This window comes from Corallococcus carmarthensis (genome assembly GCF_003611695.1).
Lineage (GTDB): Bacteria > Myxococcota > Myxococcia > Myxococcales > Myxococcaceae > Corallococcus > Corallococcus carmarthensis.
Genome location: NZ_RAWE01000048.1, coordinates 1 through 54,440 on the forward strand (window position 1 = coordinate 1; position 54,440 = coordinate 54,440).

The 54,440-nt window shown below is 70.2% G+C and carries 49 protein-coding genes and 1 tRNA gene; 15 read left to right on the forward strand and 35 right to left on the reverse strand.

What is annotated here, in order from left to right; genetic code table 11:
* The coding region (locus D7X32_RS15490) for a sulfite exporter TauE/SafE family protein (RefSeq protein WP_147450166.1) at positions 1–384 on the forward strand (384 nt) is incomplete at its 5' end.
* 158 nt (positions 385–542) lie between these two features.
* Here D7X32_RS15490 and D7X32_RS15495 read toward each other — a convergent pair.
* Positions 543–618: transfer RNA gene (locus D7X32_RS15495), tRNA-Thr, on the reverse strand.
* A gap of 298 nt (positions 619–916) precedes the next feature.
* Here D7X32_RS15495 and D7X32_RS15500 point away from each other — a divergent pair.
* On the forward strand, positions 917–2,467 hold the full coding sequence (locus D7X32_RS15500) for a Glu/Leu/Phe/Val family dehydrogenase (protein ID WP_120603322.1): 1,551 nt from the start codon (positions 917–919) through the stop codon (positions 2,465–2,467).
* Positions 2,468–2,550: 83 nt separating this feature from the next.
* On the opposite strand, the gene D7X32_RS15505 is transcribed toward D7X32_RS15500, so the two are convergent.
* The gene (locus tag D7X32_RS15505; protein ID WP_120555309.1) at positions 2,551–2,910 is read right to left on the reverse strand and encodes a PilZ domain-containing protein; all 360 of its coding nucleotides are present in this window, start codon (positions 2,908–2,910) and stop codon (positions 2,551–2,553) included.
* 208 nt (positions 2,911–3,118) lie between these two features.
* Between D7X32_RS15505 and D7X32_RS15510 the strand changes: the two genes are divergently transcribed.
* The gene (locus D7X32_RS15510) at positions 3,119–3,754 is read left to right on the forward strand and encodes a DUF6066 family protein (protein WP_120603323.1); all 636 of its coding nucleotides are present in this window, start codon (positions 3,119–3,121) and stop codon (positions 3,752–3,754) included.
* Between the two features lie 18 nt (positions 3,755–3,772).
* Here D7X32_RS15510 and D7X32_RS15515 read toward each other — a convergent pair whose 3' ends face one another.
* From D7X32_RS15515 to D7X32_RS15540, 6 genes are all read right to left on the reverse strand, one after another.
* Positions 3,773–5,305, reverse strand: a complete 1,533-nt coding sequence (locus D7X32_RS15515) for a trypsin-like peptidase domain-containing protein (RefSeq protein ID WP_120603324.1) — start codon at positions 5,303–5,305, stop codon at positions 3,773–3,775.
* Between the two features lie 84 nt (positions 5,306–5,389).
* Positions 5,390–5,980 (reverse strand): nucleotide exchange factor GrpE, encoded by a 591-nt coding sequence (locus D7X32_RS15520; protein WP_120603325.1) that lies wholly within the window; start codon positions 5,978–5,980, stop codon positions 5,390–5,392.
* An 84-nt stretch (positions 5,981–6,064) separates the two neighbouring features.
* Positions 6,065–6,313 (reverse strand): RNA polymerase sigma factor region1.1 domain-containing protein, encoded by a 249-nt coding sequence (locus D7X32_RS15525; RefSeq protein ID WP_120527041.1) that lies wholly within the window; start codon positions 6,311–6,313, stop codon positions 6,065–6,067.
* Between the two features lie 105 nt (positions 6,314–6,418).
* Positions 6,419–8,464: an ATP-dependent zinc metalloprotease FtsH gene (gene ftsH, locus D7X32_RS15530; protein WP_438358963.1), complete on the reverse strand. Its 2,046-nt coding sequence runs from the start codon at positions 8,462–8,464 to the stop codon at positions 6,419–6,421.
* A gap of 148 nt (positions 8,465–8,612) precedes the next feature.
* Positions 8,613–9,551, reverse strand: coding sequence for a hypothetical protein (locus tag D7X32_RS15535; protein WP_439329000.1), 939 nt, complete (start codon positions 9,549–9,551; stop codon positions 8,613–8,615).
* Positions 9,552–9,553: 2 nt separating this feature from the next.
* Positions 9,554–9,961 (reverse strand): (deoxy)nucleoside triphosphate pyrophosphohydrolase, encoded by a 408-nt coding sequence (locus D7X32_RS15540; protein WP_120603327.1) that lies wholly within the window; start codon positions 9,959–9,961, stop codon positions 9,554–9,556.
* Positions 9,962–10,295: 334 nt separating this feature from the next.
* On the opposite strand from D7X32_RS15540, the gene D7X32_RS15545 reads away from it, so the two are divergent.
* The gene (locus D7X32_RS15545; protein WP_043321491.1) at positions 10,296–10,532 is read left to right on the forward strand and encodes a helix-turn-helix domain-containing protein; all 237 of its coding nucleotides are present in this window, start codon (positions 10,296–10,298) and stop codon (positions 10,530–10,532) included.
* Positions 10,533–10,580: 48 nt separating this feature from the next.
* Here the strand turns inward: D7X32_RS15545 and D7X32_RS15550 are convergent, their stop codons facing one another.
* The 5 genes from D7X32_RS15550 to D7X32_RS15570 form a co-directional block, all read right to left on the reverse strand.
* Complete coding sequence (locus D7X32_RS15550; protein ID WP_120603328.1) at positions 10,581–11,453, reverse strand: MaoC family dehydratase; 873 nt, start codon at positions 11,451–11,453, stop codon at positions 10,581–10,583.
* 58 nt (positions 11,454–11,511) lie between these two features.
* Positions 11,512–12,789, reverse strand: a complete 1,278-nt coding sequence (locus tag D7X32_RS15555) for a sigma-54 interaction domain-containing protein (RefSeq protein WP_120603329.1) — start codon at positions 12,787–12,789, stop codon at positions 11,512–11,514.
* Between the two features lie 48 nt (positions 12,790–12,837).
* On the reverse strand, positions 12,838–14,592 hold the full coding sequence (locus D7X32_RS15560; protein ID WP_147450167.1) for a hypothetical protein: 1,755 nt from the start codon (positions 14,590–14,592) through the stop codon (positions 12,838–12,840).
* A gap of 185 nt (positions 14,593–14,777) precedes the next feature.
* Positions 14,778–17,003 (reverse strand): hypothetical protein, encoded by a 2,226-nt coding sequence (locus D7X32_RS15565; RefSeq protein ID WP_120603331.1) that lies wholly within the window; start codon positions 17,001–17,003, stop codon positions 14,778–14,780.
* 15 nt (positions 17,004–17,018) lie between these two features.
* Positions 17,019–19,379 carry an FdhF/YdeP family oxidoreductase gene (locus tag D7X32_RS15570; protein WP_120603332.1) on the reverse strand — a complete coding sequence of 787 codons (2,361 nt, stop codon included), beginning with the start codon at positions 19,377–19,379 and terminating at the stop codon, positions 17,019–17,021.
* A 190-nt stretch (positions 19,380–19,569) separates the two neighbouring features.
* On the opposite strand from D7X32_RS15570, the gene D7X32_RS15575 reads away from it, so the two are divergent.
* The 5 genes from D7X32_RS15575 to D7X32_RS15595 all read left to right on the forward strand — a co-directional run bounded on the left by D7X32_RS15575 (position 19,570) and on the right by D7X32_RS15595 (position 24,731).
* Entirely contained in the window at positions 19,570–19,992 is a 423-nt protein-coding gene (locus D7X32_RS15575; RefSeq protein ID WP_120603333.1) for a hypothetical protein, read from the forward strand.
* Positions 19,993–20,120: 128 nt separating this feature from the next.
* Positions 20,121–21,776 carry a urocanate hydratase gene (gene hutU, locus D7X32_RS15580; RefSeq protein ID WP_120595766.1) on the forward strand — a complete coding sequence of 552 codons (1,656 nt, stop codon included), beginning with the start codon at positions 20,121–20,123 and terminating at the stop codon, positions 21,774–21,776.
* A 10-nt stretch (positions 21,777–21,786) separates the two neighbouring features.
* Positions 21,787–22,506: a hypothetical protein gene (locus D7X32_RS15585; RefSeq protein ID WP_120603361.1), complete on the forward strand. Its 720-nt coding sequence runs from the start codon at positions 21,787–21,789 to the stop codon at positions 22,504–22,506.
* A 2-nt stretch (positions 22,507–22,508) separates the two neighbouring features.
* Positions 22,509–23,774 carry an imidazolonepropionase gene (gene hutI / locus D7X32_RS15590; protein WP_120603334.1) on the forward strand — a complete coding sequence of 422 codons (1,266 nt, stop codon included), beginning with the start codon at positions 22,509–22,511 and terminating at the stop codon, positions 23,772–23,774.
* 87 nt (positions 23,775–23,861) lie between these two features.
* Positions 23,862–24,731: a class II glutamine amidotransferase gene (locus D7X32_RS15595; protein WP_120603335.1), complete on the forward strand. Its 870-nt coding sequence runs from the start codon at positions 23,862–23,864 to the stop codon at positions 24,729–24,731.
* Between the two features lies 1 nt (position 24,732).
* Here the strand turns inward: D7X32_RS15595 and tsaE are convergent, their stop codons facing one another.
* From tsaE to tilS, 8 genes are all read right to left on the reverse strand, one after another.
* Positions 24,733–25,218 (reverse strand): tRNA (adenosine(37)-N6)-threonylcarbamoyltransferase complex ATPase subunit type 1 TsaE, encoded by a 486-nt coding sequence (gene tsaE / locus D7X32_RS15600; RefSeq protein WP_120603336.1) that lies wholly within the window; start codon positions 25,216–25,218, stop codon positions 24,733–24,735.
* Positions 25,215–26,747, reverse strand: coding sequence for an NAD(P)H-hydrate dehydratase (locus tag D7X32_RS15605; RefSeq protein WP_120603337.1), 1,533 nt, complete (start codon positions 26,745–26,747; stop codon positions 25,215–25,217). The genes tsaE and D7X32_RS15605 overlap by 4 nt, the downstream gene beginning before the upstream one ends.
* Before the next feature lie 14 nt (positions 26,748–26,761).
* Positions 26,762–27,136, reverse strand: coding sequence for a holo-ACP synthase (locus tag D7X32_RS15610; RefSeq protein WP_120603338.1), 375 nt, complete (start codon positions 27,134–27,136; stop codon positions 26,762–26,764).
* Between the two features lie 5 nt (positions 27,137–27,141).
* A complete protein-coding gene (locus D7X32_RS15615; RefSeq protein ID WP_120603339.1) occupies positions 27,142–27,867 on the reverse strand; it encodes a pyridoxine 5'-phosphate synthase in 726 nt (241 codons plus the stop codon).
* Positions 27,868–27,968: 101 nt separating this feature from the next.
* Positions 27,969–29,363 carry a phosphoglucosamine mutase gene (gene glmM / locus D7X32_RS15620; RefSeq protein ID WP_120595760.1) on the reverse strand — a complete coding sequence of 465 codons (1,395 nt, stop codon included), beginning with the start codon at positions 29,361–29,363 and terminating at the stop codon, positions 27,969–27,971.
* Positions 29,364–29,527: 164 nt separating this feature from the next.
* Entirely contained in the window at positions 29,528–30,751 is a 1,224-nt protein-coding gene (gene folP / locus D7X32_RS15625) for a dihydropteroate synthase (protein WP_120603340.1), read from the reverse strand.
* 170 nt (positions 30,752–30,921) lie between these two features.
* Positions 30,922–32,838, reverse strand: coding sequence for an ATP-dependent zinc metalloprotease FtsH (gene ftsH, locus D7X32_RS15630; protein WP_120603341.1), 1,917 nt, complete (start codon positions 32,836–32,838; stop codon positions 30,922–30,924).
* Positions 32,839–33,019: 181 nt separating this feature from the next.
* Positions 33,020–34,387 (reverse strand): tRNA lysidine(34) synthetase TilS, encoded by a 1,368-nt coding sequence (gene tilS, locus D7X32_RS15635; RefSeq protein ID WP_120603342.1) that lies wholly within the window; start codon positions 34,385–34,387, stop codon positions 33,020–33,022.
* A 433-nt stretch (positions 34,388–34,820) separates the two neighbouring features.
* Between tilS and D7X32_RS15640 the strand changes: the two genes are divergently transcribed.
* Both D7X32_RS15640 and D7X32_RS15645 read left to right on the forward strand, forming a co-directional pair.
* On the forward strand, positions 34,821–35,030 hold the full coding sequence (locus D7X32_RS15640) for a TIGR04563 family protein (protein ID WP_014396356.1): 210 nt from the start codon (positions 34,821–34,823) through the stop codon (positions 35,028–35,030).
* 9 nt (positions 35,031–35,039) lie between these two features.
* Positions 35,040–35,321, forward strand: coding sequence for a TIGR04563 family protein (locus tag D7X32_RS15645; protein ID WP_120603343.1), 282 nt, complete (start codon positions 35,040–35,042; stop codon positions 35,319–35,321).
* Between the two features lie 46 nt (positions 35,322–35,367).
* Here the strand turns inward: D7X32_RS15645 and D7X32_RS15650 are convergent, their stop codons facing one another.
* Positions 35,368–36,198: a 5'-nucleotidase C-terminal domain-containing protein gene (locus tag D7X32_RS15650; RefSeq protein ID WP_120603344.1), complete on the reverse strand. Its 831-nt coding sequence runs from the start codon at positions 36,196–36,198 to the stop codon at positions 35,368–35,370.
* Positions 36,198–39,320, reverse strand: a complete 3,123-nt coding sequence (locus D7X32_RS15655; RefSeq protein WP_120603345.1) for a TonB-dependent receptor domain-containing protein — start codon at positions 39,318–39,320, stop codon at positions 36,198–36,200. The genes D7X32_RS15650 and D7X32_RS15655 overlap by 1 nt, the downstream gene beginning before the upstream one ends.
* A 112-nt stretch (positions 39,321–39,432) precedes the next feature.
* On the opposite strand from D7X32_RS15655, the gene D7X32_RS15660 reads away from it, so the two are divergent.
* Positions 39,433–40,992, forward strand: coding sequence for a ChaN family lipoprotein (locus tag D7X32_RS15660; RefSeq protein WP_120603346.1), 1,560 nt, complete (start codon positions 39,433–39,435; stop codon positions 40,990–40,992).
* 60 nt (positions 40,993–41,052) lie between these two features.
* Positions 41,053–41,718, forward strand: a complete 666-nt coding sequence (locus D7X32_RS15665; protein WP_147450168.1) for a hypothetical protein — start codon at positions 41,053–41,055, stop codon at positions 41,716–41,718.
* A gap of 68 nt (positions 41,719–41,786) precedes the next feature.
* Here the strand turns inward: D7X32_RS15665 and D7X32_RS15670 are convergent, their stop codons facing one another.
* From D7X32_RS15670 to D7X32_RS15700, 7 genes are all read right to left on the reverse strand, one after another.
* The gene (locus tag D7X32_RS15670; RefSeq protein WP_120603348.1) at positions 41,787–42,182 is read right to left on the reverse strand and encodes a LysM peptidoglycan-binding domain-containing protein; all 396 of its coding nucleotides are present in this window, start codon (positions 42,180–42,182) and stop codon (positions 41,787–41,789) included.
* Positions 42,183–42,291: 109 nt separating this feature from the next.
* Positions 42,292–43,239 carry a hypothetical protein gene (locus D7X32_RS15675; protein ID WP_120603349.1) on the reverse strand — a complete coding sequence of 316 codons (948 nt, stop codon included), beginning with the start codon at positions 43,237–43,239 and terminating at the stop codon, positions 42,292–42,294.
* Positions 43,240–43,321: 82 nt separating this feature from the next.
* Positions 43,322–43,708, reverse strand: coding sequence for a hypothetical protein (locus tag D7X32_RS15680; protein WP_120603350.1), 387 nt, complete (start codon positions 43,706–43,708; stop codon positions 43,322–43,324).
* Positions 43,709–43,835: 127 nt separating this feature from the next.
* Complete coding sequence (locus tag D7X32_RS47530) at positions 43,836–44,387, reverse strand: hypothetical protein (protein WP_120603351.1); 552 nt, start codon at positions 44,385–44,387, stop codon at positions 43,836–43,838.
* A 90-nt stretch (positions 44,388–44,477) separates the two neighbouring features.
* Positions 44,478–45,272, reverse strand: a complete 795-nt coding sequence (locus D7X32_RS15690; RefSeq protein WP_120603352.1) for a class I SAM-dependent methyltransferase — start codon at positions 45,270–45,272, stop codon at positions 44,478–44,480.
* Positions 45,262–46,038 (reverse strand): SDR family NAD(P)-dependent oxidoreductase, encoded by a 777-nt coding sequence (locus D7X32_RS15695; RefSeq protein ID WP_120603353.1) that lies wholly within the window; start codon positions 46,036–46,038, stop codon positions 45,262–45,264. The genes D7X32_RS15690 and D7X32_RS15695 overlap by 11 nt, the downstream gene beginning before the upstream one ends.
* Positions 46,039–46,212: 174 nt before the next feature.
* On the reverse strand, positions 46,213–46,839 hold the full coding sequence (locus D7X32_RS15700) for a TetR/AcrR family transcriptional regulator C-terminal domain-containing protein (protein WP_120603354.1): 627 nt from the start codon (positions 46,837–46,839) through the stop codon (positions 46,213–46,215).
* A 91-nt stretch (positions 46,840–46,930) separates the two neighbouring features.
* On the opposite strand from D7X32_RS15700, the gene D7X32_RS15705 reads away from it, so the two are divergent.
* The gene (locus tag D7X32_RS15705; RefSeq protein ID WP_120603355.1) at positions 46,931–48,397 is read left to right on the forward strand and encodes an FAD-dependent monooxygenase; all 1,467 of its coding nucleotides are present in this window, start codon (positions 46,931–46,933) and stop codon (positions 48,395–48,397) included.
* Between the two features lie 49 nt (positions 48,398–48,446).
* On the opposite strand, the gene kce is transcribed toward D7X32_RS15705, so the two are convergent.
* The 5 genes from kce to kamD are packed head-to-tail and all read right to left on the reverse strand — an operon-like array spanning position 48,447 to position 52,482.
* On the reverse strand, positions 48,447–49,274 hold the full coding sequence (gene kce / locus D7X32_RS15710) for a 3-keto-5-aminohexanoate cleavage enzyme (RefSeq protein WP_120603356.1): 828 nt from the start codon (positions 49,272–49,274) through the stop codon (positions 48,447–48,449).
* Entirely contained in the window at positions 49,271–49,669 is a 399-nt protein-coding gene (gene kal, locus D7X32_RS15715) for a 3-aminobutyryl-CoA ammonia lyase (RefSeq protein ID WP_208752432.1), read from the reverse strand. Before kal ends, kce begins: the two co-directional genes overlap by 4 nt.
* Positions 49,666–50,451 (reverse strand): lysine 5,6-aminomutase subunit beta, encoded by a 786-nt coding sequence (gene kamE / locus D7X32_RS15720; RefSeq protein WP_120562679.1) that lies wholly within the window; start codon positions 50,449–50,451, stop codon positions 49,666–49,668. Before kamE ends, kal begins: the two co-directional genes overlap by 4 nt.
* Before the next feature lie 4 nt (positions 50,452–50,455).
* A complete protein-coding gene (locus D7X32_RS15725) occupies positions 50,456–50,935 on the reverse strand; it encodes a hypothetical protein (protein WP_120603357.1) in 480 nt (159 codons plus the stop codon).
* Complete coding sequence (kamD, locus tag D7X32_RS15730) at positions 50,932–52,482, reverse strand: lysine 5,6-aminomutase subunit alpha (RefSeq protein ID WP_120603358.1); 1,551 nt, start codon at positions 52,480–52,482, stop codon at positions 50,932–50,934. Before kamD ends, D7X32_RS15725 begins: the two co-directional genes overlap by 4 nt.
* 335 nt (positions 52,483–52,817) lie before the next feature.
* On the opposite strand from kamD, the gene D7X32_RS15735 reads away from it, so the two are divergent.
* Entirely contained in the window at positions 52,818–54,362 is a 1,545-nt protein-coding gene (locus D7X32_RS15735; RefSeq protein WP_120603359.1) for a catalase, read from the forward strand.
* The last annotated feature ends 78 nt before the right edge of the window (positions 54,363–54,440 follow it).

Here is a 54,440-nt window from a genome sequence, read left to right on the forward strand (position 1 = left end):
GCGCTCACGGGCCTGGTGGGGGTGGGCGGCGGCTTCCTCATCGTCCCCGCGCTGGTGCTCCTGGTGGGCCTGCCCATGAAGCAGGCGGTGGGCACCAGCCTGCTCGTCATCGCGCTCAACTCCTTCGTGGGTTTCGCCGGCTACCTGGGCCACGTCGAAGTCCCCTGGCTCTACCTGGGGATCTTCACGGCCATCGCCGTGGCGGGCATCCTCATGGGCACCTGGGCGTCCCACTACGTCTCCCAGGCGGCGCTCAAGCGGGCCTTCTCCGTCTTCCTCGTCGTGATGGGCGTCTTCATCTTCTTCAAGAACCGGGCGGCGCTCACGCACCCGGGCGATGCGCAAGCGACGCCCGCGGCCGCCACGGCGGCAACGCCCCGGTGAAGTCCCTGTCAGTTCAAGGAGAGGCGGATACTCGCGCCGTTGACCGTGCTCACGATCGTCATCCGTGCGTCACCCGCCACGGCAGCCGCGCGCGAACCTCCGAGCCCCAGAAAACGAAAAAGGCCGGCTGCCACAGGGGCAACCGGCCTTCTTCTTCTTGGAGCCGACATCCGGATTTGAACCGGAGACCTACTGATTACGAATCAGTTGCTCTACCAACTGAGCTATGTCGGCGCACCGAAAGCGGCGCGTAAGTACCATCCGCATCCGGACCCGGCAAGGAGTTTCTCCGCGCCTTTTCAAGCGCCCTCCCCCACGCCCGCTTCTATCCCCCAGAAGCCCTGACATTCATGACACAGCGCATCTGGCGGAGTGACACACCGCGTCGGCTAAGTCCGCGACTTTTCTCCATTATTTGGAGAAATGGTCGCCTGCCAGCGCGGTTGAACTCGCGTGGCGCCTATGCACATAAGGGCACCGCTTTCCCCAGCGGCCCCCATTCCAGGTGGGCCCTCAAGGAGCACGTTCCATCATGGCCAGCGAAGAGACTTTCATGCGCGCCCCGGCCCCTACGCCCAAGCGCACCATCTACACGGAGGCGATGGAGATCTTCCACTTCGCGGCGGATCTCATCGGCCTGGACAAGCGGGTGCGTCTGGAGCTCGAAGAGCCCGACTACGAGCACATCTTCTACGTCACCGCGAAGCTCAAGGACCGCCTGGTCCCCCTGCTCCCGGAGGAGGCCAAGACCTTCGCGGACCTGCCCGTCACCCAGGTGCGCAACCCCGAAGGCCTGGAGCGCCTGGCCAACGGCAACCTCATCCTGAACGGCCGCGCCCTGCTGGGCTCCGACGTCGCCATCCGCCACGGCCACCTGCGCCTGCCGGACGGGCTCGTCTACCAGCTGGTGCCCGGTGAGTCGCAGCGCTTCAAGGCCTACCGCGTCCAGCACAACCAGGCCCGCGGCCCGTACAAGGGCGGCCTGCGCTACCACCGCGAGGTGTCCCTGGACCTCTTCAAGGCCCTGGCCGCGGAGATGACCTGGAAGACGGCCATCGCGGAAGTGCCCTTCGGCGGCGGCAAGGGCGGCATCCAGCTGGACCCGCGCGAGTACGGCCGCGAGGAGATCGAGGCCATCACCCTGCGCTTCATGTACCGGCTCAAGAGCCTCATCGGGCCGAACATCGACATCCCGGCGCCGGACGTGGGCACCAACCCGGAGATCATGGCGCTGCTCTACCGCCAGTTCTCCGACGGTGAGCGCGAGCGCCACAACCTGCGCGGCATCGTCACCGGCAAGGACGTGCGCATCGGCGGTTCCGAAGGCCGCGGCAAGGCCACCGGCCAGGGCGTCGCGTTCTGCATCGAGGACTACTACGCCGACCGCGGGGAGAGCGTGAAGGGCAAGACCTTCGTCCTCCAGGGCTTCGGCAACGTGGGCAGCCACGCCGCCATCATCCTGTCGAACATGGGCGCGCGCCTGCTCGCGGTGAACGACGCCGACGGCTCCGTCTTCAACGGCGACGGCATCGACGTGAACGCGCTGGCCGCCTACGTGGCGGACCCCAAGAACCTCAAGCGCTCCGTCATCGGGTTCCCCGGCGCCCAGCGCATCGAGAAGAAGGACCTGTGGGACGTGCAGGCGGACATCCTCGTCCCCGCCGCCCTCGGTGGCGAAATCACCGCGGACGTCGCGGAGCGCCTCAAGGTCAAGCTCATCGCGGAAGGCGCCAACGGCCCCACCACCCCGGAGGCCGACCGCGTCCTGCAGAAGCGCGGCATCGAGCTCATCCCGGACATCATCGCCAACGCCGGCGGCGTGACGGTGTCCTACTACGAGTGGATCCAGAACAAGCGCATGGAGCGCTGGAGCGAGGCGGAAGTCGATCAGCGCCTCGAGCGCGCCATGAAGCGCAACTACCGCATCATCCGGGACATCTCGCGCAACCAGCCGCGCAAGACGGAGATGCACGACAGCCGCCCGTACTGCATCGGGAAGACCGTGGACAGCCGCTGCGCCGCGATGATCCTCGCGCTCAAGCGCATCGAGGCCCACTACCTCCTCGAGGGCTTCTCGCAGTAACCGGTCCGTCCGGCTCCCGCTTCGCCCCCCGGGGCACGGTGTCTTCCCTCTTCACAAGGGGAAGGGCCGTGCCCCGTGGTGTTTCAGTGCATCACCCGCTCGCGGTCCACCAGGAGCAGCGGCGCGTCATCCAGGGTCTCGTAGGCCACGATGCGCAGCCCCACCCCGCGGCTGTTGCCGGGCCGCCCGTCCTTGCGGCCAAAGGCCAGCGCCACCTGGTAGCGGACCTCGCACAGGCACGTCATCTCCGTGCCGTCCTCGCCCGCGAACGTCACCTTCAGCTTCTCGCCCAGACCCAGCGAGTCGCGCACCTCGATGAACATGCCCCGCGCGCTGATGTTGCGGCCAATGCCCCGCATCATCCCGTCCTGCGTGGACAGGTACACGGTGAAGATCTTGTCGAAGCGGAGGTTGGAGCGGCGTTCCTGGGGCTGCGTGTTCATTCGGGGAGGGCTCCGAAACAGGTGGGGACAGGGGCAAACTACACGGTAGCCAGATGTAGGCAAATAATCACCTACATCCACCCTGACACACCATGACGCACGCTGGCGCACCCTGTTCCGTTTCACGGGAAAGCGCTGCCCCCGGCGCGGCCTTCAGTGGCAGCATCCGAGGGCTGTCCATCCCCCCTTTTTCCGGGAGTTTCTCTCCGTGAACCGCTTCCTGGCCGCCGCCTTTGCCCTCCTTGTGCCCACGCTCGCCCTGGCCGACGTGGACTCGCGCTTCGCGAAGCTGCGTGACGAGTCCGAGCCCCTGGGCGGGCTGGGGGCCTTCCTGGAGAAGTACGTGGGCGAATGTGACGGGGCGCTCGTGGATCCGCAGTGCAAGCAGCAGGCGGAGGCCTTCCGCAAGAAGTACACGGGCAAGCGCCTGTACATGATCGTCACCGAGGACGACGCGGGCATGCTGTCCGCGGGCGACTTCAACCCCGGCACCAACGAGTACACCATCAACATCACGCCCTTCTTCGCGGGCGGGAAGTACGGCATGAGCCACGGCGCGCCGAAGAAGGCGGACGCGCAGGGCAACCCGGTGATGAACTACCTCACGGTGAGCGGCACGGCGCCGGAGATGTGGAACGGCGGCACCTTCCAGCGCGTCTTCAGCACCCGGGGCGTGCGCGCGCAGGTCGTCTTCACGCCGCAGTCGGTGTGGACGCTGCCCAAGAAGGGCGGCGGGAAGAACTACGGCGTCAACGCCCGCATCGAGGCCATCCTCGTCACCGAGGGCCGCACCGGCAACCAGATGGGGCTGTGGATCAACGGCAAGGACGCGGCCGCGAAGTAGCGCGGCCGGCCGCGGCGTTCAGCGGGCGATGGCGATGTACTGGAGCGCGTCGCCCCGCTGGACGCGCAGGAGGATGCTGGCCCCGGCGCTGCCCCGCTCCAGGGCGGCCTTCACCGCGGCGGTGTCCTTCACCCGGCGGCGGTTCACCTCCATGACGACGTCGCCCGCGCGAAGGCCGGCCTGCTCCGCCGGGCTGCGCGGCAGCACGCCGGACACGAGCGCGCCCAGGAAGGCCTCGTAGCCCAGGGGCGCCGCCACCTCCGGCGTCAAATCCCGCAGCACCAGCCCCAGATCATTCGCGGAGCTGCCGCCCCGGTTGGAGAGCCCTTCGGTGGCCTCCTGCGCGGGCCGGGCGACGAGCCGCACCGCCACCTCCTGGGTGCCGCCGTCGCGCAGCAGCGTCAGCTTCGCCTCCGTGCCCGGCGCCAGGAGCGCCACCTTGCGCAACAGCTGGAGGTAGCTGCCAATGGGCCGGCCGTTCACCGCCACCAGCCGGTCCCCGGGACGGATGTGCGCCTGGGCGGCGGGGCTGCCCCGGTAGACGTCCTTCACCACCGGCGCCGTGGCGGTGGCGTCCGCGCCGTCCTCGTTGATGACGACGCCCAGCCAGCCGCGCTCCAGCTTCCCGTTCTCCCGCAGGTTGGGCAGCAGGTCCTTGACCAGGTTGATGGGCACCGCGAAGCCAATGCCCTGCCCCTCGCTGATGATGGCGGTGTTCACGCCAATCACCTCCCCCTTCATGTTGAAGAGCGGGCCGCCGGAGTTGCCGGGGTTGATGAGCGCGTCCGTCTGGATGAAGTCGTCGAACTGGCCCACGCCCAGCACGCGCTCCTTCGCCGAAATCATCCCGTGCGCCACCGAGTGGTCCAGGCCGAACGGGTTGCCGATGGCCACCACCCAGTCCCCCACCTCCAGCGCGTCGGAGTCCCCCAGGAACACCGAGCGCAGCGTCCCCAGCCCGGCGCCATTCAACCGCAGGAGCGCCACGTCCGTGGACGCGTCGCGGCCCACCACGTCGGCGGGGAACTCGCGGCCGTCCGCCAGCCGCACGGACACCTGCTGCACCGGCACCTCGCGGGGGCCATCCTTTCCGGGCGTGACGCCGGAGCCGGACGGGTTCACCTCCGGGCCCTGCGCGTTGGCCACCACGTGGTTGTTGGTGACCACGAGCCCGTCGGGCGTCAGCACGAAGCCGGAGCCGGTGGAGCGCTTCACCGCGCCCACCACCGCGCCGGGCGCCACCGTGGTGATGTTCACCACGCCCGCCTCCACCGCGCGGATCAGCGGCGCCAGCGACGTGGGGGGCGTGAAGTGGGGCAGGCCCGCGTAGCCCTTGGGACGCTCGCGCCACAGCGAGGACACGCCCGCGGTGGCAGGGGCGTCCGCCACGGGCAGCGGAGCGGCGAAGAAGGCGATGTGCTCGCGCACCCGGGCCTGGAGCCAGGGCGTGAGCGGATCCTCGGCGGCTCCCGCCACCGGGGCGAGCGCCACCGCGAAAAGGACGCTGAGCAGTCGGACGGACACGGGGCGGCAGCTTACACGGCGGGCCATGGCGTCAGGGCCCAACAGACCGGTGGCCTCCGCCCTTCCCGGCCCGCGCCCCGGATTTCAGGGGACGCGGGCACGAGAGGGACTTCAGGCCTGGGCCGGGGCCACGTACCGGGCGACCTTCACCCGGGCGGGGCGGATGATGCGGTCCTTCAGGCGGTAGCCCGCGCGGAACTCGGCGACCACCTTCTGGTCGTCGGCCGGCACCGGCGTCACTTCCATGTCCGCCGCCTCGGCGATATTCGGATCATACGGGCGCCCCACCACCTGGAGGCGCTCGATGCCGGTGGCCTGGGCCTTGGACAGCAGGCTGTCGCGGATCATCCGCACGCCCTGCACCAGGGGGGAGGTGTCCTGCTGGCTGTTGGCCAGCACCAGGTCCAGCTCGTCGATGGCCTCCAGGAGCGTGCGGGCCACGTTGCCGCGCTCCACGTCCAGCATCCGCTCCCGCTCGCGGGTGAGGCGCTGCTTGAACTCCTCCCGGTCCTTGGTGAGGTCCTGGAGCCCCCGAGCCAGCTCGTTCACCCGGTTGCGCGCCGCCTCCAGCTCCGCCCGGAGCCGCGCCACCTCGCCATCCTGGGCAGCCTCGGCCTGCGTGTCGGAGTCCGCGCCTTCCGCCTGGGTGTCGGCGGGGGCCTGCGTCTCCGGGGTCTCATCGCTGCGGGGATTGCCATCCATTGTCGAACCTGCGCCAGGGGTTGGAAGAAGCGGACCTCGGTGAGCGGCGCGAACCTAACCGCGAGGGAGGCCCTGTCAACGCGCCTAGTGGTTGGAGGGGGCCGCGGGCGGCGCCTCCGCCATGAAGCCGTGATCCACCTGCCCCGTCACCTCGTCGATGATCTCCACCTGGGCGGCGCGCAGGGAGTAGTAGAGGAGCCACCGCTCGGCGGCCGTCAGCGTCCCCGGGGGCAGCGCCTCCTCGATCTCCTGTACCGTGAGCCGGCCGTCCTTCAGGCCCTTGGCGAACAATGCTTTCCGCGCGACGTAGCTCTTCCCAATCCGGTTCTCCACGGCGACGCCTCCTTGTCGTTGGAAAGTAATTTCGCCCACCGGTCACCGCAGGCTGGCGGTGGATCCGGTGGGCGAAGGGCTGCCCGGAGGGCAGGCAGGCTCAGCTCAAGAGTCGAGCTTGCCTTCAGCGTGCTGCGTGGGCGGGACGGCCGGCTCGGACTCCGTGCCCCCCACGGGGTGCGCGGAGATGACCGTGCGGGCCTCGGGGTGGAGCAGGCCGCGCTGCGCCTGCACCTTGGGCCCCAGGATGGTGATCATCGCCTCCTCCTCGATGACCTCCGTCGCCAGGAGCCGCGCCGCCAGGGCCTCCACCTTCTCGCGGTTGACGTTGAGGACCTCCCGGGCGCGGTCGAGCGCCTCGGAGACCATCTTGCGGACCTCTTCGTCGATCATCCGCGCCGTCTGCTCGGAGTAGCTGCGCGTCTCCGGCAGGCCCGCGGAACGCAAGAAGCCCGGTCCCTGTTCACCGCTCAGCGCCACCGGACCCAGCGTGCTCATGCCGTAGTCGCGGACCATCATCTTGGCGATCTCCGTCGCCTGCTTGATGTCGTTGGACGCGCCGGTGGACACCTCGCCGATGAAGATCTCCTCCGCCGCGCGGCCGCCCATCATGCCCGCCATCTTGTCGCGCAGTTCGTCCAGCGACATGAGGTAGCGGTCCTCCAGGGGCAGCGACATGGTGTAGCCCAGCGCCGCCAGGCCTCGCGGGATGATGGACACCTTCGTCACCCGCTCGGCGTAGGGCAGCATCCAGCCCACCACCGCGTGGCCCGCCTCGTGGTGCGCGACGATCTCCTTCTCGCGCTCGTTCATGCGGCGGTTCTTCTTCTCCAGACCCGCCACCACGCGCTCGATGGCCTCCTCGAAGTCCGCCCGCATCACCGCGTCGCGGTTCTTGCGCGCGGCGAGCAGCGCCGCCTCGTTCACCACGTTGGCCAGGTCCGCGCCGGCGAAGCCCGGCGTGCGCGAGGCGATCTGCTTGAGGTCCACGTCCTGGCCCAGCTTCACGCCCTTGGCGTGGATCTCCAGGACCCGCTCACGGCCGCGCTTGTCCGGACGGTCCACCAGCACCTGCCGGTCGAAGCGGCCCGGGCGCATCAGCGCGCTGTCCAGAATCTCCGGACGGTTCGTCGCCGCCAGGATGATGAGGCCCGCGCGGCTGTCGAAGCCGTCCATCTCCGCGAGCAGCTGGTTGAGCGTCTGCTCGCGCTCGTCATGGCCGCCGGCCACGCCCGAGTTGCGGCTCTTGCCGATGGCGTCCAGCTCGTCGATGAAGATGATGCACGGCGCCTTCGCGGTGGCCTGGGCGAAGAGGTCGCGGACACGGGCCGCGCCGACGCCCACGAACATCTCCACGAACTCCGAACCGGACAGGTTGAAGAAGGGCACGCCCGCTTCACCCGCCACGGCCCGGGCCAGCAGCGTCTTGCCCGTGCCCGGAGGGCCCACGAGCAGCACGCCCTTGGGGATGCGGCCACCCAGACGGCGGAACTTCTCCGGCGTCTTGAGGAACTCGACGATCTCGCGGAGCTCGTCCACGGCCTCGTCCACGCCAGCCACGTCCTTGAAGCCCACGCCGGTGTCGTTTTCCGCCTGCACCTTCGCGCGCGTCTTGCCAAAGGACATGACGCTCTGCGGACCCTGGCCCATGCCGCCGGACATCCGGCGCATCATGAAGCTCCAGAAGAGGATGAGCAGGCCCATGGGGATGAGCCAGATCCACAACACTTCACTGAAGCTCGACTGCGGGACGGCCTCGAACTGGATGCCCTTCTGCTCCAGCAGGGGCACCAGGCCCTCGTCACCGGGGACGCGGTAGGCCATCCACGGCAGGGCGCTGGGCTCGCTGCGCAGGGTGCCGCGCTCGCCCGGAGGCGGCTGGGCATTGTCCTTGAGGAAGCCCTTCACCCACTCATTGGAGATCTGCACACGGCTGAACTGGTTGTTCTCCACCGCGTCGCGCAGTTGGCTGTACGACACCCGGCGCACGCCCGCGTCCTGAAACACGTTCCGGAACAGCAGGAACCCCAGGACGAGCAGGAGGATGTAGCCCAGTGGTGAGCCGAACTTGAACCCACCTTTCGTGGGTGTTGGCTTGTCGCTCTTCTTTCCGCGCGGGCCCATCCCCGGCGGCAGGTCCTGTGGCTTCATCGTCGGCACGCTCGCCCTCCCCCTCCCCCGTACACACGACACCATGTCGTATGACGGTTCCCTCAGCCGGCCAAAGATGGTCACCCCCGCCAAGCCGTCAACCGCAGGGCGTGACAGGACGACGACGAACGCGGGCCCGACTGTCCGATCAGCGGCAGTCGACGCGGACCAGGGGCTCCCTTGCGAACTCACTGCCCAACAGGTAACCGCGCCCGTCCTCGAGGAACGTCACGGCCTCGGCCTGGGCCTGGCTGGCTCCCGGCACTTCCACCACCTGCGCCTGGACGAAGTCCTCCAGCCGCTTCGCGTCCGGGCGGCGCAGCTCCCAGACGCGGGTGTACGTGCGCACCAGCAGGCGCTCGCCGGAGGGGTGCAGGGCGGCGGCGGTGGACAGGCGGTCCACGTCATCCGGCACGCGCAGGGTGCCCAGCTTGCGAGCCTTGCCCATGCCGCCGGGCTTCAGGCCCTCCACCGCGTACAGGTCGCCCAGGGACGCACGCGTCTTCGTGAGCACGCCCACCTGGCCGGAGCGGGTGTCGACGATGAGTGACTCGGCGTCGTGAGCGCCGTCCTCATAGGTGAAGGGCAGCGACTCCACCGGGAGCGTGGCGTCCGCGACGGTCGCGGGCTCGGGCAGCCGGAACAGCCGCACCTCCTTGCGCCGCTCGAAGTTGTCGCCGGTGTCCGCCAGGAAGATGCAGGACTCCTTGCCGCCGGGCGCGCACGGGCCGACGGCGATGTCCTCGATGTCGCGGGGGTCCGCGCCGGTGAGCTTCAACGTGGCCTTCACCGCGCCCGTCTCGTCCAGGGCGAACAGCTCGAAGGCGTTGTTGGAGTCGTTGTGTCCCCAGAAGATGCCCGGGTGCTGCTGGCTGGCGGCCAGCCCGGACAGCTCCGGGACCTGGCGGGGCACGGCGCCCGTCTTGCGGCCGTCCGCGTAGATCACGCAGCCCTCCATCCCCGTGGCGGGCACCTGCTGCATGCCGGCGTCCGGCGCGTTGGCGCCGGTGGGGGTGGGACGGGAGCTGGAGCAGGCGGCGGACACGAGGAAGCCCGCGGCGGCGAGGAAGCGCGTGGAGGGACGCACGGTCAGTGGTCCAGGTCCAGCAGCCGGGCCAGCGTCTTCGCGTCCGCGTCGGGGAAGCGGTACTGGCCCATCTCCTCCAGCGCCACCCAGCGGTGGTCGTGCACGCGCAGGTGGTGGATCTCCGCGTCCGGGTGGCTCAGGCGGCAGCGGAACACGCGGAAGTCGATGTCGTAGGTCGGGTACTCGTGGCGGGTGTGCATCACCTGCTCGAGCACCTCGATGTGGACCCCCATCTCCTCCTGGAGCTCGCGGGCGAGCGCCACCGCGTCGTGCTCCCCCTCCTCCACCCGGCCGCCCGGGAACTCCCACAACAGGGGCAGCGACGCGGTGGGAGGACGCTGGGTGATGAGGTAGCGACCCATCTCGTTCTGGAGCATCGCGCCGACGACTCGCACGTGACGACGGGTCATTCACTTCTCCTCGATTGGGGTCCCAAAGATGGACGGCAGGGTGCGGCGGCGTAACACAGCGCCTGCCCGGCGCCAATGCGCAAGGCCCCTCCTTGGGAGCAGCGTGCGCATGGCCGGGACGCGTGGCCACCCCGCCCGGCCCCGTCCTGGAGGGGCGGGTCCGGAGTCTCGGCGTGGGGGCTCCGGAAGGCCCGGTGGAGGGCTGGACCCTGGGGGGAGCGGGCTGTTGGGGACTTCACGTCAGGAGGAGGCGCTCCCCGGCCGGGCCGCCATCCACGAGGGGGGCGTGTGGGATTCAAGTGACGCGAGGGCCGGATGGCGCCATGCTCGGGGGATGACACAGAGTCGGAGAGAGCGGGCCGAAGCGCTTGGCGCCGCGCTGAAGGCAGCGCGGCAGCAGGCGGGGCTCTCCATGGAGGAAGTCGCCGAGCATCTGGAACTGGGCGTGGAAGTCCTGGCCCGCGTCGAGCGAGGGGTGATGGTCCCCACCATCCCCACGCTGAGCCGGCTGTGCGCCCTGATGAAGCTGGATCCGGACAGCCTGCCGGACCTCCCGGAGCTGAGTGATTGACGCGTCTGGCGGGCCCCTCTCCGGCCCGCCGGCGCGCCGCCCGTCTCTTCAGCCCAGCCGCCCCACGAGGTGCGGCTTCCCCTCCTCCGACAGCACCCGGAACGCCACGCCCGCGGACTCGCGAGCCGTCTGGAACGTCACCCGGGAGGGCAGGAGGAGGGGCTTCTTGAAGTCGCAGTCCAGCCCCAGCGCGTCCGCCTGGGCCGCCTCCCCCAACTCCGACACGCAGCGCGCGAGCGTCCACATGCCGTGCGCGATGGCACGCGGGAAGCCGAAGGGCTTCGCGGTGATGGCGGTGAGGTGGATGGGATTGAAGTCGCCGGAGGCCCGCGCGTAGCGGCGCCCGGTATCGGCGGGGATGCTCCAGGGCGAGGGACGGCTGGACGCGAAGCGCGCGTCGTCCGGCGGCGGGGCCTTGCGAGCGCCATCCGCGTCCTTCCGGGTGGCATGGCGGCGCAGCATGGTGCTGACGGCCTGCCACAGCAGCTCGCCCGTGTCCTGGGACTCCACCCGCGTCTCGATGTCGAACTCGTGGCCGGCGGGCACTTCCCGCTGGCCGTCGAAGCGGCAGGCCACGGTGAGCGCGGCGGTGTCCGGCAGGCGGCGGTGCTGCTGGATGTGGTTGCGCACGTGCACGGTGCCCAGCACGGAGTACGGGAAGTCGGGCAGGCCCAGGAGCTGGAGGTGCAGCGGCGTCGCGAGCACCTGCGGGTACGTGAGCGGCAGGAAGCCGTCGGCGTCGAAGCCGCACGCGGTGCGGTAGCGCTCCAGCAGCACGGGCGACGCGCGGCAGCCATGGGCCCGCAGCGTCAGGGCCGGCAGCGTGGTGCGGCCCCGGGACTTCCCGAAGGGCAGCGCCGCGCGCAGGAGCGTGGCGGGCATCGCCGGGAGCGAGTGCAGGTCGAGGATGGGAGCGGACATGCGGCGGATTCTCCGACACCCGCCCCCGCCGCGCCCGGGATTTGTGAGTCCGCCGGTGTCAGCTCTTGAGCCCGTGCCGGCGCAAGAGCCGGTACAGGTAGACGCGGTCCATGTCCGCGGCGGCGGCGGCCTGGGACACCTTGCCTCCGTGCAGCTTGAGGAGCGCTTCGACGTAGTCGCGCTCGAAGGACTCCAGCGCCCGGCGCCGCGACTCCGCGTACGTCAGCAGCGGGTCCACCGCACGGGAGGCGGGGACCAGGGGATTCGCGGCATCGGGCGCCGTGGGTGGCAGCGCGCTCTGGAAGACGAGGCAGCGCTCCAGGTGGTTGCGCAATTCGCGCACGTTGCCCGGCCAGGCGGCGCGCTGGAGCCGTGCGAGGAAGTCCGGCGTGGTGAGCTTGGCGAGCTGTTCGGGCGTGGCGCCCAGCCCCGCGAGGATGCGCTCGACGATGAGCGGGATGTCCTCCGTGCGCTCGCGCAGTGACGGAATCGGGATGCCCACCACCGCGAGGCGGAAGTAGAGGTCCGCGCGGAAGCGGCCCGCCTGGACCTCCTCGCGCAGATCGCGGTGCGTGGCCGCGATGACGCGCACGTTGACCGCCTGGTACGTGTTGGAGCCCAGCCGGCGGATCTCCCGGTTCTCCAGCACGCGCAGCAGCTTCGGCTGGAGCTCGGCGGGCAGTTCGCCAATTTCGTCCAGGAAGATGGTGCCGCCGTCGGCCTCCTCGAAGGCGCCCACGCGGCGCTGGATGGCGCCGGTGAAGGCTCCCTTCTCATGGCCGAACAGCTCGCTCTCCAGGAGGTTGGGCGGGAGCGCGCCGCAGTCCACGACGAGGAAGGGCGCGTTCGCGCGGGCCCCGGAGCGGTGGATGGCGTGCGCCGCGCGGCTCTTGCCCGTGCCCGTCTCCCCTTCCAGCAGCACCGTGGCGTTGCTCGCCGCCGCGCACGCCATGCGCTCGAAGCTGGCCCGCGTCGCGGCGGAGGTGGCGACCAGGTCTCCGAAGGTCGCCCGCTCCGACGTGGGCAGCGGACCGGGCTCTTGCTTCAATTCAGGGAGCGCTTCCGTCTGCCTTCGCGGCATCGGCAGTGCGTCCTCGAAGTCCGGCCCCATCGCCGGTCGCTCGGGCACCACCACCTCGTCCCGCGCGTCGTGGCGCGCGAGCGGATGGCCCCCCGTGGATCCGCTCCGCCCCCGGGCTCGAGACTGACGCCACCGGACCCCGTCCACGTAGGTCCCCGGACGTTCATCCGGGGCCCGCGCGCGCGCCCCCTTCTGCTCCGGCTTCATCTCGCAGTGGAAACGCGACACGGCGGACTCCTCGTTCGACAGGTTCATTGAGGACACGGTTCCCCCCGGGACCGATGGGCGTGTGGTGGACCGCGCTCAGTAGGCGCGGAGGATCTTCAGACGCCAACCCTGCGGCCACAGCTCGTCGTAGCGGCCGCGGTAGCCGCTGTAGTCCGAGTCGTACCACTGCGACTCGCCCGCGGTGCTCGGCCGCCACACCGCCGTGTAGAGCGTCTGCCCGTTCACCACGAACGGCTCCAGCAGCTTCAGGCGCCAGCCCTGCGGCCACAGCGAGTCATACGTCGCGCGGTAGGAGGCGTACGTGACGCCATACACCTGCAGCTCGCCCTCGGTGCTCGGGCGCCACACGGCCGTGTAGTACGTCTGCCCGTTCACCACGTACGGCTGGAGCAGCTTCAGGCGCCAGCCCTGCGGCCAGAGCGAGTCGTACGTCGCGCGGTACGACGCATACGTGGCGCCGTAGAGCTGGAGCTCGCCCTCGGTGCTCGGGCGCCACACGGCCGTGTAGTACGTCTGTCCGCTCACCACGTACGGCTGGAGGATCTTCAGGCGCCAGCCCTGCGGCCACAGCTCGTCGTACTTCGCGCGGAAGGCCGTGTACGAGGCGCCGTAGAGCTGGAGCTCGCCCTCGGTGCCCGGGCGCCAGACGGCGTTGTAGAGCACCTGCGTTCCCACCACGTACGGCTGCAGCGTGTGCAGGCGCCAGCCCTGCGACCAGAGCTGATCATACTTCTCGCGGTAGTCCGCGTAGGTGCGGGCGTAGGCCTGGATCTCCGACTGCGTGCCCGGCTCCCACACCGCCGTGAAGGTGCCCGGGAGGTTGGGGACGCCCACGTCCGTGTACTGGGTGATGCGGCACGTGGACGTGTTGGGCAGCGGCACCTCATTGCGGCGCAGCGCGCAGGCGCGGATGGCGGCGGCGGCGCTCGCGTTGTCCGCGTCGTAGTACGTGGAACCCGGCGTCATCCAGATGGGCGACGCGGGCGAGTGCGGGTTCTTCGCCACCTCCGACGTCGCGGTCGCGCGGATGCCCAGGTCCAGCGCCACGCCGTCGTCGTAGGTCACCTGGTTGTTCGTGCCCATGCGGTGGCAGCCCAGGCACACGTTGCCGGCGACCTCCACCTTGTAGGCCTTCCACGTCGCGAAGTCGGCGCCGATGAAGCGGTAGGGCTGGTCGCGGTTGAAGCCGAAGTCGCCCGCGCCCGGCAGCTTGTTCACGCCGGTGACCTGCGTCAGGTACGGCGAGCGGACGATGGCCCCGTTGTCATGGCAGCGCACGCAGCGGATGGACGCCGTGTCCGCGGGCGTCTTCCAGCTCCACGCGCCCGTGCCCTTGGAAGGCGCCTTCACGTCCGCGCCGTAGAGGGTGCCCAGCGCCTGGTAGAAGCAGGTGGCGCCGTTCTTCTTGTTCGTCTGGATGACGGCGATGTCGCCGTAGTAGTTCGCCGCGTTCCCCTGCTTGCGGCAGTGCGCGACGATGGACACGTCCGCCGTGTCCTTCAGCACCTGGAAGCGGCTGCCCGGATCACACTGCTGGTTGAGCCGGTTGGGCCGGTCACACTTGCCGTTGACGTGATTCGTCGTGGGCACCACCGTGCCCAGCTCGCAGTTGAAGTCCGGCACCGTCGCGCCGATGGCCGCGTCACACTTGGCCGCGTACTGCTCCAGCGTGTCCGACAGCGCCGACGTCTGCTGGGCGAGGACGGGCTCATCGGAGGACGACACGAGCCGGTGCTCGGCGTTCATTCCAGTGCCATCACCACACGCGCCCAGCCCGGCCGTGACGGCCAGGCCCAGCAGGGCCCACACCGCACGCAACGAAGTCTTCATGACGAATGCCTCTCGCTTCCCTGGAGACACGGCGACGACGCGCGCGTGGAGGCATGCCTTCCGTCAGCCGACGGCTGGACCTGTGGCCCGGGACCCCTCCCGGGCATGTTCCTGCACCCCTCATGGGGCATTACGCCGGGGCTTCTGGATATTCCCGGACATTTCCCCCGGGCTTTTCGGCGGGGTCAGCGCACCGTGAGGTCCACCACGAACTCCGCGGCGGTGTCCCCCTCGCGCGCCGCGTCCACCACGTCGGGTCGTTCGTCGCCCACCCACAGGCCCAGCACGTCGTAGACCAGCCACTGCGCCAGGGATCGGGACGCCCCCTGCGCGGAATCGCGCGGCACGCCGGACAGGGCGCCCTGCGCCTCCATCAGGGCCCGCGCCAGCCGCGCGGGCACCACCCAGCACTCCGGGCGCACGAAGGCAGGCACCAGGAAGAGGCAGAACGCGGCCTCCGTGCGCGTGAGCAGCGCATCCAGGCGCTCGCGGCCCAGGCGGAACGTTGGCAGCCACTGCCCCTCTCCGCGCTGCTCCAGCTTCGCCACCGGCACGCGGACCACGCGGCGCGTGCGCACGAAGCCCTCGCGCTCCACGGACACGACGAAGGCCACCTCCGTGGCCCCGTCCGTGGGCGCGGCCGGCTGACGGTGCACGGCCATGGACAGGGACAGCGGTGAGGCCACCAGCGAACCCAGGTCCGCCTGCACGCGCTCCAGCTCCGAGCGCAGGCCTTCGAGCAGCCCCGCGACCAGCTCCGACGTCTCCTCGCGGAAGCGCTGCGGATGACGCTGGGCGGCTTCCGCCTCCACGCGGCCCACCGCGCCCACGAGCAGGTCCTCCAGGTCGCGGTCGCGCAGCCACGTGCGGCCGCCCACGGGCACCGCGCGCGTCGTGTGCAGATGGCGCAGGGAGGCGGTCAGCGTCGTGGGCTCGGAGGGCTCAAAGGGAGGCGCGTGCTTCCCCTGCCCTGCTCCGGCCTGGAGGAAGGACTGGAGCGCACGGGCGCGGAAGCGGGCCCGGGGGGACGGGTGCTCCAGCAGGCGGCGCACCTGGCGCCGGTCCGTGGCGGTGCGCACCAGGGCCAGCGTGGCCAGCTCCGCCTCCGACGAAGCTTCATCGGGCGCGCACCACAGGAGGAACTCGATGGCCGCCTTGCGCAGCACGGGCTTCCTGCCCATGCGCCAGGTCACCTCCTTGCGCCAGGCGACCAGCCCGTCCAGGCCGGGCCGCGCGGGCGTGCGGAAGCGCGGCCACATCTCCGCGCACTCCTCCGCCAGCCACACCAGGTGCGTGAAGCCGGGCAGTGACTCCAGCTTCGCGCGAGCGCGGGTGCGCCGCTCGAAGGCCTCCGGCACGCCGCGCCGGATGGAGGCACGGAACAGGCGCTCCTCCAGCCACAGGAGCGCGAGCGCCAGCGCGGGCTCGCTCTTGCGCATCGTGCCCTGACAGTGGTCGAGCACGAAGCGCGCATGGCCCAGGTCGGCGGCCGTCTCGAAGTCGCTCTGCACGAGCGCGCCCAGGGCTCCGCGCAGCCCGTCCACCGGAGGCGCGTCGAAGAGCGTGAGCAGGTCGCAGAGGTTCTCCACCACCGCGGGCGGCCCGCCCACCTCCACGGTGCGCGCCAGCAGGAGCCCCGCGCGCGAGCACCAGTCCGGCTCCTTGCGCCCGTTGGGGTAGCACGCGAGGAAGCCGCGCATGCCGCTGCGGCCGTCCGGCGACGTGGCCAGCGCGAAGAGGCGTTCGCCCAGCACTTCACGGGCCTCGGGCCAGGGGATGCGGGCGGCGCGCGTGCGGATGAAGTCGGTGAGCTTGTCGCGGCCGCCGTCGCGGGTGTCGGGGAGCAGGGAGCGCAGCTGCTCCAGCAGGTCCACCGACTTCGCGCCCGTGCCCATGACGTACTTCAGGTCCACCTCCACGGCGTCCTGGAAGCGCAGCGCGCGGCCGTCGTAGGTGCAGGGCACGTCGCGCACCAGCGTCGACAGCGCTTCCGGGTGGCGCTTGAGGTAGCGCGTCAGCACCGTGGACACGGTCACGGTGGTCTCGCGTTGGATGCGTTCGGCGTTCTCCGTGTCGCCCGCGTCGCGGAGCGCCATCACCGCGGCGCGCTGCCGCGCGAGCACCTGCTTCAGCAGGCCCGGGCGCGGATCCTCGTAGGGCCAGAGCAGCTCGTTGAGGGTGGACAGGAGGAAGAGGAGCTCGGCCGGAGTACGCTCGCCAGGGGACAGCCGCTCCCACGCGGCGGCCTGGGCCCGGTTGCGCTCCTCCAACGAAGCACCGCGCACCCAGCGGGCGAAGTCCTCGCGCCAGTCCGCGCTCGACGCCACGGCCTCCTGGGGCGCCGTGGCGGCGACGCGCGCATGGAGCGCCTGGAGTGACTCCGGCCAGGAGGCTTCAACCAACGGCTGCATGCGACCTCGACGGGCTCACCCGGACCTCGGGGGGCTGGCGGGGACCAGGGCCTGGGCCACGGGACTCGGGGCCACGGTGATGACCACGGACTTCGACGTGGGCGTGCGGCTCTTCTCCGCGAAGCTGTCCACCGGCACCAGCACGTTCGCTTCCGGGAAGTATGTGGCCGCGCACTGGCGCGGGATGTTGTACGGCACCACCAGGAACTCGCGCGCCACCCGCGTCTCCCCCTGGAAGTGGCTGGTCAGGTCCACCTTCTGCCCCGCCGTGAGCCCGCGCGCCTTCACGTCCTCCGGGTGCAGGAACACCACGCGCCGCCCCTGGCGGATGCCCCGGTAGCGGTCGTCCAATCCATACACGGTGGTGTTGTACTGATCATGCGAGCGCAGCGTCATCATCAGCAGCTGCCCGGGCTCCAGCCGGTGGCGCGGCATCTCATGCACCGTGAAGTGCGCCTTGCCATCCTTCGTCGTGAAGCGCCCCTCGCGAGGACCGTTGGGCAGCGCGAACCCGCCGGGCTCGAGCACGCGGCGGTTGAAGTCCTCGAACCCCGGGATGCACCGCTGGATGAGCTCGCGCACCCGGCCGTAGTCCTCCACCAGCGACAGCCACGACACCTTCGAGCGCGCCCCCAGCACCGCCTGCGCCAGCCGGGCCACGATGACGGGCTCGCTGAGCAGGTGTTCGGACGCGGGGGCCACGGCGCCGCGCGACGCGTGCACCATCCCCATCGAGTCCTCCACCGTCACGAACTGCCGCCCCGCGGCCTGCACGTCGTGTTCGGTCCGTCCCAGGCACGGGAGGATCAGCGCGCGCTTTCCATGCACCAGGTGCGCGCGGTTGAGCTTCGTGGACACGTGCACCGTGAGCCGCGCACGGCGGAGCGCCCGCGCGGTGAACTCCGTGTCCGGCGTGGCCGACAGGAAGTTGCCGCCCATGGCGAAGAACACCTTCACGCCCCCGTCATGCAGCGCCTGGATCGTCCCCACCGTGTCCAGCCCGGTGTGGCGTGGCGGCGCGAAGCCGAACTCGCGCGACAGCGCGTCCATGAACTCCGGCTTCGCGTGCTCCCAGATGCCCATGGTGCGGTCGCCCTGCACGTTGCTGTGACCGCGCACCGGGCACACGCCCGCGCCCTGCTTGCCGATGCTGCCGCGCAACAGCGTGAGGTTCACCACCTCCTGCACGTTGCCCACCGCGTTCTTGTGCTGCGTGAGCCCCATGGCCCAGCAGAAGATGGTGCGCCCGGAGCGCGCCAGGATGTCCGCCGCCGCCTCAAGCTGGTCTCGCGGCACCCCGCTCTCCTCCACCACGTCGTCCCAGGACACGGTGCCCAGGTGCGCCGCGTACGCGTCGAAGCCCGCCGTCTTGCTCGCGACGAAGGCCCGGTCCACCACCGTACCCGGCGCCTTCGCCTCCCGCTCCAGCAGCGCCTTGCCCAGTCCCTGGAGCAGCGCCACGTCGCCGTTGATGCGCACCTGGAGGAACAGCTTGTTCAGCGCCGTGCCCGGGCCGAACAGGTGCAGCACCTCCTGCGGGTGCTTGAAGCGGTTGAGCCCCGTCTCCGGCAGCGGGTTGACGCTGACGATTTCACACCCCCGGCGCGCGGCGGCCTGGAGCGCCGTCAGCATGCGAGGGTGGTTGGTGCCCGGGTTCTGCCCGATGACGAAGATGGCCTGCGCGTGGTCGAAGTCCTCCAGCGTCACGGACCCCTTCCCAATGCCAATCGTCTCCGAGAGCCCCGTGCCGCTGGACTCGTGACACATGTTCGAGCAGTCCGGCAGGTTGTTGGTGCCGAACTGCCGAACGAACAGCTGATACAGGAACGCGGCTTCGTTGCTCGTGCGGCCGGACGTGTAGAAGGCCGCCTCGTCCGGAGACCCCAGCGCGTTCAGCTCCTCCGCCACCAGCGCGAAGGCCTCGTCCCAGGAGAGGGGCGCGTAGTGCGTCGCGCCCTCGCGCAGCACCATGGGGTGCGTGAGCCGGCCCGCCTTGCCCAGCCACAGGTCGGACTGCTCCGCGAGCCGCGCCACGCTCCACTCGCGAAAGAACTCCGGCGTCACGCGCTCCTGCGTGCCCTCCTCCGCCACCGCCTTCGCGCCGTTCTCGCAGTACTCCTGCACGGAGCGGTGGGACGGATCAGGCCAGGCGCACCCCGGACAGTCGAAGCCGTCCTGCTGGTTGATCTTCCAGATGAGCTTGCCGCCGCGCCACGGGCCCGCTTCCCCCAGCACATGCTTGAACGCGCTCAGGACCGCGGGGACCCCGCCCGCCACCGTCTTCACCGGCCCCACGTCCGGAGGCCGGGCCTCCAGCGGTGGCTGCGCCGCCGGCACCGCCAGTGCGTTCCCCTCCCCGTCCTGTCCCTGATCCATGTCCCACCTCTTCGCGCGGCGCGACTCTACCGCGCCCGCGCGTTCCCGACAGGCGGGGGGCTTGGCGCGGCTCTCCCGGTATCACCCGGAAACTGGCATTCCAAGCTTCCCGGGACTCATGCAGGATGTCTCACAAGCGGCGTGCCCTTGAGAGGCGCCCGCGCCCCCCGCAGTCCTGGAGTGCCTTCACATGAACGCCATCCGTCCCTTCGCCGCCGCCGCGCTGCTCCTGTCCGCCCCTGCCCTGGCCGCGCACAGCATCCAGTCCACCCACGGTCTGTACATCGGCGACAACACCGGCACCTACCCGGCCTCCGGCGTCAACCTGAACATCAGCTGGAACGAGAGCACCTTCGCCGCCTACGCGAGCTTCCACGGCGTCGCCAACGGCAACACCTACGACTTCAACCTGGTGGGCTCGTCCGTCACGTCCGTCACCGCCTTCAACATCACCGGCCTGTGGAACATCCAGCGCAATGGCGTGCTCATCTGCGCGGGCTGCACCGGCAGCGCCTATGGCCTGGACGCGTCGGTGGGCAACGCCATCAAGTTCTACGACAGCACCTACCGGTACCACTTCAGCGCCTACGTGGACGCGCGCCAGGACTACTGACGCACGGCGTCCAACAGGTCACGGGGGGACGTCCGCCATGCACGGCGGCCCCCCGCTGCCCCGGGGGTTCGGTTAGGGTGCCCGCCAAAGCGCCCCTTCCTGGCGCCCTCTTTCCAGGAGTCTTCCGCATGTCCCGCATCATCCGCGCCTCTCGCGGCACCACCCTCTCCTGCAAGGGCTGGGTGCAGGAGGCCGCGCTCCGGATGCTGATGAACAACCTCGACCCGGACGTGGCCGAGCAGCCCGGGGACCTGGTCGTCTACGGCGGCACCGGCAAGGCCGCCCGGGACTGGCCTTCGTTCGACCGCATCGTCGCCAGCCTCCAGAGCCTCACCGACGACGAGACGCTGCTCGTGCAGTCCGGCAAGCCCGTGGGCATCCTGCGCACGCACCCGGACGCGCCGCGCGTGCTCATCGCCAACTCCAACCTCGTGGGCCACTGGGCCAACTGGGAGCACTTCCACGAGCTGGAGAAGAAGGGCCTGATGATGTACGGCCAGATGACGGCCGGCTCGTGGATCTACATCGGCACGCAGGGCATCCTGCAGGGCACCTACGAGACCTTCGCCGCCGCGGGCCGCTTCCACTTCGGCAGCGAGGACCTGGCCGGCCGGCTCATCCTCTCCGGCGGTCTGGGCGGCATGGGCGGCGCGCAGCCCCTGGCCGCGACCATGAACAACGCCGTGTTCCTGGGCGTTGAAATCGATCCGCACCGCGCCCAGCGCCGCGTGGAGACGCGCTACCTGGACGTCGTGGCCAAGGACCTGGATGAAGCGCTGGCGCTGGCGAAGGACGCGCAACAGAAGCGCGTGGGCCGCTCCATCGGCATCATCGGCAACGCGGCGTCGGTGTTCCGGGAGCTGTACAAGCGCGGCATCAAGCCGGACCTCGTCACGGATCAGACGAGCGCGCATGATCCGCTCAACGGCTACATCCCCACGGACCTGTCGCTGGAGGCCGCCGCGGAGCTGCGCAAGCGCGACCCCGAGGGCTACGTGAAGCGCGCCCGCGAGTCGATGATCATGCACGTGCAGGCCATGAACGACTTCCAGGCCGCCGGCAGCCACGTGTTCGACTACGGCAACAACCTGCGCGGCCAGGCGAAGGTGGGCGGCATGCAGAACGCCTTCGAGTTCCCCGGCTTCGTGCCCGCGTACATCCGCCCGCTGTTCTGCGAGGGCCTGGGGCCCTTCCGCTGGGTGGCGCTGTCCGGAGACCCGGAGGACATCCGCCGCACGGACCGCGCGGTGCGCGAGCTCTTCCCCCAGAAGGCGTCGCTCAACCGCTGGCTGGACATGGCCCAGGAGCGCGTGGCGTTCCAGGGCCTGCCCGCGCGCATCTGCTGGCTGGGCTACGGCGAGCGCGCCAAGGCGGGCCTCGCCTTCAACGAGCTGGTGCGCAAGGGCGAGGTGAAGGCGCCCATCGTGATTGGCCGCGACCACCTGGACTGCGGCAGCGTGGCGTCCCCCAACCGCGAGACGGAGGCCATGAAGGACGGCTCGGACGCGGTGGCGGACTGGCCCATCCTCAACGCGCTGGTGAACGCGGTGAACGGCGCCTCGTGGGTGTCGTTCCACCACGGCGGCGGCGTGGGCATGGGCTACTCGCTGCACGCGGGCCAGGTCATCGTCGCGGACGGCACGCCGGAGGCCGCGCGCCGCATCGAGCGCGTGCTCACGTCCGACCCCGGCATGGGCGTGCTGCGCCACGCGGACGCGGGCTACCCGGAGGCCATCGACGTGGCGAAGGAGCGGGGCGTGCGCATTCCCGGCCTCACCGCCTAGAGTGCGCCGGATGCCAGTTCGCGTCCGAGCCTTCGTGATGACCGCGGTGATGGGTGTGCTCGCGGCCTGCACACCCACCACCGCCGGGCCCATGGTGATGCGCATGGGCCCGGGCCTGCCCCAGGAGAACTTCTTCCAGGTGGGCGTGCGCGCCGGCCCCCGCCTCAACGCCCCGCAGCTGTCGGAGCGCGGGGAGAACGACGCCTTCCAGGGCGACGCGAAGCCCTTCGTGGCCAACCAGTGGGGCATCGCCCTCGACGGCTCGGTGACGGTGCCCGTGAGCGAACGGCTGGCGTGGCACCTGGGCCTGCAGGGCGAATTCGTCGGCCTGCCCGTGCCCGCCTACGGCGTCTACACCGGCGTGTCGTACTACATCGGTTCGGAGCGGCTGGGCCTGTCGCCGGCCCTCTCCCTGCGGGGCGCGTCCGACTTCGGCCTGGGAGAGAACGACAGCACCAGCAGCCTGTTCGGCGCGGAGGCCACCTGCGCGTTCACCGTGCAGCCGGAGCCCGGCATGTCGCTGGGCCTGGTGCCGTTCATCAGCGTGCAGCAGTCACTGGTGAACCCCGGCTCGCAGGTGACGACGTACTTCTACGGCGCCGTGGTGGCGGCGCAGCTCAAGTTCGGCGAGACGCGCACGAAGCTGGAGCTGTCCGGCGGCTTCGGCCGGGCGCACTCGGGCGACACCAGCTGGAACGCGCCCGTCGTGGGCGCACGCGGAGGACGCTGAGCATGGAAGCCCTGGACCTGTGGGTGCGCAACACCTCCGAGGTGCTCACCGTGGAGGGCACCCACCGCGAGCCCGCGGAGACCGCCCTCACCCCGCGCCCGGGAGCGGGCATTGGCGTGAAGGACGGACGCGTGGCCTACGTGGGCCCGGAGGCGGGCCTGCCGAAGGGCGCGCTCACGGACGCGACGGAGGTCATCGACGCCGAGGGCGGCTTCGTGGGCCCGGGCTTCGTGGATCCGCACACGCACCTGGTGTTCGCGGGCGAGCGCTCCCACGAGTTCGACCTGCGCAACCAGGGCGCCACGTATCTCGAAATCGCGAAGGCGGGCGGCGGCATCGTCAACACGGTGAGCGCCACGCGCGCCGCGAGCGAGGAGGAGCTGGCGACGCTCGCCCTGCCCCGCCTGGAGCGGCTGCTCGCGCAGGGCGTGACGACCGCCGAGGTGAAGAGCGGCTACGGCCTGTCCCTGGCGGATGAGCTCAAGATGCTGCGCGCGGTGCGCCGGCTGGGTGCGCTGTCACCGCTGGAGCTGGTGCCCACGCTGCTGTGCGCGCACGCCGTGCCCGCGGAGTACAAGAGCCGCCGCGCCGAGTACTTGGACCTGTGTATCAACGAGATCTTGCCCGCCGTGGCGCGCGAGGGCCTGGCGCGCTTCTGTGACGTCTTCACGGAGGAGAGCGCCTTCACAGTGGACGAGTCGCGCCGGCTGCTCAACGCGGCCAGGGCGCTGGGCCTCACGCCGCGCCTGCACGCGGATCAGCTCACCGCGTGTGGCGCATCAGCGCTCGCCGCGGAGGTGGGGGCCGCCAGCGCGGACCACCTGGAGCAGGTGACGGACGAGGGCATCCGCGCGCTCGCCGCCGCGAACGTCACCGCCGTGCTCGTGCCCACCTCCACCCTCTTCCTGCGCATGCGCCCCTACGCGCCCGGCCGGAAGCTGCGTGACGCGGGCGTCAACATTGCTTTGGGTTCCAACGTAAATCCCGGTTCTTCCATGACGGAAAACACGGCCCTGGTGCTGGGGCTCGCCTGCCTGGAGAACGGCCTGTCAGCCGCGGAGGCCTACTGGGCCGCCACCCGAGGGGCCGCGCAATGCTTGGGGTTGCAACGGCAGGGGCGTCTGGCCGTAGGTGATGCGGGCGACCTGGTGGTGTTCGCCTGTCGCAGTTACAGGCATCTGCCTTATCATCTGGGTATCAGTCACGCGCGCGTGGTGGTGAAGGGTGGACGTGTGGTGTTTCGCGCGCGAATGAATCACTGCCCCTGAGTGGATGCCGCTGAACAACTGGCATCGGCCGAGGGGGCAGGTGGAACTTCCCTCGTGGGCCGGCCGTTGTAGAGATCAGCTGCCACCATGTGCCGATTATTTGGATTCAGATCCGCCGTTCCCGCCGCGGTCCACACTGCTCTGGTGACCGAGAGGAATTCCCTCCTCATCCAGTCGCGTGAGCACAAGGACGGCTGGGGCATCGCTACCTATGGCCCGGAGTGCGCCCCGCTCGTCGCGCACGGCGTGGGTCCCGCGCACAGCGACCCCGACTTCGAGCGCGTGTCGAGCCAGGTCTCCGCGCGCACCGTGGTGGCGCACATCCGCCAGGCGAGCGTGGGAGCGGTGGAGCTGCGCAATTCGCACCCGTTCCACTTCGGCCGCTGGTCCTTTGTGCACAACGGCACGCTGCGCGAGTTCGCGAAGCACAAGGCCACCGTGGAAGGGCTCATCCACCCGGAGCTGCGCGTCAACATCAAGGGCACCACGGACAGCGAGCGCTGCTTCTACCTGTTCCTGTCGCGGCTGTCGGCGCGCGGGCCGCTCGACGGAACAGTGAGCGTGGAGGCGATGGCGCAGGCGCTCGCGGAGACGATGACGCTGGTGTCCACGCTGACGGACGTGCCGGGAAGCCGCGAGCCGAAGGAACGCTCCGCGATGAACTTCCTCGTCACGGACGGCGAGGCGATGGTGGCCACGCGCCGCAACCGCACCCTCTTCATCTCCTCCGGCATCGGCGGCTGCCCTGAAGGCCTGCGCGCGCCGAACACGGGCGTGCCGCTGCAGCAGTTCCTGGTCGCCAGCGAGTCGCTGTGCGGCGGGCCGCACTGGGTGCCCGTGGATGAAGAGGACGTGGTGGGCGTGGACTCGCGGCTCGTGTTCCACCGCTGGAAGGTGCAGACGCTGGCGGACGGGGTGCTGAACCCGCGGCCGCAGGCCCAGCACTCCGTGGCCTGATTCAGCCCAGCCACGCCTCGAGCAGCGCCGCCGGACGCGCGCCGAAGGCCTCCACGTCGAGGCTCCGCGCGTCCTCTCCCGCATGGCGGAGCGTGACGCGCAGGAAGTCGCGCGGCGCGGCCTGGGGGATGCGGTCCAGCCACTCCACCAGCATCGCGTGATCGCCTCCCACCAGGTCCAGGAACCCGGTGGCGTACAGCTCGTCGTAGTCCGTCAGGCGGTAGAGGTCCGCGTGGTACAGCGGGATGCGGCCTTCGTACGGGTACACGATGGCGAAGGTGGGACTGGCCACCTCGGACTGCGCCACGCCCGCCCCTTCCGCCACGCCGCGCACCAGGTGCGTCTTGCCCGCGCCCAGGTCGCCAACCAGCCCCACGAAGTCCCCGGGCTGGAGCAGCTGCCCCAGCTTCACGCCCAGCCGGTGCGTCTCCTCCGGCGAAGGCGACACCAGCCGCCGTGAGCGCGTGGGCTGCGCCGCACCGCTCATCGTTCCCACCGCACCCAGACGTGGCCCAGGCCCACCAGGAGGTCCGTGGCGATGAGGCCCATCAGCCCGCGCTGCTGGGCCATCAGGTCGCCCGCGAGCCCGTGCGCGTAGACGGCCGTCCACGCGGCCCTGGGCAGCGGGATGCCCTGCGCGAGCAGCGCGCCGCACACGCCCGACAGCACGTCACCGGTGCCGCCGGTGGCCATGCCCGCGTTGCCCGTGGGGTTGATGAACACGCGGCCGCCTGCCTCCGCGATGAGCGTGCGCGACCCCTTGAGCACCACCGTGACGTTGAGCGACGTGGCCATGTTGAGCGCCACGCCCACGCGGTGCGCCTGCACGTCCTTCGTCGTCCGGCCCCACAGCCGCGCCATCTCCCCGGGGTGCGGCGTGAGCAGCACGGGCCCCTTCGCCCGGCGCAGCACCGTGAGGTCCTCCGCCACCGCGTTGAGCGCGTCCGCGTCCAGCACCGCGGGAACGTCCACCGAGGCCAAGAGGTCGCCAATCAGCGCGCCCGTCTCCGGACCCCGGGGGATGCCCGGGCCCATCACTAGCGCGTCCTTGCCCTCCAACGCGGCCTTGAGTGCCTCCAGGTCGCCCTTCCCCAGCGGGCCTTCACCGGGCAGCGCGACGCCCATGATCTCCGGCGAGTGCGCCATCACCCACGGCAGCGCCTCCGCGCGCGTGGCCACCGTGACGAGCCCCGCCCCGCTGCGCAGCGCGGCCAGGGCCACCATCGCCGCGGCGCCCGTCTTGCCCGGGCTGCCCGCCACCACCAGCACGTGGCCGTAGGTGCCCTTGTGCGAATCCGCGCGGCGCTTGGGCAGCGCCTCCCGCGCGTCCTTCTCCTCCACCCGGAACAGCTCCGCGCCGGACACCGCGCGCGTGGACTCACCGCCCAGGCCGATGTCCACCCGCCGCACGTCGCCGCACAGCGAAGCACCGGGCTCCAGCTCATGCGCGGGCTTCACGAAGCCGAAGGCCACCGTGACGTCCGCCTCCACGCACGGCGAGAAGGGCTCCGCGGTGTCGCTCTGCAGGCCGGACGGCACGTCCGCGGCCACCACCTTCGCCCCCGCGCGCCGCCACCGCGCCACGGTGCCAAGGGCGTCCGCGAAGACGCCCTCGGGCGCGCGCTTCAGGCCGGTGCCGAAGAGGGCATCCACCACCACGTCGCCCGGGCCCGCCTCCGGCAGCGCCTCGAAGGCACGCGGCGACTCACCGAAGCCCTCCAGCGCCTGGAGGTTGCGCTTCGCCTCCGGGGTGAGCTTCCCGGTGTCCCCCACCAGCGACACCACCACGCGAGCGCCCCCCTCCAACAGGAAGCGCGCGGCGACCAGGCCATCCCCACCGTTGTTGCCGGGGCCGCAGAGCACCGTGAAGCGCCCGCCCTTGCCCGCGACACTCCGGGCGGCCTCCGCGAGCGCCCGGCCCGCGTTCTCCATCAACAACCCGGACGGCATCCCGTGCTGGTCCTGGGCGGCCTTCTCGGCCTCGCGCATCTGGTTCGCGGTGAGCACGCGCTGCATGGGTTCCAACCTCCCTACTTCGTCTGGAGCACCACCGTGGCCGCGGCCACGCCGGCATCATGGGTGAGCGCGAGCATCGCCTCCCACCCCCGCGCTTCCATCACTTCACGGGCCACGCCGGAGAGCACGAAGCGCGGCGGACCGCCCTCGCGCACCACCTCCATGTCCCGCCACTTCACGCCCGGAGGCACGCCCATCGCCTTCACCAGGGCCTCCTTCGCCGCGAACCGGGCCGCGTACGCGCTGGCCGCGTCGTGGCGCGGGGCGCAGTAGGCCCGCTCGCCGTCGGTGTACACGCGCGCGAGGAACGCCTCCGCGCGCGGCCCGTTCAGGATGCGCTGGATGCGCTCGATGGAGCAGAGATCCAACCCCAGGCCGACGATGGACATGCCGTCTACCCCGGGTCGCGCATCAGTTCGAGCATCTCGCGCACCGCGCGCTCGAAGCCCACCAGCACCGCGCGCGCCACGATGGCGTGGCCGATGTTCAGCTCGTCGATCTCCTGGATGCGCGCGATGGCCTGCACGTTGTCGTAGTTGAGCCCGTGGCCCGCGGCCACGCCCATGCCCAGCTTCGCGCTCGCCTTGGCCGCGTCCACGATGCGCGCCAGCTCCCGCGCGCGCTCCTTCTCGTTGCGCGCCTCGCAGTAGCGGCCCGTGTGCAGCTCGATCCGGTCCGCGTTCACCTTGTGCGACGCGCGCACCTGGTCCAGGTCCGGGTCGATGAACAGCGAGACGGCGATCTCCCCGTCCTTGAGGTTCTTGATGATCTTCGCGATGGATTCGCGCTGGCCCGCGACCTCCAGGCCGCCCTCGGTGGTGAGTTCCTCGCGCCGCTCGGGGACGAGCGTCACCACGTCCGGCTTGTACTCGTAGGCGATCTTCACCATCTCCGCGGTGGCGGCCATCTCCAGGTTCAGGAGCGTCTGCACCGTGTCGCGGAGGATGCGCAGGTCCCGGTCCTGGATGTGGCGCCGGTCCTCGCGCAGGTGGATGGTGATCTGCCGGGCGCCGGCCAGCTCCGCCATCGCCGCGGCCGTCACCGGATCCGGATACACGGTGCGCCGCGCCTGACGCAGCGTCGCCACGTGATCCACGTTGACACCCAGTCGCTGTCCCATCGTCCCGCTCCTTGCGCTGGCGCGGTGCGGGATGGTCCAAAGGCCCGGGCCCGCGCCGGCCCCTCTATTCGTGGCCGGCGTCCGGAAGTCAACCGCTGTCGCTAACCGTTCAGCGCCTTGGAGAGCGCCTCGACGATTTCGCGGGCGTACGCCTCGTTGCGCGCCGCGTCCTCGCCCTCAATCAGGACGCGGGCCTTGGGCTCCGTGCCGGAGAAGCGCACCAGCACGCGGCCATTATTGCCCAGCTTCTGCTCCACGTTCTTGATGGCCTTCATCACCGTGGGCAGCTCGCCCAGCTCGCGCTTCTGTTTCACCACGACGTTGAGCAGCGTCTGCGGCACCGGCTGGAAGATGGAGGCCAGCTCCGACAGCGGCTTCTGCTGACGGCACATCACGGCCAGCAGCTGCAGCGCCGCGAGCGTGCCGTCGCCCGTGGTGGTGTGGTTCAGGAAGATGAGGTGGCCGCTCTGCTCGCCGCCCAGGCTGTAGCCATTGCGGCGCATCTCGTCCACGACGTGCCGGTCACCAACGCGCGTGCGGACGACCTTCACGCCCCACTGCGACACCGCGCGCTCCAGGCCGATGTTGCTCATCACCGTGGAGACGAGCGTCTTCTTCTTCAGCTCCTTGCGCGCGACGAGCTCACCCGTGCAGATGGCCATGATGGCATCGCCGTCCACGACGTTGCCCTTCTCGTCCACGACGATGAGGCGGTCCGCGTCGCCGTCCAGCGCGACGCCCAGGTGGGCGCCGTGCTTCACCACCGCCTTGGCCAGGCCCTCCGGGTGGAGCGCGCCGCACTTGTGGTTGATGTTCTTGCCGTCCGGGGACACGCCCAGCGCGATGACCTTCGCGCCCAGCTCCTCCAGCACCGCCGGCGCCGTGCGGTACGCCGCGCCGTTGGCGCAGTCCACCACGATGGTCATCCCCTCCAGCGTCAGCTCGCGGGGGAACGTGGCCTTCAGGTAGACGATGTAGCGGCCGCGCGCGTCGTCCAGGCGGATGGCCCGGCCGATCTTCGTCGCCGTGGGGCGGATGTTGTCGATCTCGCCGCTGGAGACCAGCTCTTCAATCTTGGCCTCCGTCTCATCCGGCAGCTTGAAGCCGTCGCGCCAGAAGAACTTGATGCCGTTGTCCTGGTACGGGTTGTGGGACGCCGAGATGACGGCGCCCGCGTCCGCGCGCATGGACGTGGTGAGGTTGGAGATACCGGGCGTGGGCAGCGGGCCCACCTGCTCCACGTCGACGCCCATGGAGATGAGGCCGGCGGACAGGGCCTGCTCCAGCATGTAACCGGAGAGGCGCGTGTCCTTGCCCACGATGACGCGGTGGCGGTGCGGACCGTTGCGGATGAGGTACGCCAGGGCGCGGCCGAGCTTCATCGCGACCTCGGCCGTCATCGGATAGACGTTGGCGACACCACGAACGCCGTCCGTGCCGAACAGCCGCTCCGTCTTCTGAGCTTCCTTGGGGGGCATGTCCATCCTGTACGCCATGTGTGCCGCTCCACCTTTCCCATTGCCGGAAGGGCTCCGGCCACTCGCGTCCGGGGCTTATACCCCGTCCGGCACGTGGGCCCGAAGCTAGGGATGCGGTGCCACCCAGGCAAGCGCCCGGGCGTGCGCACCCGTCCCCTTTGCGACGCAAGGGCTTGCACCCGTCAGCCGCCGTACAGGTCGCCCCCACCCCGGGCGCCTCGGATGGCGTCCGCCACCGCGAGCGCGTCCCGGGCCTCCGCCACGTCGTGCACCCGCACCACGTCCGCGCCGCCCAGGACGGCCATGGCCGCCACCGAGCCCAGGGTGGCCGCCAGGCGCTCCTGGGGGCCCTTGCCGCCCGTCAGCTTCCCGAGGAAGGACTTGCGGCTGGTGCCCACCAGCAGGGGCTGCCCCAGCCCACGCAGCTCTTCCAGCCGGCGCAGCAGGAAGAGGTTGTGCTCCAGCGTCTTGCCGAACCCGATGCCCGGATCCACGAGGATGCGCTCGCGCGGGATGCCCGCCTCGGTGGCCTGGAACATCCCCTCCTCCAGGTAGTCCATCACCTCGCCCACCACGTCCGCGTACTGGGGCGCCTGCTGCATCGTCTTGGGCATGCCCTGGGTGTGCATCAGGCAACACGCGGCGCCTGCCGCGGCCACCACGCCCGCCAGCGCCGGGTCCGAGTGGAAGCCGGTGACGTCGTTGATGAGGTGGGCCCCGGCCTTGAGCGCCTCCTTCGCCACCGCCGCCTTCATGGTGTCCACGGAGATGGGCACGGTGGAGCGGCGCTTGATGCCCTCCACCACCTGGAGGATGCGCGACAGCTCCTCGTCCACGGACACCGGGAGGGAGCCCGGCCGGGTGGACTCGCCGCCCACGTCGAGGATGTCCGCGCCCGCGTCCACCAGCTTCAGCGCGTGCTCCACGGCGCTGGAGGCGTCCGGGAAGCGGCCGCCGTCGGAGAAGCTGTCCGGCGTCACGTTCACCACGCCCATGAGGTACGTGCGCGTGCCCCACTCGAACCGGCGCCCGCTCAGGGTCAGCGCCGGCATGGGCGCGGGGGACAGCACCTCCTCCAGCACGCGCGCCAGGCCGTCCGTGCGGGGGGACTTCCTGGCGAGCGAGATCAGCCGGTCGAACTGCTGGCGGCTGCCGGACAGGAGCACCTCGCCGGGATGGTCCAGGTGTCCACCCGGCGTCCAGGTGGGCAGCTTCTCGCGCTCCTTGGAGCCATACGGCGGGACCAGCTCCTCCTCGTAGGAGGGACGGCCCCCGGTGATGAGCACGTGGGCGTAGCCCAGCTCTCGCGTCAGGTGCTCGCGGTTGCGGGCGGACAGGTTCAGGCGGCGGAGGACCAGCGACAGGTCCTCGGGACGATCACGGGAGATGAGGCGGGCGCGCAGCACGGTCAGGACCCCTTCAGAGCGTGAGGGCGGCGAGGGGTCAGTGTCGCCGCTTCGCCCGGTCCAGGGAAGGGAGGACGGCGGGAACGCGCGCGTGAAGCCGCAAAGCAGAAGGCCCTCCCCGGTTCCATGGGAAGGGCCTTCGTCACTTCAGGAGGGAACCGGGAAGGGCGTTACGCCTTCTTCGGCTCCATGTTGGGCAGGCCCTCGAGCGCGTCGAGGATCTTCCGCTTGTCCTTCTTCTCCGTCGGCTTCGGCGAGGAGCTCACGCGCGGCGCCGGGCGCTCACGGGTGAGCTGGCCACCCTGGAGGATGATGTTCACGTCCTCGGCGTCGAGCGTCTCGTACTCCACCAGGGCGTCGGACACGCGCTGGAGCACGTCCAGCTTGTCCGTGAGCAGCTGCTTGCCGTGCGTGTAGCAGCCCACGACGATGCTGCGGACCTCCGAGTCGATCTGCCGGGCGGTGTCCTCGGAGTAGTCCTTGGACGAGTTGAAGTCGCGGCCCAGGAAGACCTCACCGTCGCTCTTGCCGAACGCCAGCGGGCCCATCTTCTCGCTCATGCCCCAGCGGCACACCATGGCGCGCGCCGTCTCCGTGGCCCGCTCGATGTCGTTCGCCGCGCCGCTGCTCATCTCGTTGAACATGAGCTCTTCGGCGATGCGGCCACCCATGGCCATGGTGATCTGGTCGAGGATCTGCTTGCGGTAGCCGTTCACCTTGTCCTCGGTGGGCAGGCTCCAGGTGACGCCCAGGGCCTGACCGCGCGGGATGATGGTGACCTTGTGCAAGGGGTCGCAGCCGGGCAGCAGCTTGGCGAGGAGCGCGTGGCCGGCCTCGTGGACGGCCGTGTTCCGCTTCTCCTTGTCGGTCATGATCATGGACCGGCGCTCCGGGCCCATGAAGACCTTGTCCTTCGCCTGCTCGAAGTCCGCCAGGTCCACGCGCTCCTTGTTCTGGCGCGCGGCCATCAGGGCCGACTCGTTGACCAGGTTCTCCAGGTCCGCACCGGTCATGCCGGGCGTACCGCGGGCGATGACCTCCAGCTCCACCTCCGGGGCCAGCGGCACGCGGCGGGTGTGCACCTTCAGCACGCCCAGGCGGCCCTTGAGGTCCGGACGGGGAACGATGATGCGGCGGTCGAAGCGGCCCGGGCGCTGGAGCGCCGGGTCCAGCACGTCCGGACGGTTGGTGGCGGCGATGAGGATGACGCCGTCGTTGGACTCGAAGCCGTCCATCTCCACCAGCAGCTGGTTGAGCGTCTGCTCACGCTCATCGTGACCGCCGCCCAGGCCCGCGCCACGGTGGCGGCCCACGGCGTCGATTTCGTCGATGAAGATGATGCAGGGGGCGTTCTTCTTGCCCTGCTCGAAGAGGTCGCGCACGCGGCTGGCGCCGACGCCCACGAACATCTCCACGAAGTCCGAGCCGGAGATGGAGAAGAACGGGACGCCCGCTTCACCGGCCACCGCGCGGGCGAGCAGCGTCTTGCCCGTGCCCGGGGGGCCCATCATCAGGACGCCCTTGGGGATGCGGCCGCCCAGCTTGGTGAACTTCTTGGGGTCCTTGAGGAAGGCGACGATCTCCTCCAGCTCCTCCTTGCACTCGTCCACGCCGGCCACGTCCGCGAACGTGACCTTGTTGTGGCTTTCGCTGAGGAGCTTCGCCTTCGACTTCCCGAACGTCATCGCCTTGCCGCTGCCGCCCTGGAGCTGGCGCATGAAGAAGATGAAGAACAGGAACAGGAAGACGACGGGCATCCACTGCCCGAGGATGGTCAGCCAGAGGCTGTTCTGCTCCTCGCGCTCGTACTTCACGTCCACGCCGGAGGCGCGGAGCTGGTTGAGCACGGCCACGTCCGGAGCGGGACCCGTGGTCCGGAACTTGTCGTTCGAGTCGCTGAACGTGCCGGAGTAGGTGTTGCCCTTGACGGAGACGGCCCGGACCTTCTTCTCCTCCACCTTGGTCAGAAGCTGGGTGAAGGTCGGTTCCTGTACCTGCTCGTTGCCTTGCGAGAAGAAATTGTAGAAGGCGACGAAGAGGACGATCAGGATGACCCAGAGCCCGATGGTCTTGTAGGTCGAACGCACGTTTCAGCTGCCCTTTCGGTACTCGGCGGGATGAGGGCCGTGCCAGGAGGAACCCTGGCGAAGTTCGTCATGTGCCCGGCGCCCGCCCGTGTGCAGGCCAGCGACGGACCGTATCAGCAACAGTAAAAAGCCCTCAACTATTTAGGGGACCGCGACCATCCCCCGTTTCGAAGCATCGACTCTATAACGGAGGGGTCCGCCGTTCGCTTGAAGCCGGCGGGAACGCCCACAGCGAGTGTCGGCAAGCCATCTCGCGCGAAGGCGCCCCGGGTTCGACGGAGCGCGGCAGGAGCCCGGGAAGCCACAGCGGGGCATCGCGCGCGTCCACCACCACGGGCTGCGCGGCCCGCGCCTCCGCCGGGATCCGGGCATCCACCAGCGCGTCCTGCACCTTGCGATGGCCCGCGCGCGTGCGGACGCGGTCGCCCTGCTTCCTCGAACGTACCGTGAGTGGCCACGCTGTCCCCTCCTCCAACATCAAGCCCAACACTCCCGGGGGAGCGGATCCTTCCGCCACCTGGAAGCGCCACGCACCAAAGTTCCCCTGGGCCCCCGGTCCTGGGAGCACCAGCGGCGAGGGAGGCGCTTCCCGTTCGCACCCCACGCAGCGCACCCGCCCGCCGGTCACCTTCAGGAGGAGGCCGTCGCTGAGAGCCACGGCGCCCCCGCGCGCCACCACGTCCCGCGTGCGCTCCAGCGTGGCGTGGTCCACCCGCGCGCCCGCCACGCCCAGCAGCCGGGCGAGCACCCGGCGCGACAGCGGAGGCTCCAGCGCGCGCAGCCCCACGGCGTCCAGCCCTCCTCCAGGCAGCGCCAGCCGCTCCCAGGCCGCGTCCGCCAGCCCGGCGAGCAGGGCTTCGTCCTCGGAGGCGAGGCGCGCGAAAGTGGCCAGGTGCTCCACGGTGCTGAAGCCCGCCGCGCGGTTCAGCGCGGGAAGCACGTCCAGGCGCATGCGCGTGCGGAAGAGGGAGGGATCCGCGTTCATCGGATCACGCACGAACCCCACCTCCTCGGTGGCCAGGAAGGCGAGCACGTCCTCGCGCGAGCACGCGAGCAGCGGGCGGAGGAGCGTGGGTGCCCGGGCGTGGATGGCTCGTGCGCCCCGGAGCGCGGCGCCGCGGGACAGGCGCATCAGCAGCGTTTCGGCCTGGTCGTCGAGCGTGTGGCCGGTGGCCACGAAGTCCAGTCCGCGCTCCTGCCGCAGGACCTCCAGGGTCGCGTAGCGCGCCGCTCGCGCCCGGGCCTCCATCCCCGCGCCGGGCGACAGCGCGAGCCGCCGGACGTGGCAGGTCAGGCCCAGGCGTGCGGCCAGGCCGACGACGGAGGTCACCTCCTCCGCGGCTTCCGCCCGGAGGCCATGGTCCACCGTCGCCACCTCCACGCGCAGCGCCAGCGCCTCGCGAACACGCGCCGTTCCCACGAGGAGCGCGGTGGAGTCCGCCCCTCCGGAGACCGCGAGCAGCACCGAGCGGGAGGCGGCGCCGTGCCCGGCATAGGAGCGGGCGAGCGCGGCGGGCAGCGAGGGACGTTCAGGAGACGCGCGAGGCATGGCGCCAGCGATGGAATGGAGGGAGGGGTGACCGGGTTACAGATTCGCGGTGGGCGGAAGGCGTGGGAATGCGTTCCATGATTCCCACAATGGATGGACGCGGGGCGGAAATAGAACGGCGCCCCACGGTTGTTGGTCGGACGTTCTGGACTTCATGACGTTGGACCTAGGGGTCCCCCCCCTCCCCCTCTGGGTCCACGGGGCCGCTCGGAGATTCGCTCCCTGCGGTCCCTCTTTCCGAAGCGCCCCGGTCTCCCTCGTGGAGGCCGGGGCGTTTCTCTTTTCAGCTGTCAATGCAGTGTCGGAAGCGGAGCGTTCAGCACTCGGGCGCACGCTTGAGTGCTCCGAAACCGTTGACCCTTCAGGGCGTCTGTCGGATAACCGCTCCGGTGTGTTCAGGTCGTCACCTCGAATCCGCCCCGGAGACCCAGGCATGGCAGGCACCGACAAGCGCAAGCAGTCGCTGTACTTCCCCGAGGAGATGCTGAAGGAGATCCAGGAGGAGGCGAACCGGCAGGACCGTTCCCTCTCATGGGTGGTGCAGCAGGCCTGGAAGATCGCCCGCGACCGCATCAAGTCATTCCCTGCCGTGAACGACGTCACTGGCGACGAGCGCACGGACCCGCGCGAAGAAAGGCCGTAAGGCAGGGCCATGGCCACCACGGATCACCGCAAGCAGTCACTCTATTTTCCCGAGGACATGCTGGAAGAGATCCAGCGCGAGGCGACGCGACAGGATCGTTCCCTGTCGTGGATCGTCCAGCAGGCGTGGAAGGTCGCCCGCGCCGACATCCGTCGGATGCCTTCGGTCAATGACGTGCTGGGCCCCCTGCCGCCACGGCCGGTGGCCGCCGCGGCGCAGACGGCCACCTCCGCTCCGGCGGTGGTGACGGCCAGCGCCCCGGCCTCATCGGACGAGCCCTCCAAGACGTAAGGGGCCGTCCACCCCGGCCCTCGCAAGCCTTCCTCCGCGCGCGACGTCAGCGCGGAGCGGGCCGGGCGGGCCGGGCACAGTTATCGAAGACGATGCGTGGGGCTTCCTTCAGCGCCTGGACCGGGCTGGGGTACGTGCTCTTCATGTACGCCGCCGCGATGTTGGCGTCCGTGCCGCCCAGCTTGCGCGCCGTCACCGGGTTGCGGTCCGGGTCCTGTCCGGCGTTGCCCAGGATGCCGCCGTAGCCGTCCCCGCCATCCAGCACGAACGTGGACATCGCCACGCGGTAGCGGATGGACGCGTCGTCGCGCGCGGGGATGGACACCGTGCGGCCCTTCACGCGCAGCTCCGTCACGCGCTGGCCCGCGGCACGCGCGCAGTCCACGCGCAGGGTGGTGCCGTCGGACACGTGGAGGAACGCGCCGGACGGCGACACGATGGCCTGCCCTTCCAGCGCCAGCGCCTCCACGGAGTGTTCGAAGAGGCCCACGAGCTGCTTCTCCGTGAGGTCCACCGTCACGACGAGGTTCTCGAAGAGGATGACCTCGTGCAGGACGCCGTCGGTGAGCGGCCCCGTGCGCAGCGACGGCCGGGTGACGCACAGGCCTTCGTCGCGCAGCGAGCCGCCGTTGATGATGCCCAGCTCGGTGGGCTTCGCGGCGCCGTCCTCCGCGTGGAGGAACGCGTCCGCGGCCAGCTGCCCCAGCGCGTTGTTGTCGTGCCGGGTGAAGGCGGAGGCCAGCTGGACCTCTTCCCCCAGGTAGCCCACGACGGCGTCGGGGTCGTCCACCAGCGGGGTGCAGGAGTCGTTGTACGCGAGGCACCCGGGCAGGAGCGCGAGTGCCGCGAGCGCGGCGGTGAGGTGGCGGCGGTCCATCAGTAGAAGGCCCTCAGGGTGAGGTAGCCGGATACGCCCTCGCGAGGCAGCAGGCCGGTGACGCGGTCCGGGCGGGGCACGTCGTCGCGCAGGTCGTGGTCGAAGAGGTTCTGCGCGAAGAGCGTCACCTCGAAGTGCTCCCAGATGGGTTCGGTGCGCAGCTGCGCGGTGATGAGGCTGTAGGCGGGAATCTTGTAGCGGCGGATGAGCTCCAGCGTGGAGCGGTTGTTGTTGCGGCGCTCGGCGCCGGAGCGCACCACCACGTCCAGGTTCACCCAATCCCCCAGGGGCATGGACACGCCCGCGTTGAAGCGCGCCTGGGGCACGTCCGTGAGCAGGCGGGCCTGTTCCGGCAGCTCCAGGTCCTGCGCGCGTGACAGGCTGGCGTTGACCCACGCGGCGGCGCGCTTGGACGCCTCCAGGCGGGCCTCCGCCTCCACGCCGTACACGCGCACGCCCAGCTCGCGGTTGCGCAGGGGGACGATGTTGCCGCTGGTGTCCACCGGGGTGATGGGCGAGGCGAAGTTCTGGAGGAAGCCGTTGGCGCGCACGCGCACGCGGGTGTCGCCGGCGGCCTGGACCAGGTCCACGCCCAGCTCGAAGGTGTCCACGGTGGTGGGCTGCAGGAGTGGGTTTCCCTCGAAGCGGCCCTGGTTGTAGTCGGTGTCGGGGATGCGCTCGACCAGCTCCTGGGGCGTGGGGGCACGGAAGGCGCGGCCGTACAGCGCCTTGAGGACGAGCGCGTCCGACGCGGCGATGACCAGACCCACGCGCGGGTTGACGCGCACCACCATCTTGCGGGCGTCGAGCGTGCCCGCGTCCGCGTCAGGCAATTGCGTGGCGTCCAGGCGCAGGCCGAAGGTGAGCGTGAGCGCGGAGAGGACGGTCCACTGGTCCTGCGCGGAGAGGCCCAGGTTGAGGCGGCTGGAGGCCGCGCCCTGCGTGAGGTCCACGAGCCCTTCGGGGGCGGCGGGGCTGGGGCGCAGGCGGCCGTCGAGCGTGTAGTTCGTGGTGTAGTCGTATTGGGACAGGGACTGCTGTTCCGCGACAAAGCCCAGGGTGAGGTGGTTCTCCTTCGCCAGCGCGAGGTCCGCGTCCACGGAGGCCGTCACGGTGCGCACGGTGACCTGCGTCTGTTCCTGGAGGCCGTCCGGGAAGAGGCGGTCCGCGCCGTCGCCGGTGCGGAAGTCGTGGGGCGTGAGCTGGAACAAACGGTCGGTGGACTGCTGATCGAAGCCCAGCCGGGCGCGCACCTGGCCGCCGTCGGAGAAGGGCCGCTCCCACGTGAGGTCGGCGAGGAGCACGTTCCAGGACAGCTCCGAGTCATTGCCCACGGTGTCGAACAGGCCGACGAGGGCATCGCGCTTCTCCGCGAGGTAGCGCGCGGTGACGCCCACGCGGCCAGCGCTGTCCAGGCCGTAGGACACGCCTCCGCCCGCGTTGACGAGGAAGCGTCCGTCACGGGTGCGGCCCGCGGGTTCATCCACGTCGCGCAGACCCTGGTCCACGGACTCGTCGTCGAGTGCATCGTGGTCGATGACGAGCGAGTCCCCTTCCTGGGTCCACAGGTCCAGGTCCGCGAACAGGCGCAGGTCGCCGGTGGTATGCGCGGCGGACAGGTGGCCGTCGGTGGCGAGCGCGAGCCGGCCGTCGTCGCGGGGGACGCCGCCCGTGGTGACGGCGCCGCGCACGCCGTCGGAGTGGTTCGTGATGAGGTTGACGACGCCCTGGAAGGCGCCCGCGCCGTAGATGGCGGAGCCGGGGCCGCGGATGACCTCGATGCGCTCCAGGTTCTCCACCGGCAGGTTCATGAGGGCCTTGCCGTCGAAGAAGTTGTTGAGGCGGTGGCCGTCCAGGAGGAAGAGGACCTCCGCGTCGTTGCGCAGGCCCCGGATGGCGGTGCGGTGGAAGCCCTGCACGTCGCGGCTGACGGACACGCCGGGCACGACGTCCAGCACGTCCGACACCGTGCGGGCGCCCAGCGCGATCATCTGCGCGCGGTTGAAGGAAGCGCCAATGGCCGGCACGGTGCGGACGGCCTCCTCCTGGAGGGACGTCACCGCGAGCACGTCCTCCGCGCTGTAGAGCGCCAGGTCGTCATCCATGGCGGTGCGCGAGGAAGAAGAGGACGCGCGGGAGTCGGCGCGGGTATCCGGAGGGACGTCCGCGTTGAGCGCGGCCATGGCGTCGTCGGAGCTGGAGGCGCGGGACGCTCCGGTGTCCGTACGGCCGGGAGTCCGCGGGTCCGTACCGTTCGCGCGCGGCGAGGCACGCGAGTCGGATGCATCCGTGCGAGGCGCGGCGCGTGAGGCGTCCGTGCGGGACGAAGAGCTTGAATCTGTCGCATCCGTCCGGCTCGGGACTCGCGAGTCCGTACCGGCCACGCGGCTCGAAGCCCGTGGATCAGAGGTCGCATCCGTTCGGCTCGGAGCGCGCGGGTCCGTACCGCTGGGGGTGCCGGGTGCTCGTGAATCGGAGGTCCCCGGCCGGGTGGACGAACGGGCGTCCACGCTGTCCGCACGATTCGGCGTCCGCGAATCGGGGGGCCCCGCCTGGGTCGACGCACGCGCATTCGTCCCATCCGGACGGCTCGTCGAAGGAGTCGGTGGTGGAGTGCGCGCGGGTTCATCGTCCTCCCCTCCCCCGGACGGCGGCGCGAAGGCATCGATGTCGGGCGCGGACTTCGGATCCTCGCGGGTTCCCTTGCGAACCGGCGGCGCCCGGACCGGCGGGGGCACCGGGGTCTGCGCTCCCACCATCACCCTCGCGGGCCGGAGCGCGGACATGAAGAGGGGCGTGCGCGCCCCATCCACCATCGCCGCCTCGATGAAGTACTCCACGCCGGGGGACACCATGTGCTCGGCGGGGAGGATCGCGCGGTACAGGTCTCCGTACTGGAGTTCCATCGGGACCTGGACGTATGGCTCGCCCGGACCGCGGTAGCGGACGAAGAGCTCCAGCACCTTGCCGCCATCCACCAGCGTCGCATCCAACTGGAGGGGCTGCCGGACCTCCGCGCGCTGCGGTGGCGCGTGCAACAGCGCGGGTTCCTGCGCGTGGACGGGGGCCGCGACGAACACCACGGCACAGAGGATGAGGGTGCGAGGAAGAACGGTCTGCAAGATTGACGAAGATGGTCCGTTGCAGGGCCATTCGAGTCAAGCAAGCCACCTGCCCGCGCCCCGCTGATTTTTTGCCGCCCCCGCGAGCGCATGCGACGGTGCCTGTCGCTCCATGCGCGCGTCGCTTGCCCTTCACCTCGCTCTCTTCCGCCGCCAACGCGCCCAGATCGCCCGGGTGGTCGAAGGCCGCACCGAAGCCTTCCGCGCCTACGAGGCCCGCTACCGCCGGCGTACGAGCACGTACCAGCGCGTGGTCCCCCTGACCCACGTGCACCAGCGCATCTCGGCGTCGGACCTCGTCTACGTCGGCGACTACCACACGCTGCCGCTCGCCCAGCAGACCTACCTGGACCTCGCCGAGCGCGCCCTCGCCTCCGGCCGCCGCGTCGTGCTGGCGCTCGAGTGCGTGGAGGGCCGTCACCAGTCGGCCCTCGACGCGTACCTGGCGGGACGCCTGCCCGAGCGCACCCTGCTGTCGCGGCTGGGCCACGGCCCCACCCCGGGCTTTGGTCCGGGCGCGGGCATCCGCGCCGTGCTGAACTTCGCGAAGCGCCACAAGCTCCAGGTGGCCGCCATCGACAGACGTGCGCAGGGTGAGCGTTCACTCGCACTGCGCGACGCCTTCGCCGCGGAGCGCATTGCCCGCGTGGCCCGCGCGGAGGACGTCCCTCTGGTGATGGTGCTGGTGGGCCAGTTCCACGCCGCGCCCTGCCACCTGCCCGCGCAGGTGGAGCGCGCGCTGGGAGACGCCCATCCGCGCCGCGGGCTCGTCGTGTACCAGAACGCCGAAGGCCTCTGGTGGCGGCTCGCGCGCGAAGGCCGGTTGGGCAGCGCGGAGGCCGTGGAGCTGGCGGACGGCGCGCTGTGCCTGATGAACGCCTCACCCGTCCTCTGCCAGCAGAGCTTCCTGGACTACCTGGAGGCCGAAGGCGACGACGCGCCCCTGCTGGACCGCAGCGCCGCGGAGCGCTTCCGCGACATGGCGGAGCTCATCGGCGGACTCGCGGGCGTGTCCGTGGGCCGCGAGCTGGATTCGGTGGAGGTGACGACGGCGGCGGACGGCGACGTGCTCGCCCGCATCCGCCGGCGCGGCCGCTTCACCCAGGCGGAGCTGTCCCAGCTGCGCAAGCACATCCTGTCGCGTGAGAGCGGCTACATCCCGCGCGCGCGCACGGCCTGGCTCGCGTCGCTGTCCCTCAACCACGCCGCGGAGGAGGCCGCCCACTTCGTGCGTCACTGCGCCGTGGGCGACGCCATGGACGCCCCGCGCGGCGCGTCCGAGGCCTTCTACGCGCGCTGTCTGGAAGAGGCCCTGGGCTTCTTCGGCTCCAAGCTGATCAACCCGCGCCGCGCCTGCCCCAGCGTCACGGAGTGGGCGAAGCGCTTCGGCGAGGCCCGGGGCCTGGAGCGGCAGATCGCCGCCTTCGTGCTCGCCCACAAGGCCACGGAGTCCGAGGCCCCCGACGAGGCCGTGAAGCTCCTCCCCCTGCGCCGCGACCGCCTGTTCCATGGCGTCAGCCACGCGCTCGGGTACCTGCTGGGGGACAGCCTCTACCGCGCCTTCGACGCGGGCCAGGTGGACACCGAGGACATCCGCGCCCTCTTCCGGGATCCGCTCGTGGATCCGCGCGGCGCGTACCTCACCTGGGCCGCGCGCCTTCGCGGTCTCTAGGCTCGCGCAGACGCCAACGCAGCTGAATCCGGCGCCTGCTTGCAGCTACCATCCAGCGGCATGACCCCATCTCCTCGCCGCCTCACGGGCGCTGCATCAGCACTCCTCCTGTCCCTCGCGGTCGGCCTCTTGCTGCCAGGGTGCTTCGCCGAACAGGGCGCCTGCGTCCATGGCTCGAACCTGTACTTCTGTTCGGAAGACACCGCGGACGATTGCCGCGACTTCTGGTGCGACGGCTGGGAGTACTGCGCCTACTTCGACGGCGACTCGTGCGCGGACGTGGGCTTTTCAGACGAAACGGTCGACCTGGACAGCTACTCGGAGCCGAGAACGCCCGATTGGAGCTGGGGAACGCCCTCAGGCGGCTCGAGCTCGGGCAGCGGCGGCGCGTGCGCCTACTACGATTCGAGCCTGAACCGCGTGCTCTGTGATCAGCGCGCCGGGGCCTCCAGCTGTTCGGGCAAGTGGATGGGCAGCGGCACCAACTGTTCCAGCCTCAAGTGCACGAGCAACACCGACCCCAACAGCTGCACCGTGTCGGGAGGAAGCTCGGGCGGCACCTGCACGTCCACATACCAGGGCCCCACCGGCGATGCGCAGGTCTATACCCAGTGCGCCTCCGTGTGGAACTACCGCTGCCAGCAGAAGAACGACAGCGCGGCGGACCAGAACTGCCTCGTCTACGACTCGCTCGAGGCCACGGTGGAGTGCCCGTACTGCCCCTGAGCGTTCCTCAACGGGCCAGAGCAGGTGGACCGCGAGCCAGCGGTCCACCGCGCCAGGAGCCCTGAGGCTCAGGCCTTGTTGACGATCGTCTTCGGCGGCAGCTTGAGCACCTGGCCCACCTTGATGTGGTCCGGGTCCTTGAGCTGATCCTTGTTGGCCTCGAAGATCTTCGTGTACAGCTTCATGTCCCCGTAGATGTCCTTGGCGAGCTTGCTGAGCGTGTCGCCGGACTTCACGGTGTGGACGCCGTAGGGCTCGGCGTGGGTCACGTTGAGCATGACCATGACCTCGTCGTTCCACTTCGGGTGCTTCGCCTTGATCTGATCCCACATGCGATCGCGGTCGAAGGCGTGGTCGACGGCGCCCTTGATGACGAGCTTGCCGTTCTCCTCGCGCGTTTCGATCTTCGCGCCCACGCTCTTCGCCACGTCCAGCACGTCCTGATAGTCGTTCTGCAAGGCCATCCGCGTTCTCCTGTCGTGAGGGCGCGAACTCAAGCACCGCGCCCACTGGCAATGACGGGCCGCCGGGAAAGGCGTGAACGAAGCTCAACACTGCGGCGCCAGGAGCTGTTCAGAGCACCACGTCCGCCCCACCCTCCGGTTCGGCCTTCAGGTCCTCGGGCGGTGCGAAGGTGCCGTCCGGCCGCAGCTCGCGCAGGACCTCTTCGCGGCTCAGGCGCACCGCGCGGATGGTGCCATCCGGCGACAGCGCGTAGACGCAGTCCTGGTCCGCCGCGCCGACGAAGAGGCCGCCCAGCGAGGGGTAGAGCATCACCAGCGCGAGCTCCGTCTCCAGCGGCCCCGGGAAGAGCACGTGCGCGTGCGCGGAGAAGGGAGGCCGCTCGCCGTCCGGGTCCGGCGCGACGGACACGGGGATGAGCCCCTGGTGCAGGGGCAGCTCCTGGAGTTTCTGACGGCCGTCCTTGCTGAAGCGGAAGCGGAAGTCGCCGCCCAGCAGGTACAGGTTCGAGTCGTCGAAGCCCTGGAGCACGTACACGGTGATGCCGCCGTCCTCCTCCACGACGATGGGGTTGAGCTGCTTGCGGCCGTGCACCTGGAAGACGCGCTCGCAGGCGGCGCTCACGGCGCGGGCCAGGGCGTCCATGCCTTCGGGCAGGGACTCGACGGGGAAGTCCTCCATCTCGCCGGAGAACTCGACGGGCGCGCGGTACGCGTACGCGGGGACGAACGCGTCCTGCGGATTGAAGCGGCCGAAGACGGCGTACCAGGCGTTGCCGCGCGGCACGGTGAAGAACCAGTTCATCTTCGTGCGGTCCAGGTCCGGACGCTCGAGCAGCAGGTCCGTGGCGCGGATGGCGCCCTGCTCCGATTCGACGATGTACCGGGCGCGCTTCTGCACGCGCTGGAGCTCCGCGTCCGCCACCAGCACCACCGGCGAATCCGCCGCGTCCGGCGTGTCCTCCGGGGCCTGCTGCGTCACCGCGGCTTGCGTCGCGCTGGAGTGCGCGCGGCAGCCCGCGGTCAATGCGACGAGGGCGACGAGGAGGCTGCGAAGCATGGGGACTCCCGCGGACGAAAGGGCCCGGTCAGTCTGTGCCGACCGGGGCCCTCGCGTCACGTCCCCCACTCACGGCGGGACCTCAGGCGCCCTGCTGCGTGGGCGCCAGCGCGGCTTTGATCTTCTGCTTCAGCGCCTTGCGGCGCTCCTTGAACTGCTCGCGCTGGGACTCGTCCACCTGGCCGTTGGCGGCGGCGCGCGCGGCCTTCATCTCCTCGTGGAGCTGCCTGGCCTCCGCCTTGAAGCTGTCGGCCTGGGCCTGCGTCAGGCGCCCTTCGGCGACCTGCTTGTCCAGCCGCTGCTCCATGTGGCCGAACTTGTGGCCCCCACCGCCGTGCTTGCCCCGGCGCCCCTCGCACTGGCCGGTCTTGTTGGCGGAGTCGGACGGCGCGGCCGTCTGGGCGAGCACGGGCACGGCGATGAGCAGCGTGGCGATGGCGGTACCGCGAAGCATGGACTTGAGCGACATGGTGTGTGGACTCCGGGTTCAGGTCAAAACGCTCCGGGAGCAGCCGCGCAGGCCCGCTTCCCGTCGCGCTCTGACACTCAAAACCCCGGAGCCCACGGAAGGTTAAATCCCGTCCGGAAACCGCCGGTTACTGGCAGTCCGCCATGCTGTAGGTGAAGTCCTGGCGCGGCGTGTGGCCCGGGTCCTGGTTGATGGCCGCGATGCTCAGGTCCGTGTACGACACCGTCTGCGTGCCGCCGATGACCATCTGCGTGCGCTGCACGCGCGTGGTGGACAGCACCACCTTGCCCGTCGTGCCGTTGGGCTCGATGCGGAAGCAGTTCAGGATGCGCGGATCCACCGTGGAGCGGTTGCACCGCGTGTACTGCCCCAGCACCACGCGCTGCTGGTACGTGCAGCGGCAGTCCCACGGGTCATAGGCCTCCGTCACCGTGGCCGCCTCGTAGCCCATGGCCGTCTGGACCACTTCCAGGTAGCTGCCGTCCTGCGGCTGCGTGCAGCGCAACACCGTGTCACCCACCGCGCCCTGCTTCACCTCCGCCAGCGACGGCTCCACCGCCACCTGGGCGCCCGCCTCGATGGCGTTCAGCGGATCCCGCGCACCCGCGCCCTCACAGCCCAGGCCCAGCATCGACACACCCAGCAGCAGCACAGCGGACGCACGCAGTGACATCTTCATGGACGGCTCCTACAAAAGGGGGATGTCCGGATGGACCCGGACATCACACCTGTAGGCTTTTGCGGCTCCCGAGCGCAACGCCCTTCTGTGTCACGATCGCGAGGCGGGCTTCAGCGCCCGGGTGGCGATGAAGGTGGACAGGAACGTGGAGAGCAGGTCCTTCGCCTCGAACTTGTCCTCGAACAGGTTCGTGAGCACGAAGCCCGCATCCAGCTGCCCGCCCAGCTGATCCTCCAGCGAGTGGCCCACGCACATGGGCTCGTTCTTGTCGCTGTACCGGCGGCGCTCCTCGTCGGTGAGGCTGGTGAAGTCGGAGTACGGCATCGTGTACTTGAGCCGCATCACGCCCTTCTCCTCCTCGGCAGGGTCGAAGAGGTAGCGCACTGGGTTGCAGATGCCCGACAGGAGCACGCCGCCCGGACGCAGCACACGGAAGGCCTCGCGCCACACCGGCCGGATCTCCTCCGCGAAGCAGTTGGAGCACGGGTGGAAGATGAGGTCGAAGCTCCCGTCGGCGAAGGCGGACAGGTCCCGCATGTCGCCCTCCACGTACTGGAGCGTCAGGCCCTCGCGCTCGGCCACCTTCCGGTCCTGCGCCAGCTGCGCGGGCGAGTTGTCGAACACGGTGACTCGCGCGCCCGCCGCCGCGAGCACCGGGCACTGCTGGCCGCCCGCGCTCGCCAGGCCCAGCACGTCCTTGCCCTTCAGGTCCCCGAACCACGCGCGCGGCACGGGCTTCGTCGGGGTGAGCACCACGCTCCAGTCGCCCCGCCGCGCGGCGGCGATGACCTCCGAGGACACCGGCACCGTCCACGGATTGTTCCGGCCCACCTCTCCGTTCCACGCCTCGCGGTTGTACGTCCGCACGTCCAGGTCAGTCTTCATGCAGCACCCGTCCTTCCATGCCTCCAGCCACGGTGACGACTTCGCCCGTCACGTGGCCGGAGATGCGATCCGACGCGAGCGTCACCACGACGCGCGCCACGTCCTCTGGCTGCCCCACCTTGCGCAGCGGCATCGTCCGCGTGACGCGGCCGACGAACTTCGGGTCCCCCAGCTTGTCGCGGTTGCGGTCCACCGCCGTCCAGCCCGGGCACACCACGTTGACGCGGCCCATGGGCGCGATGCGGTGAAGTTCGTTCTTCAGGCTCTTCACGAAGCCGGCCGCCAGCGCGCCCTTCGCCGCCGCGTAGTCCGTGTGGCCCGCTTCACCGAAGAGGCCCGCCGTGGAGCTGATGATGACGATGGTGCCCGTGCCCGTGGTCTCCACGTGGCGAAGGAACGCGCGGCAGCTCAGGAACACGCTGTCCAGGTTCTGCGCCAGCGTGCGGCGCCAGCGCTCCAGTGACATCCGCCACAGCGGTTCGTCGGGCGCGGGATACACGCCGGTGTTGCACACCAGCACGTCCAACCGGCCCAGATCCTTCACCGCCTGCGGCACCAGCGCGTCCACGTCCGCCTCCACCGTGAGGTCCGCGCGCACGGCCGCGCCGCCCACTTCGCGCGCAAGCGCCGCCGCCTTCTCCTGGCTGCGGTGGTAGTGCACCGCCACCTTCGCGCCCTCGCCCGCGAACGCACGCACCAGCGCGGAGCCGATGCCGCCCGCGCCCCCGGTCACCAGCACACCCTTGCCCTGCAGTCCCGTGTCCATCGCTTCGCGACTCCCCATGGGCTCCCGTCAGGCCGGGAGGAATGCGCGGCATGATGCCCGAGCCGTCCCGGGTGGACAGCCGGATGCAGCGGCGGTGTCGCCAGGTGCATCGTCAGGTGCTCTGCGTGCGGGGCAGCGGGACGAACTGCGCGCTGGGCTCCTGACAGCGCCGCGCTACGGCGTGGCCAGTCGCGCGCGGATGCCCTCGACGAGCAGGTCCAGCCCGAAGGCGAACCGGCGGTCGAAGTCGCGGTCCAGGATGGCGTCCACCGCGCCCGCCGCGTGGGGATAGCGCGCCGAGGCGAGTTGACGCAGCGCCCCTTCCCGCTCTTTCGCTTCCACCTCCTGCGCGCTGAGGCCCTGCTCCTCGATGGTGAAGCCCAGCACGTAATCCAGCGCGGTGAACGCCGCCCAGCCCGCTGTCCGCGAGTCGAACCCCGCGCGTGTGAGCGCGCCGATGAGCGTGTCCGCGATGCGCAGCGTGTGCTCGGACACCACGAAGGTGCCGGCATACACGCGGGCGCCGTCCCGGTGGGACCGGAACGCGCGCCGCAGCTCCTCCGCCACGGTGCGCACCACCGGCTCCCACGGCGACTCCGCCGTCAGCGTCCGCGCCACGTCCCGCACCAGCGAGTCCGCCATCGCGTCCAGCAGGGCCTGCTTGCCCGGGAAGTGCCAGTACAGCGACGGCGCCTGGATGGAGAGCGCCTTGGCCAGGACGCGCATCGTGAGGCCTTCCAGGCCGTGCTCGTCCAGCAGCGTCCACGCCGCCGCCACCACCTGCTCCCGCTGGATTCGCATGCCCTGTCCGGCCCTCGTTGGCTTGACAAACTAACAGCGTTAGTCGATCCCTAACAACGTTAGTTTGACGCCTTCGGGCGGGAGGTCGGTCATGGCGGAGGTCCTCGATGTGGCGGTGGTGGGAGGAGGTCCCACCGGGCTGTGGCTCGCGTGCGAGCTGGCGCTGGCGGGCGTCCGGGTGGAGCTGTTCGAGCGGCGCGCGGAGGCCGTGCGCGAGTCGCGGGCGCTGACGCTGCATCCGCGCTCGCTGGAGGTGCTGGCGCTGCGCGGGTTGGAGGGGCGGTTCCTGGAGCGGGGACGGCCGCTGCCCACCGGGCACTTCGCGATGCTCGACACGCGCCTGGACTTCAGCGTCCTGGACACGCGCTTCCCCTACACGCTGTTCCTTCCGCAGGCGGTAACGGAGGCCCTGCTGGAGGAACGGGCGCGGGAGCTGGGCGTGGCCGTGCGGCGCGGCCACACCGTGGAGGCCCTGCGGCAGGACGGCGAAGGCGTCGACATGGAGGGCGCCACGGACGCGGGCACCTTCCGGATCCGAGCACGCTACGTGGTGGGCGCGGACGGGGCCCGGAGCGCGGTGCGCAGGCTGGCGGGCATTCCGTTCCCGGGGACGGACGTGACGCGCACGGCGGTGTTGGGGGACGTGACGCTGGGCGCACCGCCGGTCCAACCCGCCCTCGGCATTTCGAACGAACGGGGCGGCGTGATGGTGGTGCCCATGGCCCCAGGGGTCCACCGCATCGTCGTCAGTGATCCGCTCCGCGAGAAGGCGCCCGTGCGCGAGCCCGTCACGCTGGAGGAGTTGAGGGAGAGCACGCTGCGCATCGCGGGCTCGGACTTCGGCATGCGGGAGCCCCGGTGGCTGTCGCGCTTCGGCAACGAGACGCGGCTCGCGGAGCGCTACCGCGAGGGGCGCGTGCTGCTCGCCGGAGATGCCGCGCACATCCACTTCCCGGCGGGAGGCCAGGGGCTCAACGTCGGCCTGCAGGACGCGATGAACCTGGGATGGAAGCTCGCGGCGGTGGTGAGGGATGGCGCACCGGAGGCGCTGCTCGACAGCTACTCTCGCGAGCGCCGACCCGTGGGTGAGGCGCTGATCCACAACACGCTGGCGCAGACCGCCCTCATGGGCGCCACGCGCGAGACGCTGGCCCTGCGCACGCTGATGAGCGACCTGATCCGTGAGCCGAAGCTGAACCGCCAGCTCGCGGACAACATCGGGGCGCTCGACGTGGGCTACGCGCCGCTGGACGTGCCCGCGCCAGAGGTGCGCTCACCGCTGCTGTCCGAGTGGTGCGGCCGCCGGCTGAGCGACGTGGAGTTCCAACAGCGGGACGGAGTGGACGTACGGCTCTACTCGGCACTGCACCCGGGCCGGTGGTTGCTGCTGGGCCTGGGAGAGGACGACTCACGCCCCCTGCCCCGCTGGGAGCCCGGCTGGCCCTCGCAGGTGACGACGTTGCGCGCAGGGGGCCGCGTGGGACGCGGGAACCTCGAAGGCGTGGGCGGCATGCTGGTGCGCCCGGACGGCCACGTCGGTTGGGCCTGGGCCGCCTGAGACAAGAAGGCCCGGGGCGTCGTCCGCTCCCGGGCCTTCGCGTGGAACCTCAGCCCAGGCGCAGCAACTGCCGGGCCTGTTCAGGGGTCGCGAGCTCACGGCCCGCGGCACGGGCCCGCTTCGCGGCCTCCGCCACCAGCTCGTAGTTGCCCTTCGCGAGCACGCCCTTGGACAGGTAGATGTTGTCCTCCAGGCCCACGCGCGCGTTGCCGCCACGCTTCGCGGCCTCGTCCACGAATGGGAGCTGCTGGCGCCCCACGCCCGCCACCGTCCAGGAGCTTCCCTCCGGCAGCGCGGCGATCATGAAGTCCAGCACCTCCGGCCGCGCCTGGAGCGTGCCCGGCACGCCCAGCACGAAGTCGAAGTGCGCCGGCAGCTCCACCAGCCCCTCCTTCGCCAGGTAGCGCGCCTCGTCGATCATCCCGACGTCGAAGCACTCCAGCTCCGGCTTGAGACCGATGCTCTTGATGCGCTTCGCGATGTCGCGCACCAGCGGCCTCGGGTTCCAGAACACCTCTTCCCCGAAGTTCACCGTGCCGGTGGTGAGCGTGGCCATGTCCGGCTTGTCCGCGCCGGTGAGCGTGAGCCCGCCGCACCGCTCGTTCACGTCCATGCCCACCGCGCCGCCCGTGGACACCTGGACGAGCACGTCCGTGCGCTTGCGGATGGCGCGGATGGCCGCGCGGAACAGCTCCGCGTCCTGCGACGGCTTGCCGTCCGCCGTGCGCACGTGAATGTGCACCATCGCCGCGCCGGCCTCGCGGCACTTCGCGGCGTCTTCAGCAATCTCCTCCGCGGTGATGGGCAGGTACGGCGTCTGCTCGCGCGTCGTCTCCGCGCCCACCAACGCGGCGGTGAGGACCATGGGCTTGCTCATCGCTGTCCCCGCTGCTTGTCCTTCGGAACGACGCAGGTGCCCGAAGCGCGGCACACCACCACCGCCTCCGGCAGCACGTCCGCCGCCGAGTCGTTCACGTCCGGCCGGGGACGGATGACCTTGCGCGCCTCGAAGCGCATCTTCCGCGACGTGTTGCCCGCGGAGACGATCTCGCCTTCCGCCTCGATGAAGTCGCCCGCGTACACCGGGGCCAGGAACTCCACGGAGTCGTAGGCGCGGAACAGCCCCTCGTCCCCGTCAGAGCGGATGCACAGCTCCGTGGCCACGTCCCCGAACAGGCCGAGCATCCGCGCCCCGTCCACCAGGTTGCCGCCGTAGTGCGCGTCATGGCTGCCCATGCGCAGCCGCAGTACCGCCTTGGTGCCAGTGCTCACGTGGGTTCCCCCTGGTAGTGGGAGTCCGCGGACTCCGTGCCCTCTTTCTTCATCACCGCGTGCACGATGTAGTTCGCCACGTCCGACGGCTTGGTGCCCGGCCCGAAGCCCGCGTCGAAGCCCAGCTCCAGCGCCAGCTTGTGGTCCACGCGCGGCCCGCCCAGCAGCAGGAGCGTCTTGCCGTGGATGCCCGCCGCCTTCGCCGCGTCGATGAACTGGCGCGAGTTGTCCTTGTGCACGTCGCGCTGCGTGACGACCTGCGAGACCAGGATGGCGTCCGCGTGCTTCGCGGTGGCCTTCTTGATGAGGTCCTCGTTGGGCACCTGGCTGCCCAGGTTGAACGCCTCGAACCCGGGGTAGCGCTCCAGGCCGTAGTCGCCCGCGTAGCCCTTCATGTTCAGGATGGCGTCAATGCCCACCGTGTGCGTGTCCGTGCCGGTGCACGCGCCGAAGACGACGATGCGGCGGCGCACCTTCTCCTTGATGAGCGCGTTGAGGTCGTCGAACCCCATCTTGCGCACCACCACTTCCGGCACGTCGATCTCCGCGTAGTCCAGCGTCACGTTGGAGCGGGCGTAGACGACGAAGAACGTGTACTGGTCCGCCGCGCGTTCGGCGGCCGCCACCTTCACGTCCGTGAAGCCCATCTTCTTCGTGAACTGGGCGGCGGCCTCCTTGGCCTTCTCCGACAACGGCACCGGCAGCGTGAACGACAGCTGCACCATGCCGTCGTCGCGACGGTCGCCGTAGGGGCGGATGATCTGCTTGCTCGGCTTCACCATCGAACTACCCCTTCTTGGGCGGCGTGAACGTCACGCTGGTGCCCACCTTCTCGGCCACCTGGGCGAAACGGTCCTTCTTGCCCTGCTCCATGTAGAAGACCACCGACCACGTCGTCTTCCCGTTGCACCCCACGTACGTCACCGTGTCCACGTTGCCGCTGCCGTCCGGCGCCGCGTCCGTGTCCGTCTTCGTGGCCGCCGGCTGGCCGCCCACCTTCATCATCGTCCAGCCGTCGCCGCCGATGCTCGCGAGGATCTTCGTGCGGCACAGCTCCGCCTTCATGCCCGCGGTCTGCACCGTGCCCACGTCCACCAGGAAGTACGCGTCGCCGGAGGGCGCCAGGAACTTCTCCGTGCCGTCCATGTTGGAGCGCGTCCACGCCGCCGGGGCCTTCAGCGCCACGTTCTTCACCGTCACGCTGCTCAACGCATCCGCGCTGCCGCCCGCGGCCACCATCACGGCAAGGAAGGTACTCAGGATCATGTCGCCTCCAGCATTTCCAGGAACGGGTTGAAGTAATCCGGCGCCTTCTCCAGCACGCCGTCCAGGCCCTTGCCACCGGTCTCCTCGCGCTTCACGTCGCCGAAGCGCCCCTTGCCGATGGCCGCCACCATGCCCTCGGTGTGGCACTCGCGCAGCAGCTCCTCCGCCTTGGCGAAGACCTCCCGCGCGCGGTTGGCGATCTTCCCGTCCTCGCGGACGGTGAACTCCTCGTCGATGCCCCGCGCCGCGCGGTGGATGTACGACGCGGACTTGAGCGCCACGTACCGGTCCGCGAGCAGCGGCGTGTGCATGGCCTCCGTCATCATGCCCAAGAGCTGGATGCCCTGCCGCGTCCAGATGGCCACCAGGTCCGCCATCACGTCGTACGCGTGGCTGAAGAAGATGTCCGTCTCCTTGTGCTTCGTGGGCGGCATGTACTTGAGCGGCGCGTCCGGGAAGCAGCGGCGCACCAGCATCGCCTGCGACAGCTCCAGGAGCAGCGTGTCGTCGCGGTACGGGTCGATTTCGTACGAGTGCCCGATGCCCAGCTGCCAGTCCTTGAGGCCCGCGCGCTTGGCGAAGCACTCGTTGATGAACTGGCTGGCGATGACGGTGTGGGCCGCGTCGTAGGCATCCGCGGTGGTGATGTAGTTGTCCTCGCCGGTGTTGATGATGATGCCGGCCAGGGCGCAGATGCGGCGGCTGAAGTACTGGTCGATGAACGTCCGCCGCATGTTGATGTCGCGGAACAGGATGCCGTACATCGCGTCGTTGAGCAGCATGTCCAGCCGCTCGTACGCCGCGCAGAAGGCGATCTCCGACATGCACAGGCCGGACGAGTAGTTGGTCAGCTGGATGTAGCGCTTGAGCTTGCGGCTCTCGTCGTCCAGGGCCTCGCGCATCACGCGGAAGTTCTCCTGGGTGGCATAGGTGCCGCCGTAGCCCTCCGTCGTCGCGCCGTGGGGCACGTAGTCCAGGAGCGACTGCGCCGTGGAGCGGATGACCGCGATGACGTCCGCGCCCGCCTGGGCCGCCGCGCGCGCCTGGTCCACGTCGTCGTAGATGTTGCCGGTGGCGACGATGACGTACTTGTGCGGCGCGGGCGACATGGGGAACTGCTCGCGCAGGGCGTTGCGCTGGGCGATACGGGCCTTCAGCTCCGTCATCGCCGCGCGGGCCTCCTCGCGCACGGCGTCGCGCAGGTTGGATTCCATCTCCGGCGACAGCAGGCCCATCTTGTCCGTGGGCAGCGCGGTGAGGCGCTCCACGGCGTCCAGCGGGCTGCTGGCCCCCAGTTGCAGCGCGCGGCCATACCAGTAGGCCGCGCCCCGGTTGAGCACCCCGGCGGACTTCAGCTTGTCCACCATGAGGTTGGCCAGGGGCACGCCTCGTGCGCCCGCGCCGGAGATGCCAAAGAAGCGCAAGACGGTGCGCTCATTGGAGACAGTGGTGTTGCGTTGGATGAGGTCGAAGATCGGATTGACGATCTCGTCCGCCAGCTTGCGCGCCTCGGCAATCCGCGCGTCGTCGATAAACGGGCCTGACATGCGCGCACCCTACCCGAGCCCCGCGTGCTTCGGCTCAAGAACGCGGGCGCCCGCACGGCCAGCAAACGATGCCGCACCGCGCCTCTTGAATGGCGAGACGCATTACGCGAACGCCGCGCTTCCAGGGCCTCGGCGTGCCCTCCACCGAAACGTCGTTGCGAAACACAACACCGAAAACACAGGGGTCGCCACCACCGGGACTTCGGTGATTCCACCGAAAGGCCGGTGAATCGATCTGACACCCAGGCCCAACCTATTGAAATCACAGGAAATGAGGAGTCGGCACGGAGCGTGCTCTGGGGTTGGCCCGGTCCCCCGTAACCCCAGGAGTTCCTTTGAACCGACGCTCGTTGATGCTCGCGGTCCTGCTGACTGGCGCCCCCGTCCTCGCCGCCGGCAACCCTCCTCCCATCACCACCGACTCTGGCGCTCCGCTGGGCACGAACCAGAGCTCCAAGACGGCCGGCCCCCGGGGCGGCGTCCTCCTGGAGGACTTCGCCCTCATCGAGAAGCTCGCGCGCTTCGACCGGGAGCGCATCCCGGAGCGCGTGGTGCACGCGCGCGGCGTGGGCGCGTACGGCTCCTTCGAAAGCTACGGTGACTTCTCCAACCTCACGCGCGCGTCCGTCTTCTCCCAGAAGGGCAAGAAGACGCCGATGTTCGTGCGCTTCTCCACGGTCATCCACCCCAGCGGTTCGCCGGAGACGCTGCGCGATCCGCGCGGCTTCGCGCTGAAGTTCTTCACGGACGAGGGCAACTGGGACCTGGTCGGCAACAACCTGCCCATCTTCTTCATCCGCGACGCCATCAAGTTCCCGGACATGGTGCACTCGCTGAAGCCGTCCCCCATCACCAACCGGCAGGATCCGAACCGCTTCTTCGACTTCTTCAGCCACCAGCCGGAATCCACGCAGATGCTCACCCAGCTCTATTCGGACCTGGGCATCCCGGCGAGCTACCGGCAGATGGACGGCAACGGCGTGCACGCCTTCAAGTTCGTCAACGCCAAGGGCCAGGTGAAGTACGTCAAGTTCAACTGGAAGTCGCAGCAGGGCGTGAAGGGCCTCACCGCGGAGGAGGCCACGAAGCTGGGCGGCCAGGACTTCCAGCACGCCACGCACGACCTCTACACGAACATCCAGGCGGGCAAGTTCCCCTCGTGGGAGCTGAGCGTGCAGGTGCTGGATCCCAAGGACCTGGACAGCTTCGCGTTCGATCCGCTGGACGCCACCAAGGAGTGGCCCAAGGACAAGCTGCCCCCGGTGAAGCTGGGCAAGTTCACCCTCAACAAGATGCCGGACAACTTCTTCGAGGAGACGGAGCAGTCCGCCTTCTCCCCGGGCGTGATGCCGCCGGGCATCGAGCCGTCCGAGGACCGCCTGCTGCAGGGCCGCCTCTTCTCCTACGCGGACACGCAGCGCTACCGCCTGGGCGCCAACTACCTGTCGCTGCCGGTGAACCGCGCGCGCAACGCGGTGAACAACAACAGCCAGGCCGGCGCGATGAACAGCGGCAACACGAAGTCGGACGTGAACTACGAGCCCAGCATCACGCGTGAGACGTCGGACACGCCCTCCGCCCTCTTCTCCAACGCGCCGCTCACCGGCACCACGCAGCAGCGCGCCATCGAGAAGACGGACAACTTCGCGCAGGCGGGCGCCTTCTACGCGGCGCTCGACGCGGCCGCCAAGGAGCGGCTCATCCAGAACCTGGCCGGCGACCTGGGCCAGGTGCGCGACGCGAAGGTCAAGGCGCGCATGGTGGGCCACTTCTACGCGGCCAACGCGGACTACGGCACGCGCCTGGCCAAGGCCGTGAACGTGAAGCTGGACGACGCGAAGGCCACCCTCGCGCCGCTCGCGAACAGCGCTCAGCCGTGACGTGACGCCGGGCCGCCGGTGACGCCACGGCGGCCCCGCTGCCTCCCCCCCTTTCCCGCCCCCGTCCCTGCCCAGGCA

What these genes read in the sequence shown, in the direction of transcription:
- D7X32_RS15670 (WP_120603348.1), bottom strand. Translation starts at nt 42,182, where the DNA reads ATGGCCTTGCAGAACGACTATCAGGACGTGCTGGACGTGGCGAAGAGC.
- tilS (WP_120603342.1), bottom strand. Translation starts at nt 34,387, where the DNA reads ATGCCTCGCGCGTCTCCTGAACGTCCCTCGCTGCCCGCCGCGCTCGCC.
- tsaE (WP_120603336.1), bottom strand. Translation starts at nt 25,218, where the DNA reads ATGAGCGGTGCGGCGCAGCCCACGCGCTCACGGCGGCTGGTGTCGCCT.
- D7X32_RS15565 (WP_120603331.1), bottom strand. Translation starts at nt 17,003, where the DNA reads ATGCAGCCGTTGGTTGAAGCCTCCTGGCCGGAGTCACTCCAGGCGCTC.
- D7X32_RS15610 (WP_120603338.1), bottom strand. Translation starts at nt 27,136, where the DNA reads ATGTCCATCGTCGGCCTGGGGTTGGATCTCTGCTCCATCGAGCGCATC.
- kce (WP_120603356.1), bottom strand. Translation starts at nt 49,274, where the DNA reads ATGAGCAAGCCCATGGTCCTCACCGCCGCGTTGGTGGGCGCGGAGACG.
- D7X32_RS15515 (WP_120603324.1), bottom strand. Translation starts at nt 5,305, where the DNA reads ATGGCCCGCCGTGTAAGCTGCCGCCCCGTGTCCGTCCGACTGCTCAGC.
- D7X32_RS15605 (WP_120603337.1), bottom strand. Translation starts at nt 26,747, where the DNA reads ATGCAGCGCGTGCTCACCGCGAACCAGATGCGCGAGGCCGAGAAGGCC.
- D7X32_RS15680 (WP_120603350.1), bottom strand. Translation starts at nt 43,708, where the DNA reads ATGTCGCTCAAGTCCATGCTTCGCGGTACCGCCATCGCCACGCTGCTC.
- D7X32_RS15700 (WP_120603354.1), bottom strand. Translation starts at nt 46,839, where the DNA reads ATGCGAATCCAGCGGGAGCAGGTGGTGGCGGCGGCGTGGACGCTGCTG.
- ftsH (WP_438358963.1), bottom strand. Translation starts at nt 8,464, where the DNA reads ATGAAGCCACAGGACCTGCCGCCGGGGATGGGCCCGCGCGGAAAGAAG.
- D7X32_RS15500 (WP_120603322.1), top strand. Translation starts at nt 917, where the DNA reads ATGGCCAGCGAAGAGACTTTCATGCGCGCCCCGGCCCCTACGCCCAAG.
- D7X32_RS47530 (WP_120603351.1), bottom strand. Translation starts at nt 44,387, where the DNA reads ATGAAGATGTCACTGCGTGCGTCCGCTGTGCTGCTGCTGGGTGTGTCG.
- D7X32_RS15560 (WP_147450167.1), bottom strand. Translation starts at nt 14,592, where the DNA reads ATGAAGACTTCGTTGCGTGCGGTGTGGGCCCTGCTGGGCCTGGCCGTC.
- D7X32_RS15725 (WP_120603357.1), bottom strand. Translation starts at nt 50,935, where the DNA reads ATGATCCTGAGTACCTTCCTTGCCGTGATGGTGGCCGCGGGCGGCAGC.
- glmM (WP_120595760.1), bottom strand. Translation starts at nt 29,363, where the DNA reads ATGGCGTACAGGATGGACATGCCCCCCAAGGAAGCTCAGAAGACGGAG.
- D7X32_RS15545 (WP_043321491.1), top strand. Translation starts at nt 10,296, where the DNA reads ATGACACAGAGTCGGAGAGAGCGGGCCGAAGCGCTTGGCGCCGCGCTG.
- D7X32_RS15595 (WP_120603335.1), top strand. Translation starts at nt 23,862, where the DNA reads ATGTGCCGATTATTTGGATTCAGATCCGCCGTTCCCGCCGCGGTCCAC.
- D7X32_RS15505 (WP_120555309.1), bottom strand. Translation starts at nt 2,910, where the DNA reads ATGAACACGCAGCCCCAGGAACGCCGCTCCAACCTCCGCTTCGACAAG.
- D7X32_RS15615 (WP_120603339.1), bottom strand. Translation starts at nt 27,867, where the DNA reads ATGGGACAGCGACTGGGTGTCAACGTGGATCACGTGGCGACGCTGCGT.
- D7X32_RS15575 (WP_120603333.1), top strand. Translation starts at nt 19,570, where the DNA reads ATGAACGCCATCCGTCCCTTCGCCGCCGCCGCGCTGCTCCTGTCCGCC.
- kamE (WP_120562679.1), bottom strand. Translation starts at nt 50,451, where the DNA reads ATGGTGAAGCCGAGCAAGCAGATCATCCGCCCCTACGGCGACCGTCGC.
- D7X32_RS15660 (WP_120603346.1), top strand. Translation starts at nt 39,433, where the DNA reads ATGCGCGCGTCGCTTGCCCTTCACCTCGCTCTCTTCCGCCGCCAACGC.
- D7X32_RS15640 (WP_014396356.1), top strand. Translation starts at nt 34,821, where the DNA reads ATGGCAGGCACCGACAAGCGCAAGCAGTCGCTGTACTTCCCCGAGGAG.
- hutU (WP_120595766.1), top strand. Translation starts at nt 20,121, where the DNA reads ATGTCCCGCATCATCCGCGCCTCTCGCGGCACCACCCTCTCCTGCAAG.
- D7X32_RS15645 (WP_120603343.1), top strand. Translation starts at nt 35,040, where the DNA reads ATGGCCACCACGGATCACCGCAAGCAGTCACTCTATTTTCCCGAGGAC.
- D7X32_RS15665 (WP_147450168.1), top strand. Translation starts at nt 41,053, where the DNA reads ATGACCCCATCTCCTCGCCGCCTCACGGGCGCTGCATCAGCACTCCTC.
- D7X32_RS15690 (WP_120603352.1), bottom strand. Translation starts at nt 45,272, where the DNA reads ATGAAGACTGACCTGGACGTGCGGACGTACAACCGCGAGGCGTGGAAC.
- D7X32_RS15555 (WP_120603329.1), bottom strand. Translation starts at nt 12,789, where the DNA reads ATGAACCTGTCGAACGAGGAGTCCGCCGTGTCGCGTTTCCACTGCGAG.
- D7X32_RS15540 (WP_120603327.1), bottom strand. Translation starts at nt 9,961, where the DNA reads ATGACCCGTCGTCACGTGCGAGTCGTCGGCGCGATGCTCCAGAACGAG.
- kamD (WP_120603358.1), bottom strand. Translation starts at nt 52,482, where the DNA reads ATGTCAGGCCCGTTTATCGACGACGCGCGGATTGCCGAGGCGCGCAAG.
- D7X32_RS15650 (WP_120603344.1), bottom strand. Translation starts at nt 36,198, where the DNA reads ATGGACCGCCGCCACCTCACCGCCGCGCTCGCGGCACTCGCGCTCCTG.
- hutI (WP_120603334.1), top strand. Translation starts at nt 22,509, where the DNA reads ATGGAAGCCCTGGACCTGTGGGTGCGCAACACCTCCGAGGTGCTCACC.
- D7X32_RS15550 (WP_120603328.1), bottom strand. Translation starts at nt 11,453, where the DNA reads ATGTCCGCTCCCATCCTCGACCTGCACTCGCTCCCGGCGATGCCCGCC.
- D7X32_RS15520 (WP_120603325.1), bottom strand. Translation starts at nt 5,980, where the DNA reads ATGGATGGCAATCCCCGCAGCGATGAGACCCCGGAGACGCAGGCCCCC.
- D7X32_RS15585 (WP_120603361.1), top strand. Translation starts at nt 21,787, where the DNA reads ATGCCAGTTCGCGTCCGAGCCTTCGTGATGACCGCGGTGATGGGTGTG.
- D7X32_RS15705 (WP_120603355.1), top strand. Translation starts at nt 46,931, where the DNA reads ATGGCGGAGGTCCTCGATGTGGCGGTGGTGGGAGGAGGTCCCACCGGG.
- D7X32_RS15695 (WP_120603353.1), bottom strand. Translation starts at nt 46,038, where the DNA reads ATGGACACGGGACTGCAGGGCAAGGGTGTGCTGGTGACCGGGGGCGCG.
- D7X32_RS15570 (WP_120603332.1), bottom strand. Translation starts at nt 19,379, where the DNA reads ATGGATCAGGGACAGGACGGGGAGGGGAACGCACTGGCGGTGCCGGCG.
- D7X32_RS15675 (WP_120603349.1), bottom strand. Translation starts at nt 43,239, where the DNA reads ATGCTTCGCAGCCTCCTCGTCGCCCTCGTCGCATTGACCGCGGGCTGC.